At 50.3% G+C, this 44,084-nt stretch carries 35 protein-coding genes and 1 pseudogene; 21 read left to right on the top strand and 15 right to left on the bottom strand.

Features of this window, described 5'->3' with window-relative positions; genetic code table 11:
• Window positions 1-1,144 (bottom strand): annotated as a pseudogene (locus ON063_RS05235) (hypothetical protein); the annotation flags it as partial.
• Window positions 1,145-1,332: 188 nt separating this feature from the next.
• Between ON063_RS05235 and ON063_RS05230 the strand changes: the two are divergent.
• From ON063_RS05230 to ON063_RS05175, 12 genes are all read left to right on the top strand, one after another.
• Window positions 1,333-3,444 (top strand): heparinase II/III family protein, encoded by a 2,112-nt coding sequence (locus ON063_RS05230; protein WP_274664463.1) that lies wholly within the window; start codon window positions 1,333-1,335, stop codon window positions 3,442-3,444.
• 241 nt (window positions 3,445-3,685) lie between these two features.
• Window positions 3,686-5,752: a bifunctional metallophosphatase/5'-nucleotidase gene (locus ON063_RS05225; RefSeq protein ID WP_274664462.1), complete on the top strand. Its 2,067-nt coding sequence runs from the start codon at window positions 3,686-3,688 to the stop codon at window positions 5,750-5,752.
• Window positions 5,753-6,307: 555 nt separating this feature from the next.
• Window positions 6,308-9,391 (top strand): CgeB family protein, encoded by a 3,084-nt coding sequence (locus tag ON063_RS05220; RefSeq protein WP_274664461.1) that lies wholly within the window; start codon window positions 6,308-6,310, stop codon window positions 9,389-9,391.
• Window positions 9,388-11,553 (top strand): glycosyltransferase, encoded by a 2,166-nt coding sequence (locus tag ON063_RS05215; protein WP_274664460.1) that lies wholly within the window; start codon window positions 9,388-9,390, stop codon window positions 11,551-11,553. Before ON063_RS05220 ends, ON063_RS05215 begins: the two co-directional genes overlap by 4 nt.
• Window positions 11,554-11,613: 60 nt before the next feature.
• Window positions 11,614-13,575, top strand: coding sequence for a hypothetical protein (locus ON063_RS05210; RefSeq protein WP_274664459.1), 1,962 nt, complete (start codon window positions 11,614-11,616; stop codon window positions 13,573-13,575).
• Between the two features lie 11 nt (window positions 13,576-13,586).
• On the top strand, window positions 13,587-13,940 hold the full coding sequence (locus tag ON063_RS05205; protein ID WP_214761556.1) for a hypothetical protein: 354 nt from the start codon (window positions 13,587-13,589) through the stop codon (window positions 13,938-13,940).
• A complete protein-coding gene (locus ON063_RS05200) occupies window positions 13,937-15,235 on the top strand; it encodes a glycosyltransferase (RefSeq protein WP_274664458.1) in 1,299 nt (432 codons plus the stop codon). Before ON063_RS05205 ends, ON063_RS05200 begins: the two co-directional genes overlap by 4 nt.
• Window positions 15,236-15,380: 145 nt before the next feature.
• Window positions 15,381-16,670 carry a nucleotide sugar dehydrogenase gene (locus tag ON063_RS05195; protein WP_214784195.1) on the top strand — a complete coding sequence of 430 codons (1,290 nt, stop codon included), beginning with the start codon at window positions 15,381-15,383 and terminating at the stop codon, window positions 16,668-16,670.
• A gap of 17 nt (window positions 16,671-16,687) precedes the next feature.
• Window positions 16,688-17,485 carry an ABC transporter permease gene (locus ON063_RS05190; RefSeq protein WP_274664457.1) on the top strand — a complete coding sequence of 266 codons (798 nt, stop codon included), beginning with the start codon at window positions 16,688-16,690 and terminating at the stop codon, window positions 17,483-17,485.
• A gap of 13 nt (window positions 17,486-17,498) precedes the next feature.
• On the top strand, window positions 17,499-18,356 hold the full coding sequence (gene tagH, locus ON063_RS05185) for a teichoic acids export ABC transporter ATP-binding subunit TagH (protein WP_214693933.1): 858 nt from the start codon (window positions 17,499-17,501) through the stop codon (window positions 18,354-18,356).
• Window positions 18,353-19,462: a non-hydrolyzing UDP-N-acetylglucosamine 2-epimerase gene (gene wecB / locus ON063_RS05180; RefSeq protein WP_214874749.1), complete on the top strand. Its 1,110-nt coding sequence runs from the start codon at window positions 18,353-18,355 to the stop codon at window positions 19,460-19,462. Before tagH ends, wecB begins: the two co-directional genes overlap by 4 nt.
• Before the next feature lie 58 nt (window positions 19,463-19,520).
• Window positions 19,521-20,951, top strand: a complete 1,431-nt coding sequence (locus ON063_RS05175; protein WP_274664456.1) for an MBOAT family O-acyltransferase — start codon at window positions 19,521-19,523, stop codon at window positions 20,949-20,951.
• Window positions 20,952-21,148: 197 nt separating this feature from the next.
• Here ON063_RS05175 and ON063_RS05170 read toward each other — a convergent pair whose 3' ends face one another.
• Both ON063_RS05170 and ON063_RS05165 read right to left on the bottom strand, forming a co-directional pair.
• Complete coding sequence (locus ON063_RS05170) at window positions 21,149-22,420, bottom strand: alginate O-acetyltransferase AlgX-related protein (protein ID WP_274664455.1); 1,272 nt, start codon at window positions 22,418-22,420, stop codon at window positions 21,149-21,151.
• A gap of 132 nt (window positions 22,421-22,552) precedes the next feature.
• The gene (locus ON063_RS05165) at window positions 22,553-22,846 is read right to left on the bottom strand and encodes a hypothetical protein (protein WP_074036371.1); all 294 of its coding nucleotides are present in this window, start codon (window positions 22,844-22,846) and stop codon (window positions 22,553-22,555) included.
• Window positions 22,847-23,036: 190 nt separating this feature from the next.
• Here ON063_RS05165 and ON063_RS05160 point away from each other — a divergent pair, with 190 nt between their 5' ends.
• A complete protein-coding gene (locus ON063_RS05160) occupies window positions 23,037-23,528 on the top strand; it encodes a YdcF family protein (RefSeq protein ID WP_274664454.1) in 492 nt (163 codons plus the stop codon).
• Window positions 23,529-23,548: 20 nt separating this feature from the next.
• On the opposite strand, the gene ON063_RS05155 is transcribed toward ON063_RS05160, so the two are convergent.
• The 3 genes from ON063_RS05155 to ON063_RS05145 all read right to left on the bottom strand — a co-directional run bounded on the left by ON063_RS05155 (window position 23,549) and on the right by ON063_RS05145 (window position 27,021).
• Window positions 23,549-25,369, bottom strand: a complete 1,821-nt coding sequence (locus tag ON063_RS05155) for an acyltransferase family protein (RefSeq protein WP_274664453.1) — start codon at window positions 25,367-25,369, stop codon at window positions 23,549-23,551.
• 154 nt (window positions 25,370-25,523) lie between these two features.
• Window positions 25,524-26,708, bottom strand: a complete 1,185-nt coding sequence (gene chrA, locus ON063_RS05150; protein ID WP_274664452.1) for a chromate efflux transporter — start codon at window positions 26,706-26,708, stop codon at window positions 25,524-25,526.
• A 4-nt stretch (window positions 26,709-26,712) separates the two neighbouring features.
• Window positions 26,713-27,021 (bottom strand): PadR family transcriptional regulator, encoded by a 309-nt coding sequence (locus tag ON063_RS05145; RefSeq protein WP_074036378.1) that lies wholly within the window; start codon window positions 27,019-27,021, stop codon window positions 26,713-26,715.
• Between the two features lie 200 nt (window positions 27,022-27,221).
• Here ON063_RS05145 and ON063_RS05140 point away from each other — a divergent pair, with 200 nt between their 5' ends.
• A complete protein-coding gene (locus ON063_RS05140; RefSeq protein WP_274664451.1) occupies window positions 27,222-29,906 on the top strand; it encodes an HD domain-containing phosphohydrolase in 2,685 nt (894 codons plus the stop codon).
• A 39-nt stretch (window positions 29,907-29,945) separates the two neighbouring features.
• On the opposite strand, the gene ON063_RS05135 is transcribed toward ON063_RS05140, so the two are convergent.
• The 3 genes from ON063_RS05135 to ON063_RS05125 are packed head-to-tail and all read right to left on the bottom strand — an operon-like array spanning window position 29,946 to window position 33,110.
• Window positions 29,946-31,046: an ABC transporter permease gene (locus ON063_RS05135; protein ID WP_274664450.1), complete on the bottom strand. Its 1,101-nt coding sequence runs from the start codon at window positions 31,044-31,046 to the stop codon at window positions 29,946-29,948.
• Complete coding sequence (locus ON063_RS05130; protein ID WP_274664449.1) at window positions 31,033-32,166, bottom strand: ABC transporter permease; 1,134 nt, start codon at window positions 32,164-32,166, stop codon at window positions 31,033-31,035. Before ON063_RS05130 ends, ON063_RS05135 begins: the two co-directional genes overlap by 14 nt.
• Before the next feature lie 11 nt (window positions 32,167-32,177).
• Window positions 32,178-33,110, bottom strand: a complete 933-nt coding sequence (locus tag ON063_RS05125) for an ABC transporter ATP-binding protein (RefSeq protein WP_274664448.1) — start codon at window positions 33,108-33,110, stop codon at window positions 32,178-32,180.
• Between the two features lie 144 nt (window positions 33,111-33,254).
• On the opposite strand from ON063_RS05125, the gene ON063_RS05120 reads away from it, so the two are divergent.
• Window positions 33,255-33,650 carry a hypothetical protein gene (locus ON063_RS05120; protein WP_214693899.1) on the top strand — a complete coding sequence of 132 codons (396 nt, stop codon included), beginning with the start codon at window positions 33,255-33,257 and terminating at the stop codon, window positions 33,648-33,650.
• Window positions 33,651-33,731: 81 nt separating this feature from the next.
• On the opposite strand, the gene ON063_RS05115 is transcribed toward ON063_RS05120, so the two are convergent.
• The 6 genes from ON063_RS05115 to ON063_RS05090 form a co-directional block, all read right to left on the bottom strand.
• Entirely contained in the window at window positions 33,732-34,631 is a 900-nt protein-coding gene (locus ON063_RS05115; RefSeq protein ID WP_274664447.1) for a CAP domain-containing protein, read from the bottom strand.
• 131 nt (window positions 34,632-34,762) lie between these two features.
• Window positions 34,763-35,521, bottom strand: a complete 759-nt coding sequence (locus tag ON063_RS05110) for an ABC transporter permease (RefSeq protein WP_274664446.1) — start codon at window positions 35,519-35,521, stop codon at window positions 34,763-34,765.
• Window positions 35,521-36,369 (bottom strand): ABC transporter ATP-binding protein, encoded by an 849-nt coding sequence (locus ON063_RS05105; protein WP_274664445.1) that lies wholly within the window; start codon window positions 36,367-36,369, stop codon window positions 35,521-35,523. Before ON063_RS05105 ends, ON063_RS05110 begins: the two co-directional genes overlap by 1 nt.
• Complete coding sequence (locus tag ON063_RS05100; protein ID WP_078147432.1) at window positions 36,366-36,572, bottom strand: PLD nuclease N-terminal domain-containing protein; 207 nt, start codon at window positions 36,570-36,572, stop codon at window positions 36,366-36,368. Before ON063_RS05100 ends, ON063_RS05105 begins: the two co-directional genes overlap by 4 nt.
• A 112-nt stretch (window positions 36,573-36,684) precedes the next feature.
• Window positions 36,685-37,098, bottom strand: a complete 414-nt coding sequence (locus ON063_RS05095) for a universal stress protein (protein ID WP_214693889.1) — start codon at window positions 37,096-37,098, stop codon at window positions 36,685-36,687.
• A 69-nt stretch (window positions 37,099-37,167) separates the two neighbouring features.
• Window positions 37,168-38,649 (bottom strand): SulP family inorganic anion transporter, encoded by a 1,482-nt coding sequence (locus tag ON063_RS05090; protein WP_446719122.1) that lies wholly within the window; start codon window positions 38,647-38,649, stop codon window positions 37,168-37,170.
• Window positions 38,650-38,873: 224 nt separating this feature from the next.
• Between ON063_RS05090 and ON063_RS05085 the strand changes: the two genes are divergently transcribed.
• From ON063_RS05085 to ON063_RS05060, 6 genes are all read left to right on the top strand, one after another.
• On the top strand, window positions 38,874-39,191 hold the full coding sequence (locus ON063_RS05085) for an ArsR/SmtB family transcription factor (RefSeq protein ID WP_274664444.1): 318 nt from the start codon (window positions 38,874-38,876) through the stop codon (window positions 39,189-39,191).
• A 12-nt stretch (window positions 39,192-39,203) separates the two neighbouring features.
• Window positions 39,204-39,563, top strand: a complete 360-nt coding sequence (arsD, locus tag ON063_RS05080; protein WP_446719121.1) for an arsenite efflux transporter metallochaperone ArsD — start codon at window positions 39,204-39,206, stop codon at window positions 39,561-39,563.
• A 13-nt stretch (window positions 39,564-39,576) separates the two neighbouring features.
• On the top strand, window positions 39,577-41,334 hold the full coding sequence (gene arsA, locus ON063_RS05075) for an arsenical pump-driving ATPase (protein ID WP_274664442.1): 1,758 nt from the start codon (window positions 39,577-39,579) through the stop codon (window positions 41,332-41,334).
• Window positions 41,331-41,609, top strand: a complete 279-nt coding sequence (locus tag ON063_RS05070; protein WP_274664441.1) for a Fe-S cluster assembly protein HesB — start codon at window positions 41,331-41,333, stop codon at window positions 41,607-41,609. Before arsA ends, ON063_RS05070 begins: the two co-directional genes overlap by 4 nt.
• A gap of 33 nt (window positions 41,610-41,642) precedes the next feature.
• Entirely contained in the window at window positions 41,643-42,929 is a 1,287-nt protein-coding gene (locus tag ON063_RS05065) for an arsenic transporter (protein WP_274664440.1), read from the top strand.
• A 12-nt stretch (window positions 42,930-42,941) separates the two neighbouring features.
• A partial coding sequence (locus ON063_RS05060; protein ID WP_274664439.1) for an FAD-dependent oxidoreductase occupies window positions 42,942-44,084 on the top strand: 1,143 nt, incomplete at its 3' end.

Genomic DNA, 44,084 nt, shown 5'->3' with positions numbered 1-44,084 from the left:
CATTTGTTTCGAGAGCCAGACGGTAGGAGGGGAGGTATGTTTTATTCACATCCTGTAAATCGATTTGTTCAAACCAAGCTAACAAATCTGAGTCAGAGACTTTGCTTTTCATAAGTAACTCTGTCCATTCACTAATCTTTCGTTCATCTTCGTTCATCCATCGACCCTGCACTACTGCTGCGTTCGGTCTCTTTCCGCGAATCAATCCGAATTGTCCGTCTAGTACCTGAGAAGTTGAAACACCTTTAACGTTACGAATGAGTGTCGTTTTTCCAATGGTCACTTGTGCGTCAGAGTGCGAACTCTCAAGATGTGTGATTGTGCCAGATAGGTCAATACCGGACGTATAGCTGTGGGTAGATGGATAAAGATCACCTTTTCGTAAAACGAGACGGTTAATAGTGGCTTTGCCGGCCACATTGACTTCTCCTGTAAGGTCCACTTGTTGGAACGGACCGCCATAAAGCTCAATGTGCGTTGTTTTCTCATACAATTCTTTAGCGGCTGTTCTCGAGGTTGCAATTTGTCTGACGGGAGCAGTCGCAAAGATTTTGTAAGTTGGACTGAAAGAACTGTACGCAGGAATTACGAAGGTTTCGATTTTTTGAGCAGCTTGCGGATCGATATGGATTGAAACGACTTTTCCGTTTTGATTTGGACGGAACGTGTCAAATTGAAGTTCCTTGTATCCAATCAATTTGTTTTTGTTAAGAATGGGTATTCCAAAAATCGTATTGAGTACATGTGCATTTTTTTTGAAGAATGGTAGTAAAGGAGCATCAATCTGATAACTCTTTCCGTAGATACTAATGATTGTTCCTCCTTTGTACGAAGCGTACTGTGTGTACTGATAAATTGGTGGAGGAAGTGTTTCATTGTTAGAAGAAGATTTTTTTCGAATATCACGTTTTGCGACAAAGCCCTTATATTTACCGTATTGGATGTTTGACCAACTCCCTTTATTAGAAAGGTGAGTGACTGTCTTTCCTTTTGGAATCGTGATGATTGTTTTTGCTTTTGTAGAAGCAGACTGCTTTAAAGAAACTAATTTTATCGTCTCGTAAGATGTTTCGGCAGAGGCGATTGATGGAAACGTTGCGACAATCAGCATGATAGCGATAATGGGATGAAAAATTCGTTTCATTCGTCTTTCTCCTTCATAATTGGATTTGATTTAACTATAACAAATAGATGAACCTCATTAAGTATTTAAATAGAAAAAAATGTCAATATTATTTTTGTTAATATCTAATAAAAAACAATTAACTTCTTATTCAAAAATTTTACTGTTAGTCATGGTATGATGGAAAAAAAAGATAAATGAGGTATTGGATGAATACATATGTAAAAGGTGCGCTCTTATCCACGGCGCTACTTCTCACGACAACTTCTGCTGGGGCAGAAGAGGTGGCACGTCCGTTCTTTACAGAAGTATCAAAAGAAACAACCGTGTATCGATTGTTGCCGGATAAGACGATGAAGCCGGTCGGGAAACTGCTTCCGAATGAACAATATGCGGTCGTCGGTGTGTCTGGTGGCTATTATCAAGTCGAGGTGAACGGGCGACGCACGTACGTCAAAAAGCAAGAGATCCCGTTAAAGGCTCAACTTCTGACAAAAGCTGTCGTCTCTGACGGACAATACGAACGATTGCTTCATAACTATACGGCGCGTGTCGAAAGACGTGAGGTCCCGTATTACTATGGATTTCTGACAAAAGCGCAAGCCGTCAGTCAAGCAGACTCGGCCATGAACGGGGTGTGGCGCGTCGGGGCAACCCCGGGCAAACAAATCGTGGAAGACGTTCACACGTTCGACTGGGAGCGTGACATCACCGTCGGCGATTCGACGTCGTTCATGTTCCAAATGCAGTACTGGATGGTATTGAACCAACTGACGATGGCGTATCACTACACGAAAGACACGAGCTATTTAGCTTACGGAAAGGCATTCGTCGATAGTTGGGTCAAGCAATATCCGACCGACTCGTATCGTCGTTACCCGAACGCGTATCACCAACAAGGGACGGCGATTCGAACATTTCATCTCATCAACTTTTGGAATCAATACAAGAAGTCTCCTTTAAATAATGACGCAGCGTTCAGCGCCCGCGTGCTCCGAACGATCGAAGGGCACGGCGAAATCCTGGCGGACGCGAAGTTTTATCGGGAGCGACACAATCACGGGATCTTCCAAGATATGGCGTTGACCGATATCGCCCAGACGTTCCCTGAGCTTGAACAATCAAGTGTTTGGAATGAGCTTGCGACTACGCGGTTGACGACACAGTTGGACCACTCCTTAAGTCCTGACAACGTCCATCTGGAGCATTCGCCGGGTTATCAGGTGTATACGTATGAGATGCTGTATCGCTTCAACCGATGGATCGAAGCGAACGGCTTCGTGACATCCCCTCGCTTAGAGGCCGTCAAACGAATGCCAGAGACGCTCGTCCATTTGATGAAACCGAACCGGACGCTTCCACTCTTCGGAGACACGACGGGGGAACCGCGGACGACGTCGATGATTTCGACATTGCGTGACTATCCTGAACTGCTCTATGCGGTGACGGGAGGAGCGGAAGGGGAGCGACCGACGGAACGCGTGAAGCAACTCGATACGCAATACGCGGTGTTGCGCGAACATTGGGGAGAGAATGAGCCCTTCGCCGATGCGGTCTCGCTCATGATGACGGCAGGGTTCCATAATACGGCCCATAAACATCAAGATGATCTCAGCATCGACCTGTACGGATTTGGACGCGATTTCATCGTCGAGACCGGACGATATGGGTATACGAACCGACCGGAGCGAGATACTGCCGTCCGTGTCGAAGCGCACAACACGGTGAACATGGGATCTCGTCAGCTCACGCTCCATTCGAGTACGATCGGGAAAAGCGGGATCACTTCGGTCGAGGAAGTCGATGGATTACAACGTGCGAGTGGATTCAGTGACTTGATGGGGCAAGGGATTCATCATACGCGAAGCATCGCACACGATTTAGACGGCACCGTGCTCGTCGCGGATACGATTCAAAGTGACGCCCGCGTCCCGTTCACGCAACGGTTCCATCTCGGAGTCGGTCTTGAACCGGTCGAAGAGCGTGAAGGCGAGATGCTTTTCCGTGATGCGGAAGGGCGAACACTCCAGATGATTCAATTACCAATCGCTTCGACGGGGACGGTGCGAATCGAACCGAGTTTTGTCGCCTATCGTGATTTCGAATGGAAGCCACGTCACCAAGTCGTTTCGACAAAAACTGGGAAAGGCACCTCGTTCGTCACCTTGTTCCATCTTTCGAAGACAGGGACACGCGTCACGTTCTCGAACGTGATGGAGACAGAGACGGCTTACGTCGTGAACTACTCCTTGTCGAACGGTCAATCTCGTACCGTCGAAATGCCGAAAGGTGTGAGTGAGGAAATAAGTGAGACGCTATAAGGAAATGAGGAGGAGATGCCAATTGGTATCTTCTTTTTCAATTCTGACAAGAAATAACGAAATATTTACAGAAAAGTAATTGTGTTATTTTGTGAGATTGCGTATCTTTAAAGATGAAGTCTATACAGGTTTTGTAATCGCTTCCATTGGCTTGATGTCAGACATCTGTCAGAGGAGGTGAAAATCGAGGGTGTGACTTCGGTACGGTCGACTCATACATATTCAAAGGAGGAATATCTGCATGTTGAACTCAAAAACACGCAAGTTCTATCAAGGAATGCTCGCAGCAACGCTCACGGCATCGGTGATCGCCCCGGCGGTCGTGACAGAAGCGGCTCCTGCCAAAAAGACAATCAAGTTGAAAGCGGCTTTCGTCACAGACGGGGATCTTGACGCAGCGCTCGACAAAACGTATCAAGGGAACAAAATCTATTGGTACAAATCGACAGTCGACATGGACAAACTCGGTACATATCAAGTTGCTAAAGGATACATTAAATGGAAGAACCAGTACTTCGAGAAAAAAGTACGCGTCGTTAACTATCCGAAAGCCATCATTCCTCCAAAAGGGGACTGGACGTTCAAACATGGCGAGCAATTGACTGGCCAGTTGAACACGCTTCAAATCCAATTCGTCGACCGTGTCCTCCGTCAACCGGTGAAATGGACAAACCTTTCGACAGACAAGATTGGTGAATTCGTCGCGACGGCTTCTTACACGCATAAAGGCCGCACCGTGACACTCGACGTTCCTTATAAAGTAGAAGGATACGACCTCTCAATTATGCATACGAACGATACGCATGCGGCGCTCAAGTACGCTCCGAACCGTGCGACAGCTGTCAAACAAGTTCGTGCTGAAAAACCAGATAGCTTGTTGATCGATGCGGGAGACGTCTTCTCTGGTTCACTTTACTTCAACGAGTTCAAAGGACAAGCTGACCTCAAGTTGATGAACTACATGAAGTACGACTTGATGGTACCTGGTAACCACGAGTTCGACCTCGGAACAGAAGAAGGTCATAAAGAATTGTCACAATTCGTTCGTTATGCGAACTTCCCGTTCGTCAGCTCGAACGTCGATTATTCTGGCGATCAGTACATGAAGAACTTGTACCGTGATGAAACGACTGAGAAGGCTTACAACGGTCGTCTCTATGAGGGCGTCATCAAAGTGGTTGACGGGAAAAAAGTCGGATTCTTCGGTTTGACGACAGAAGAAACGGCTGACATCGCTAGCCCAGGTCCAATCAAGTTCCAAAACTATATCGATGAGGCGAAGAAAGCGGTCAAGGCGTTTGAAGACATGGGCGTCCATCAAATTGTCGCAGTCTCGCACCTTGGTTACAACGACAACCCGACAGTCGACAACGACTTGCTTCTCGCTGAAAACGTTGACGGTATCGATGTCATCATCGGTGGCCACACGCATTCACGCTTGAGCACACCTGTCGTCATCTCAGAAAATAAAACAGAGCCGACGCTCATCGTCCAAGCCTTCCAGTACAGTGAGTTCCTCGGTACGCTTGACGTCGAGTTCGACAAAGACGGAAAAATCGTTTCGCATGCTGGTAAGTTGATCGACGTGAAAGTACTCGAGCCAGACGCTCGCGCGGTTTCACTTCTCGCACCATTTAAAGAAGATGTCGACAAGATCAGCAACGACCCGATTGGTGTCACGTTGACAGCTGCACTTGAAAACCCACGTGACGAAGGTGACATTTCAGCACCAAGTGTACGTAAACAAGAGACAGCTCTCGGTAACTTGATCGCAGACGGCATGCTCGCGAAAGCGAAAGACTACGATGCAGACATCATCGCGGCAGTTCAAAACTCAGGCGGTATTCGTTCGAGCATCGATGCAGGTCCTGTCACGACAGGTGAAGTCATCACAGTCCTTCCGTTCGGTAACACGCTTGCTGTCATGAACCTCAAAGGTTCTGAGTTGCTCGCGGCACTCGAGCGCAGCGTGAGCGTTTACCCACGTGAGAGCGGCGGCTTCCTCCAAGTATCAGGATTGAAAGTCGAGTTCGACAGCTCGAAGCCAGCGAACGAGCGTATCGTGAAAGTGACATACAACAACGGAACGACGGATGTTGCCATCGATCCGAGCGGTATGTACAAAGTTGCGACGAACTACTACACAGCGACGGGCGGCGACAACTATGTCGAGTTCGAAGCAGCATTCAAAGATGCACGTGTAACGGACCTCGGTCTTAGCGACTGGGAAAACCTCCGCGACCACATGCTCGACCTTGGTGAGATCACACCAACGGTTGAAGGTCGTATCGTCGACGTAGCAAAATAAGATTTTTTAGGCGGGGCATCCTTATCGGGTGCCCTGTTTTTTTGAGTGAAAAGCTATTTTTACTCATTCTTTCCACAATCAGTTCCGAAGAAGTGTCACGTATGGTTGCTAGGTATCTGCGGATAAGTATTTACCGAAAAGCTCACAATACTATTTTTCAGTGAAAATGGAGGGCGATTTTATATTTCATTTTGGTGTATGACGATGATCGACTGAAAATGACCGACGGCACGCCGACTCCTTGGGGAGAGCGGGCAAGGCGAGACCCAGCAGCTGAAAGCGATGCGGCTCGCTGACCGCCCCAGGAAAGCGGTGTGCCGAAGGGAATTTCAAAAGAAACTTCTTTTGTTTGTAAAGTAGGTTAGTTCCAGTGAATTCATCATAATCGAAGCATTCTGAACATATGTCCTCTTTGTATTCGATTTGTCATTCAGTTGATTTTGCCTTTTGAATTGAGCGTTTGCTATAATCAATGGGTGTCGAAACGTGATGTTTCAAATAACAGGGCATCGGCTAAAGAGAAAACGATGCCATAATGAATTTGGAGGAACCCCCATGAGTTGGAAACGAAAAGTGAAACGCGGTGTCTACCTAGGCATGCAGCGCGGCAAACGCATCGGTCGTCGGTTGATGAAAGGGACACAGACGCAAGTCCAGACGAGACAGTTCGTCGAGGTCGTCCCATCTTGGTACGCACGTACATCTGCAAACTACGAACTCGATGGTGCAGCGCTCGTTTCAACGATGGCTGAGAAGCAATTTTTGACGTATGGCGAACGTGCCTCGTCGTTCCGCGGCGTCCCTGGCCCGGATTCGTTCCAGCTCAATCCGTCGATTCGTGAATTTGACGCGAGCTTGAACGTTGAAAAGAGTGGTGACATCGAAGTCACGCTACTCGTGATGTTGTATAACGACGAAGAACGGACACGTGTCGTCCGTGTGAGTGACGGTGTCCGCACGACGGTCGCCCTTCGTGAAAATGAGACGAAGACACGCTTCGTCATCCAAACGCAAGGCAAGGGGCGCGCCCTCATCCAATCACTCCTCGTCGATGGCCAACCGCTATGGAACGTGGAAGGGATGGGTAGTGCCGTTGCCGATGCCGACTTTGACGCGATGATCGAGCTGGATGCCTCAACGCTTGAATTAATCTCTCCTGTTGGACGCCTCGTCGACTTTTCAGACGAGGCCATCATCGTGACAGGGCAAGGTAGTCAGTACGAGCACTACGGCGTGCAAGAAGCGGCTCTTCCACACGTGGATACGAAGCGCGGTATCGACTTCTCGCTTGCCGACATGGACGACTATGTATATCGCTTCTATTTAAAAGGAGATGCATCTCAAACGGCGAAAGCGACATTGTTTGTGGCGACGTATGCACACGGTGAGCGCGATCAACTGATTGAAGTGCCACTCGGCTTCAGTAACGTCTTGAGCCTGACACCTAGCCACGAGTCGGTCCGCTACTTCATCCGCTTCTACGGTGATGGTGCGATTTCAGACCTCAAGCTTGGTGTCATCCGTGAGAACAGCGTCCGTCGTACGGAGCAGTTTGATTTAGATCCGACATATTGGACGATTCCGACACCGGAGTCGATTAAATTGAAACAAGATCCGAATGGTCTTCGTCTCGTATTGGACATCGAGCCGGATGTGCGCCGTTATGTGTCTTACATGGAGACGAATAACCGCTTCACGGTTCTCCCGAAAGAGAACCCGTATACTGTCCGACCGAACCATCGCTATCGTGTCACAGTCGATGGTGAGCTCGGTGCGAACACAGGCGTCGTCCTTTATATCATTTCGTATTCGCTGACGGAACGATTGTCGATGCAACAAGTCCAGCTCGGTAGCGAGAAGATTTTCGAGTTCGGAAAAGATGTCCGCTACCTCCGTTTCGCCCTTCGTGTGGATGGACAAGGTGAGACACTCGTCACAGGCATCCGCGTCAGTGAAGAGATTATCACCGACCGCACGCAAGTGCCGGAATGGGTGGACCCGCGTGAGGCACGTCTGTTTGAGACGACACCACGTGAGTTGCATGAGATGAAAGTCGCGGCCATCTTCGATGAGTTCACGACGGCATCGTATCGTCCGGAGTGTGAGTTGATCACCTTCTCACCAGACGATTGGCCAGCCGTCTTGGCTGACCGCCAGCCTGACTTCCTCATGGTCGAATCCGCATGGAAAGGGAACGACAAGACGTGGGAGAAGAAGATCGTCAAGTATGGGACGAACACGTGGGAAGACCTCGATGCACTCCTTGATTGGTGCCGTCTGAACAACGTCCCGACCGTCTTTTGGAACAAAGAGGACCCGATTCACTACGATCGCTTCATCGAGACGGCAAAACGCTTTGACTTCGTCTATACGACGGATGCGAACATCCTCGAGAACTATAAGCGTGACTGTGGGCATGACCGTGTCGGCGCATTGCCGTTTGCGGCACAGCCGAAAGAGCATAACCCGATTCGCCTTCCGGGAACGCGTGAACCGTACGCTTGTTTCGCGGGCTCTTATTACGCCAACCGTCACGAGTCGCGTCGGATTGACATGGACCGCTTGTTCGCAGCTGCTGACAAGTATGGTCTCGTCATTTATGACCGCAACTACGAGATGAACCAGCGTGGCGAGACGGACCAACTTCAGTTCCCTGAACAGTTCCGTCAATCAATACGTGGTAGCTTGAAATATAATCAAATCGCAAAAGCGTATAAAGGCTTTAAAGTCATGCTGAATGTCAACTCGGTCAACGATTCACCGACGATGTTCTCGCGCCGTGTCTTTGAAGGACTCGCTTGTGCGACACCGGTCGTCAGTACGCGTTCGGTCGGTGTTAAACAGATGCTCGGCGACTATGTCTTCCTCGATGAGGGCGATGAGATGCTCGAAGAAACGTTCCGTAAACTGCTCACCGACGATGCGTTCTATGAGGACGTGGCGATGGGTGGCATGCGTCACGTGCTCAAGAACCACACGTACACGCAACGTCTCGCACAAGTCGTCAGCACGATCGGACTCCCGTATCGTGTCGACCATCCGAAAGTCGCGCTCGTCGCATTCGTCCGCTCGACAGAAGAGATGAACCGTGTCGTCGACACGTTCCGTGCACAGGACTACGAGCACAAACATCTCGTCGTCTTCCTCGACAAGTTCGAAGGACATTTAGATGTATACGAGGCATACAACACCGAGGATATCTCGACATTCATGCTCAGCTACTTGCCGCAGTACAACGCCTTGTCTGAAATCATGGACGGCTTTGATTGGATGGCCTACATTCAGACGGCAGATTACTATGGTCCTTCTTACATCTCCGACTACATGTTGGCGACGCGCTATGCGGAAGCGAACATTTTGACGAAAGAGGACTACTTCACTTGGAACGATTCACTCGAGAAGGTCGATTCGGATGGCACATATCGCTATGTGTTCGACGCGACGCCTTCACGTTCGATCATGAAGCCGGACGTTCTCCGCTTCTATAGCGTCCGGGAAGCGCTTGACGTCCTCGCAACAGACTCGACGTTAAAAGAGTTGGCTCAATCCGGTGAACGAATCTTTAGTACAGACCCGTATCAATATGTAAAAGCAGGGAGCGAGATGCCAACAGCAGTCGCTCAGGAGGTACAATTATGACGACACCACTTCGCGTCCTCGTTTATGGGGATGTCAACTTAAACTTGATTGACGGGTCGGCCATCTGGCTGACTTCCGTCGTCTCGATGTTGAAGCAGGACCCATCGATTCACGTCGATGTCCTTCTCAAACGCTCGATCACCAAGCCAGAAGTCACGGCGGGCATCAGAGAGTTGCCGAACGTTCGCTTCATCGATTTGTTCGGAGCAAACTCATCGAAGAAAGGGACGCCTTACCACGAACGTGGCGTCCTTCAAGCGGATGAGGCAGCACAAGTCATCGACGAGTTGATGACAAAAGACGGCTATGACTTGGCGTTCGTCCGTGGATTCCAGTTGGCGTACGATCTGTCTCAATATGAACAGACGATGGCGAAGACGTGGACATATATCACGGATTTTACGCACGACCATACACAAGCGTCGGAAGAAGAACTCGCACGCCTTCGTCAGATTGCGTCGCGTTCGGCCCGGATGCTTTGCCAAACCGAGGCGATGAAGACGTACTTCGAGTCGTTCTTGCCGACGGACCGCCCGTTCTTGATTTTGAATCCGATGATTCCGAACGGGAAAGGGACGCAGCCGACGTTCACAAAACCGAACGACCGCCTCGTCTATACAGGAAAGTTCGCGCCGCTTTGGTACACGACCGAGATTTTAGATGCGTTCGCGAAGTTACGCGAGACGTATCCGGCCGAGCTCCATATTGCGGGAGACAAGTTCAACCAAGACCCGAACAACCCGAACTTCAAACAAGAGACGTTAGCGCGTCTGAAATCGGAAGAGGGGATTCATTGGTTGAAAGGCATTCCGCGTGCGGACGTCGAGACGCTCATCGACCGTAGTGCGATCGGTGTATCGTGGCGTCATCCAGAGCTTGACGCAAGTCTCGAGCTTTCGACGAAATTGCTCGAATATGGTTCGCTCGGTAAACCGGTCCTCTTGAACCGCAACCCGATGCACGAACTCATTCTCGGGGAAGACTATCCGCTCTTCGTCAACTCGGAAGACGCATTCATCGAGAAGGCGCGTCTCGCGCTCACGGACGAAGAGGTGTACGCTGACGCGGCAAAGCGTCTCTATGAGATGTCGCAGTATTATACGTTCAGTAACACGTATGCACGTCTTCGTGACGAGCTTTGGTCGATGAAGAAGATCAATCTTCTCTTCGCCGGTCATGACTTCAAGTTCTTGCGCCTGTTCATGGACTACTTCCAGAACAACCCGCGCTTCAACGTCTTGATCGACCAATGGGAAGGACATAAGATTCATGACGTGAATCACAGTAAGGCATGTCTCGAGCAAGCAGACATCATCTTCTGTGAATGGGGTCTCGGGAACGCCGTCTGGTACTCGCATCATAAGAAGCCGCATCAGACGATGATCGTTCGCATCCACCGACAAGAGAAAGAAACACCGTTCCCACGTGAATACAACCTTCATAACATCGACCGCATCATCTTGGTGTCGCCATATATGCTTGAAGAGATGTATCGTCTCTTCCGCATCCCGCGTCACAAGATGACGATGATTTATAACGCCGTCGACGGGAAGCGTCTCGTCCAACCGAAAGAAACGGAAGACTTGACGTTCCACTTAGGGATGATCGGGGTCAATCCGAAATTGAAGCGTCTCGACCTCGCGCTCGATATGCTCGAAACGTTGTTACAAGATGACCCACGATACAAACTCTTTATCAAAGGCCATCATCCAAACGACATCTACTGGATCAACAAGCGAGAAGACGAGCGTGCCTACTACGACCGCTTGCTCGAGCGATTGGAGCAACCAATCTTCAAAGAGAGCGTTCGCTTCGATGGACACGGGGATGACGTTCCGGAATGGTTGACGAAAATCGGCTTCGTGCTGTCGACGAGTGACTTGGAAAGTTTCCACTTGGCGCCGGCTGAAGCGATGACGTCTGGTACGTATCCGATCATCCGTCATTGGACGGGGAGTGAGACGATTTACCCGGACGATGTGTTGATGGAAAACGTGTTAGAAGGCGTCGACATCATCCGTTCGTTCAAAGGGGATTCAGCGCGTCTCTTGGAAGCGACAGAGGCCTATAAAGCGTATGCGCATCACCATTTCGCGATTGAAACGCTCGCTCCGAAATTAGAGGAGCTCTTACTAGCAGAACTGAATGCCGTCCATTCATAATCAGCAAGCCCGCCATCGCGGGTTTGCTTCTTTTGAAAACAAAGAGAAGGGGAGCATCCCATGAGTTATTTTTTGTATGAAGCCACCACCCGACACGTCGAGTTGACAGAGCGTGACGGGGTGACCCATGTGTTGTCGAAAGAACCGCTCGATGCACGCATCGGCTGGTTTGACGCAACACGTGACGAGCCACACGGTCACTATATCTCCCTTCAATTCGAAGAGACGTTTACCGTATCGGTCCCATTCAATAACGTCATCCCGGTCTACTACACGACGGACCCGATTGTCGTCGGTACATCGCTCCGTCAAGTGGCAGAGCGGGCCGGTAAAACGGAAGTGTCGTCTGAAGCTGTCTCGCAAATGCGATTTGTAGGTCATGTGTTTGGACGTAACTCACGTATCGAAGGCGTGAAGCGACTCGCTGCAGGCGAGCGTCTCACTGTCAAAGATGGGGACGTGACCATCGAGAAATGGGACGATCTGCCGATGGGGACGAACACATTACGGGAAGATTTTGATGCGACGTGGATCAAGGCGTTACGTCACTCGATTCCACCTTATCAAACGGTAAATCTTCCGTTTGCGGGTTCGGCGTTTGACCTCGTCTTCACCAAGCTTGCACTCGAGGCAGGGAAGACAGTACGCCTTCACGTTCCTTCATTAGATGGGAACGAGGCAGAACTGGCACGTCAGTTATTTGAAGGAGCCGAACTTGTCGAGGCAGAGCCGCCTGTCACAGATCTCCACTTGTCATTATCGAAACGAGTGGCCCAGTCGTTCGATGCGACAGAAGGAAACTTGAGCGCATATGAATCGATTCCGACTGGACGGGCACGTGATACGGACTACGTTGAAATCGGGAAACACGGTTCGGACTGGCTCTACGGCAAGCATATTTTCTTAAAAGAGACGATGGATGAGCATGAGGCGAAACAACAGCTCTCGAGACGGGCGATTCGTCCGTTCGAAGGGTTTGGTGAAGCAGAGCGCGAACAAGTCGAGGCGATGTTAGAACGGTTGTTTGATACGTACGAAGACCGTGATTGGAGCGGACGTCTCGAGGCGGCGTGGTTCGAGTTGAAAGTGGAGCACTTCCATGCGTATGCACGACAAGGCTTCATGGATGAGATGTTGCTCGTTCAACCACTGTTCGACCGTGACGTGTTGCGCCATATTCTCGAAGCGCCCTATGAATTGAAACGACAAGGTCACCTCATGAAGGTTGCCTTCGATGAGGTGTTCGGTCCGACGCCTCCCCACCTGGTCAAAGAGAGTTTCGCATGGAGCGATTCGCCGCTTTTACCGACCGTGACGCCGGCGCCGCTGAACTGGCGATTGATGCTCGATGCGGTCGTGCCGAGCCAAGTCGAACGGATGCACGAACTTCTCCAAGTGGAAGACTCCGTTCACCAAGCGATGCCGAAGGGCGACAAGCCGAACCATCAGGTCGTCTCCATCTGGAATGACTGGACGGCTCAAAACTGGTCGCATTTGTTAGAGGAGACGGCGATTGAGGCGGAACAGGTCGAACTGGAGATTCCAGAAGCGCACCAACCGCGATCGGTGACGATCAAACCGTTCATCTATCACTATTTCGTCCCGTTCAACACAGAGTTGTTCAGTCTGAGGGAGAATCAATTCAAGGCAGAGGTCGACGTCGAGCCGTTACATGGAGAGAATGGATATATCCAGCTCTTCAACCAGAGCTTCAGTTCACCTCCATCGAGTGAGTTCTTAAAGGATGCGACGCTCGGGAACGCACCGTTCATCCACGTGTCAGGGACGATTGAATTGTTGTCAGATGAAGACACGCCGATCGAACTCTACATCATGCAATATGATGCGAAGAAAAACTTGAAGAAGGCAGCCTTTGGTCAAACGCTTCGGACGGGCATGAACACGTTGCAACAACGTGTCCCGAAAGAGTTAGACGCCAAATATGTGAAGCTCGCCATTAAATTCCAAAATGATCAACATGCGGTCCGTCTCCGAATGGGTGCATGGGACATAGAAAGCTGAGGACATCGAGTATGGAACGTCAACAAGTTGAATATGTAGAACGTGAGAATGCTTTTTTACGTGAGCAGTTGCAAATGATGACAGACCAGATGGAAACGTTGAAACAAGAAGTGCTCGAAGAGGGCGCGAAACAGATTCGTGGAAAAGAAAACACGGTCCAAAAGATGAAAGAACTCGAAAAAGAATTGCGTCAAGCCCAAGCGAACGCCGAAAAGTGGCGGAAGACGGCAGCTTCTGAGCAGAATAAAGTGAAGACGATGACGGAAGAAGTGGAGCGGATGAAGCATGTGATTGATCGTGCGAAAGCCATCCCGCTCGCCGGTAAGCTCATCACAAAGATTGAGCGTGAAGGGAATCCATCATGAAAACGTATGAGGAACAGCTAAACGACATCCAATTGGAGAAAAAGGCATGGGTCCAGACCGTCAATCGTCACTTTGAGACGATGCCGACCCCGAATTGGCTCGACGGTTCTTCCATCAAACGTGGCGTCAGTGTCATCGTCGCTTCACATGATTCGGAAGAATTGTTGCGTGCTTGCCTTGCGTCACTAGAAGCTCAAACGATCCATGCCTCATTGATTGAATGGGTGCTCGTCTTCAACGGTCCGAACCGTGAGGCATTGCGAACCGTCAGTGAGTCGTTCGGTCGAGATGTCGACGTCGTCCGTCTCGAAGTTGAAGAGGCGAATGTCAGCATCGCCCGAAATCAAGGCATTGACGCGTCGACACGGCAGTATGTGACGTTTTTAGACGAGGACGATACGTTCAGCCCGACTTACGTCGAGCGACTATTCGAACAAGCATTACCGAATCGAATCGTGATTGCCGATATTCAAGACCGCAGTCCATCGGGCGAAGCACTTCCTTCACCCCTCCATCGGGAGTTCGAACGCCTGACAGGACAAGAGACGACGTACGAGCAAATGTCACAACTCTTGACGCTCAACGCGTGTAAACTTGTCCCGGCCGTCTATGCGAAACAAGTGCGTTACGAACCGACCTTAAGGAGCGGGGAAGATGTCGTTTATTTCTCAACGCTGTTCTCCACGTATACGCCTGAAGTGAAGATATTGCCTTCCGAGACGGATGCGATCTATTATCGCCAAGTGCGAGAACGTTCTGTCTCTCGCCAAGCGGTCAGCCAAGATTTTTCGGTCGACCAACGTCTTTCCGTCATCAAGCGGCTCGATGCCATTCCGACGATGGAAGCCTCGATTCGACGCTTCATCGAGCGAAAAATCGACGCTCAGACCTCGATGATGAGTTTATTTTATGAGACGGTTCCTGAACAACGCGCGTATATCCGTGCGTCGGTACGGGAAGCAGCGCTTCGTTATTTTTCATTTAGTATATTGAATCAACATGCAGCGGAACGGGGGATCGTCATCGGCGAACACCTCGAGCGGGCCGGCACACTCATTGCCGAATTCCCCGAAGACGTCGTCATCCGTGTCTATTTGATGGCGCCGTATACGCGTCAGGAACTGCGGAGCCATGTGACGGATGAACAATTTGAGCGACTGACGTTTGCGAATATGTCGCTACCGAATTGGTCAATATTGCCTGAAGTTTGTTATAGTAGTGGGGATGTGCGTGCCGTCGCATTATGCACAGAACATCATTTAGGTGTAAAATCTTACTCGGTCCCATCCCGTTAATACAGTATTGTCATGAAAATGTAATTGCTTCTCAATTCGTATCGGGAGTATAATGGGTTTGATTTTTGGTGAAATCCTAAACAATATGAAATGTTTTGCAACATTCGGTGACACGTGTCACTAATCTATGGAGGTTATTTCAATTATGAAAGTTTGTACAATCGGATTAGGATATATCGGACTCCCTACATCAGCCGTTTTCGCCCAGTATGGCGTAGACGTACTCGGTGTAGACATTCATCAGTCCGTCGTGGATAAATTGAACCGTGGCGAGATTCACATCGAAGAGCCAGGTCTTGGTGAAGTCGTGAAAGAAGTTGTCGCAAACGGTAAATTCCGTGCGTCACTCGAGCCAGAAAAAGCGGACGCGTTCATCATCGCGGTACCGACACCAAACAACGACGACGAGCACAAATCATGTGACCTTACGTACGTTCTTGAAGCAACGAAACGCGTGCTTCCACACGTTGAAAAAGGAAACGTCATCATCGTGGAATCAACAATCGAGCCACGTACGATGGACGACCATGTGAAGCCGCTCGTCGAAGCTGCTGGATTCACAGTCGGCGAAGACATCTTCCTCGTACACTGCCCAGAGCGCGTCCTCCCAGGACAAATCTTGCATGAGCTCGTTCACAACAACCGTATCGTCGGTGGGATCACGGAAGCATGTGCAGAAGCTGGTGCGAAAGTGTACGGCACGTTCGTCAAAGGTGAAATCATCAAGACGGATGCGAAAACAGCTGAGATGTCTAAACTCATGGAAAACACATTCCGTGACGTGAACATCGCCCTCGCGAACGAACTCGCGAAAGTATGTAACGCCCTCGACATCAACGTGCTTGACGTCATCGAGATGGCAAACAAACACCCACGCGTCAACTTGCATAGCCCAGGACCGGGTGTAGGTGGTCACTGTCTCGCGGTCGACCCATACTTCATCGTCGCGAAGCAACCAGAACTCGCGAAGATCATCAAGTTGTCACGTGACACGAACGTATCGATGCCGGCTTACGTCGTCGAGAACGTCAAGAAACTCGTCGCAGGACAAGACAACGCGAAAATCGCGGCGTTCGGCGTGACGTACAAAGGAAACGTTGACGACATGCGTGAAAGCCCAGCGGTCGACATCATCGAATTGATGCTCGCTGACGGCATGAACGTAGCCGTCCACGACCCACACGTCGAAGTCTCTTCTTCGAAACATTTCGACCTCGTCTCGAAAGAAGAAGCGATCCAAGATGCGGACCTCGTCCTCGTCCTCGTTGACCACAACGAGTTCAAAGCACTCGACTTCGCAGAATTGAACGGCGCGATGCGTCGCCCGATGATCTTCGACACGCGTAATATCGTGAAGGCCGATGACAGCGACCTTGCCGTTGTAAACTACGGAAACCTTTACAACTACGTCAACGGGAAAGTCACGTTGGCCTAAACCGTTAGGTGCCCAATATGATCAAAGCATCGAAACAAGTTTTCATTGAACTTTGGGAGAGTCTCTATCTCATTTTGAGACTCTCTGTCTATGAAACGAAAAGTCGTTACTCGATGCAGTATTTTGGCTACTTGTGGGAAATCATCACACCAATTATTCAAATCGCCATCTATTGGCTCGTCTTCGGATTCGGTTTACGTGCGGGTCGAGACGTTGGGGATGTCCCGTTCTTACCATGGCTCGTCTCAGGGATTGTGCCATGGTTCTTCTTTGGACCGGCCATTGTCAGCGGATCTCGATCCGTTTTTTCTAAGATTGCCCTCGTCTCGAAGATGAGTTTTCCAATCAGTACGATACCGGCCTATGTCATTTTGTCGGAGCTATACCGACACGTGGCCATGGTCGTCATCGCCTTTATCTTAATGATGGCGTTTGGGATCAGTGAAGGATGGAACATCTTGTTCCTCCCGTACTTACTGTTTAGTGCGCTTGCGTTTTTATATGCGTTCGCACTGTTGACTTCCGCATTAGCCACAATCATCCGAGATTTTCAAAATTTGCTGTCACAAATTATTCGGATGATGCTGTATCTATTACCGATTTTTTGGCAACCGACTGGGAAACTGGAATTGATTTTGATGGCCAACCCGCTCTACTATCTCGTGGAAGGCTATCGCTCGATGTTCCTCGGAACGGATTGGATTATGCAAAATCTCACTTATGGTCTTTACTTCTGGGGCTTCACCCTCGTGACGTTCCTCATTGGTTCAGCGATTCACGTGCGTTTCCGTCGCTACTTTATCGACTATATTTAAGGAGCAGTGACGTATGAGCTATCAAGTCAAATTCGAAAATGTCTCGAAGCGATACACGTTGTATCGTAAGCAAAGTGATAAATTGAAAGAAGTCTTGTTCAACCGTGCGAACGGGAAACAGTTTTATGCGCTTCGTAATGTGACGTTCGAAGTTCCGCCCGGAGAGGTCGTCGGGATTTTAGGGATTAACGGTTCTGGGAAATCGACGATGTCGAACCTTCTCTCTGACGTGATTCCACCGACACACGGACGCATCGAGCTTCGAGGCAAACCGTCATTGATTGCCATCTCCTCTGGACTAAACGGCAATTTGACTGGGATGGAGAACATTGAACTGAAATGTCTCATGCTCGGGATGAACAAGCAGCAAATCAAAGACATTACCCCGGAAATTATCGAGTTTGCCGATATCGGCGATTTCATCGATCAACCGGTTAAAACGTACTCGAGCGGGATGAAGTCACGTCTTGGCTTCGCCATCTCCATCAACATCGACCCTGATATTCTCGTCATCGATGAAGCGTTGTCCGTTGGGGACCAAACGTTCACCGATCGTTGTCTCGTCAAGATGAACGAGTTCAAAGATCAAGGGAAGACGATCTTCTTTATCAGTCACTCGGTATCCCAAGTGCGTCAATTCTGTACACAAGCCATCTGGCTCGAGTACGGAGAGATTCGCGAATATGGACCCGTGGATGAGGTCGCAGACGAGTATATGAAATTCTTGAAATGGTTCCGCACGTTGGATGCGAAGCGTCAATCGGAATTCAAGCAACAGAAGATGGCGCAACGCACGACGATTGTGGACCAAGATGATGTCGGTGAGACGATTATCTTGCCGCGAAAAACGCTTAAAGGAGAATCTGTATGATTAAAGTTATGACCGTATTCGGTACACGCCCTGAGGCTATCAAAATGGCCCCGCTCGTGTTAGAGCTCAAACAACGTGAAGGGATCGAACCGATTGTCGTCGTCACAGCTCAACATCGTGAGATGCTCGATCAAGTCCTTCAACTTTTCAAAATCACACCGGACTATGATTTGGACGTGATGAAGAAAAACCAAACGCTCTTCGATGTGACGACACGTGTCCTTCACGGACTCGACGAAGTCATGAAAGAAGCGAAACCGGATATCGTTCTCGTTCACGGTGATACGACGACGACGTTCGCGGCATCACTCGCTGCATTCTATAACCAGATTGCAATCGGTCACGTAGAAGCAGGGCTTCGCACATACAACAAGTATTCACCTTACCCTGAGGAAATGAACCGTCAATTGACAGGCGTCATGGCAGACCTTCATTTCGCTCCGACGGACACGTCAGCGGAAAACTTGCTTCGTGAGAACAAGAAAGAAGCCGATATTTTCGTGACAGGGAATACGGCAATCGATGCCTTGAAAACGACAGTTCAAGAAGACTATGACAGTGAGTTACTCAACGAGATCACGGGGCAAGACAAGCGTCTCGTCCTCTTGACGGCACACCGTCGTGAAAACCTTGGAGAGCCGATGCGCAACATGTTCCGCGCGGTTCGTCGTTTGATTGAAAAGTACGATGACATCGAAGTCGTGTACCCGGTTCACATGAACCCGATCGTACGCGAACTTGCTGGTGAAATCTTAAATGACTTAGACCGCGTTCACTTGATTGAACCGCTCGATGTCTTTGATTTCCACAACTACGCATCACGTTCGCACCTCATCTTGACAGATTCAGGTGGCGTACAAGAAGAAGCACCGTCACTCGGTGTACCGGTTCTCGTTCTTCGTGACACGACAGAACGTCCGGAAGGCGTTGCAGCAGGAACGTTGAAACTCGCTGGAGTCGAGGAAGAAGTCATTTTCGGACTCGCCGATGAGTTGTTATCGGATCAAGCCGCATATGAAAGTATGGCAAAAGCGTCTAACCCTTACGGGGACGGGGAGGCGTCACGCCGAATCGTCGACGCAATCGTCGAACGTTTCACACGTTGATTGATGATAGACTGTCCCTCGGGGCAGTCTATTCTTTTTTTGAGAAAGGAGGGAATCCATGCTTTTCAGTTCAACGATTTTTTTATTTTGGTTTTTACCGATTGTTTTGATCTTATACTATGTATCTCCACGCTTTTTGAAAAACACGATTCTGCTGATTGCCAGTCTCTTGTTTTACGCTTGGGGGGAACCGATTTATACAGCCGTTATGCTGACATCGATTGCGATGAACTATTTGTTCGGAATCTATGTTGACCGCTATCGGGAAGACAAGAAGAAAGCGAAGTGGATCGTCGGGCTCATGGTCGCGGCCAACGTATTGCTGTTGTCTGTGTTCAAATACACGAGCTTCATCATCGAAAACGTGAACGCCATCACGGGACTCGAATTGACCGACCCGAAAATCCCGCTCCCGATTGGGGTGTCCTTCTTCACCTTTCAAGCGATGAGTTACGTGATCGATGTATACCGGAAGGATGGGAAAGTTCAACGGAACCCTCTCGACCTTGCTTTATACATCTCCTTGTTCCCGCAATTGATTGCCGGACCGATTGTCCGTTATCAGACGGTCGCAGATGAAATCAATGATCGTAAAGAGACGATGGATGACTTTGCGAGCGGGGTGCAACGGTTTGTCATCGGTTTGGCGAAAAAGATGCTTCTCGCGAACAATGCTGGATATGTGGCAGACCAGATCTTCTCACAAAGTACAGACAACATGTCGATGGGGCTCGCCTGGATTGGAATTATCGCCTATTCGCTCCAAATTTACTTTGATTTCTCCGGGTATTCCGATATGGCCATCGGGTTAGGTCGGATGTTTGGGTTCCACTTCCTCGAGAACTTCAACTATCCGTATATCTCGAAGTCCGTCTCTGAATTTTGGCGGCGCTGGCATATCTCACTCGGTAGTTGGTTCCGAGATTACGTATACATCCCGCTCGGCGGGAATCGAGGCAGTGCGTGGAAGCTCTATCGCAACTTAGCGGTCGTCTGGGTACTGACCGGTGTCTGGCACGGTGCGAGTTGGACGTTCATCGCATGGGGCGCCTACTATGGCGTATTCATTATGTTGGAGCGGGCGTTCCTCGGTGCTTGGCTCAAAGCGCTCCCAGCGGCGCTTGCGCATGCGTTCACGCTATTTGTTGTCATTATCGGTTGGGTCTTCTTCCGAGCCGATAACTTCCCATATGCGCTTTCGTACTTGTCGGCGATGTTCCATTTGAACGGTGGGCCGGTATGGGATCATGAAGCAATGTTCTACTTCGTTCAATACGGGGTGATTCTATCCATTGCGATGATTGCTGCGACACCGATCCCGAAATGGTTCGGCGAGAAGGTGCTCTTGCTTGAACAAAACAGTAGAAAACTATGGGTCAACTACACGGCTGGCTTCATGCGCATCGGATTCTTGGCAACCATCTTTATCTTTGCGATTTCGTATGTCGTCGCAAGTAGCTTTAACCCGTTTATTTATTTCAGATTCTAACGAAAAAAGAGAGTACAAGGTTTTGACTCGTCCGTGGCGACCTGACTCCTGCAGAATAAGAGTCCGACGGAGACCCAGCAGCGATGTTTGCGATGCGGCTCCGGGACTCTCTGCGGAAAGCAGGGTCGCCGAAAAGACGAGTCAAACAAAACTTGTATGACGTGTAAAAAGTCGTTCTCACAATGGAGAACGACTTTTTATGTGGGTTCATTCAATTTTTCATGATACAGGTTCACGAACTCGTTCAAGTTGACGTTGTGGATGAACAAGACGACGTCGATGTCGTTTTCAGTCACATAGGATTCGATAGAAGACTCGTCGAAGTGACGGACATCAATGATTGATACATGTCCGAAATGCTCAGGTAACAAGGTGAGCATCGGATTCGCATACGAGTCTTTCAAGATGAGTGTCCGTGTGTCATTGATCGGTTGTTCCTGGTCCATCGTCACGATTGGCCAGTTCCGATGGAGGAAGAGCGAATACATCTCCGTATACGTTTCTTCCGATTTGAGCGGCTTTTTGTTGATGATGCTCGTGATCGGTTTACAAGGTGTCGTCCGATTGAAGCAGACCGAACTCGGCGTAAAGCCTTCTTTCGGTACCATCCATTCGAACGTGTCACCACCTTTCACGTATTGGAGTGTCGTGCTTCGTGCGTATGAACCGTAGTAAGGCTGTTCATGCGTTTTCGTCCGAAGCTGGTTCGGTTTTAAGGTTAGACCCATTTCAGGATGATCTTTTGACATCGTGTTGACCGTCTGTGCGTAGGCCGCATAGGCCCCGTTCATGTTCCAGTGATAGTCGGTCTTGAAAAAGACGTCACTTAACTGTTGCGCTTCGTTCAATGACTTCCGATAATCCATCACGTTCAGACCGGGCACCGTCGTCAATTGATCACGGACCGTTTTGTAAATACGAGGGGCTTCATTGCCCATATAGTCCGGCATATGAGGTTCGACGCTCGCCATCGAAGCCTTGTTCGGAGCGAGTCCGAAATACACCTCGGTGCCACGCTCTTCAAGGCGGGACGTAAACGTCGTCAAGTCGTTCACGAGCGTATCCGTATCAATCGACTCTTTCATCGGAGATTCCATCGTCCCGTCATCTGACACGTAAATTCCGTTTTTGACGGTTTGCTTAAAGACATCTTTATTTAAAAAGGCGTTTAAGCTGATCCAAGCATCGCGATTGAAGATTTGATCAGTGACGAAAGACTCGGTTTGTTTCATATATGAACCTGACATGATGTGTGCAAATGTAGGAGAATCCGGACTTTGTGCAAGCTTGCGGTTTTCCATATCAGACACGTCTCGTTTCTCAGAAGAGAGCGTCAAATAGGCGCCTGCAATCAAAAAGGCGACAAAGGATAAAATCAATACGAGTTGAAGGATGATCTTCGGATGATTGCGTCTTTTTCGATTGGAGCGGGGGTCCTGTTTATGAGAATCAACTTTTAAGTTTTGCATAGAGAACTCCTTTGTTACTAGATTAATCCGAGTCTCATTCTACCATATATTTGCTTCTGTAACTGTAACAATTATGTATCAGCAAAGTGATACAAAAAACGTTTAAAGCGACATGACGTCACTCTAAACGTTTTAGTGAGCGGTAAAGCGGGCCGGTCCAATCGACGACACGAGTCGGGTTGCGGCACGTAAACAATCAAGCTGTCTTGCATACACACGACTCACATCGGCGAACGCAGAGGGAAGGTGATCCGAGTCGAGAGGACCTTGTCGCATATAAGACGATTCATCGGCTCCGAGCGGTGTCGGATGAATGACGAACTTATAGTGTGACGGATCGAGCTCAATGACTTCAATCTCTGCAAACAGTCGTGCATCACGTGTATATAAGAAGCGGGTGGATAACCATTTATCAGAATCAGTCATGGGTCACCTGTCCTCCTTTCAAAGTCTCATTACCATTATCATAAAACATTTTTTGGATATTGGGAATATTATTTCATATTAATCCCAACATATTTACTTAAATTTGTAAAAGTGCCGAATCCGTGCATTCGTTTCTTTCTTTAGAGTATGGTTAAAAGAGAAAGTATGAAATGTAGGTGACCACATGAGAATGAACGCAACGGGGGATTATCGCTTCGTATTGATTCTTGGAGCGAAGGTCAACGGTACCTCTCCATCGAGAGCGCTCCGACATCGGATTGACATCGCGGCTGACTATGCGAAGGCGCATCCAACTGTAGAACTCATTGCAACTGGGGGACAAGGACCTGACGAAGGCATGGCCGAGGCACTTGTGATCGAACGAGAACTGATGGCACGAGGCATTGAACCACACCGGATCCATGTCGAAGCGACCTCTACCTCAACGATTGAGAACTTTCAGCACAGTCGTCCGTTTTGGCAAGGTGAGGCGGGGCTTACCATCGTGACGAATGACTTTCATGTCCCGCGGGCACGTCTCATTGCGAGGCTCTATTTCCAGCTCGAGAGCGATGCCCTGTATGCACCGACTCCGCCACTCGCAAAAGGGCGATACGTGATCCGTGAAGCGTTAGCTTATGTGAAACTACTCGTCCGCTACCTGTTCAAAGATAAAAACTAGGCTCTTGCATCCGCAAGAGCCTAGTTTGATTGACAGCCGATTTCTTGATTTAAGACTTCACCGAACGCTTCGGCGCCTTCCACATTCAGATGGACGCCATCGCTCTCGAAATAAGATTCTTTCCCGACGGATTGACCATGCCAATCGATGAGAGAAACGTTCTCGTGAAGTTCGCTTGCCCGAGCGAGCTTCTCATTGACCTCGCTCTCCCACGGGCGAGGGACGCGGGTGTTGATTAAATAAATATGGTCCGCGCGCTCGAACTGTTTGAGGAGCGTGTCGAGTTGTTCCATCTTGAACGCCCCGTTCGTTCCGAGATGAAGGAAGACGACATGACCTGGCGCGTTATACGATGCATACTGAGATGCGACCGGAATGGCATCGCGGACTTGGCGCCCGATTTCAGCATCGATGGTCATGTTCGGAAACGCATCTGCCAAGTACTCGTTCAATCCGAGCATGACCGAATCACCGATCGCGAGCGCTGGTGGACAACTCTTTTCCTCTGGCGTTTCAGTTGGTGGCGGCGTCACGTCTGTGGTCGCTTCTTCCGAATCATCTGTTTCAGGTTCTTTCGGCACATCAGGTGTCTCTTCCTTTGGCATCGGTACTTTCACAATCGGAATCTCATCTTGTGCCGGCTTCGATTCAGAGAAGGCCAAGATGGTCAAGTTGCCGACGAGTACGAGTGAGAGTGCCGTCGCGCAAGCCGTAGCCGCGAAACGGGCACTTGGATGCGTCGGTGTCGAGACGAGTTGACGGAACGAGGCGATGAATCCGTTCCGACGAATCGGTGTCTCAATAAAGCGATATGACAATTCGGCAATCAACAACGTGAGCGCGACCTGACCGACCGCAAGGAGCGGTGAAAACGTTCCAAGTCGTTCGAGCGGTGTCGACAAGATGATGACCGGATAGTGCCATAAATAAATCCCGTACGTTCGCGTACCGATCACACGAAGCCAAGCGCTTCCAAATAGGCGTGACCAGATCGTCGCCGGATGGGCGACCGCGGCAATCAAGATTGCGGACAAGAAGGCGACGAGTAAGAAGCCCCCATAATAGAGGAACGCGTCATACGCATTCACCGTGACGATGATTCCGACGATTCCGATGAGAGAGATCGCACCAGCCACGTTCAAAATATGTCGTCCGATGTTTGGGATGACCGCTTTGAACGTATCTGGCCGCCAGCCGAATGCGAGCATGGCACCCATGAGCAGACCGAACAGGCGGGTATCCGTCCCGTAGTAGACACGGCTCGGGTCCGCTTCTGGAACGTAGTGGAACGCCATCCATGTCGCCGAGACGATTAAGAGTGCTGCGACCAACTGAAGCAACCGTTTCCGGAAGGCGAGACCGACGAGTAGAATGAGCGGCCAGACCGCGTAAAATTGTTCTTCAATTGAGAGAGACCATAAGTTTTGAAGTGGTGACGGTTTCCCGAAGCTCTCGAAATATGACACTTCATGGAAGATGTACCACCAGTTGTTCACGTAAGCGAGCGCGGCGAGTGAATCTTGCCGTACCGTCTCAAGCAACGAGCGGTCAAAGAGCGTGACGTATGTCATCACGAGAGACAACATCAAGACGAGCGCCGGGAGCAATCGACGGAAACGGGCGATATAGAATCTTTTCAAGTCGATCGTGCCGGTTTTCGTCCACTCTCGAATGAGGATGCCGGTAATCAAATAACCGGACAGGACGAAGAAGACATCGACACCGAGGAATCCCCCGGATATGTAAGGTACGTTTAAATGATATAGAATCACAGCCAAAACGGCGAACGTGCGTAAGCCGTCCAGACCGGGCATATACGTTGTATGTTTAAGCGGTTTCATGCCCCCACTTCCTTTCTAGTCAAAGCGGACATTTCCCTTTTTTTAGAATCCATTCTTCAGTATAACGAGTGGACGAGAGGGAATGGTTTCAAAAGATTAACAATCAAATGAGCAAAAAAATCCACAAAAAAAGGGACGCAAGGTCCCTTAGTGATTACACCATTTTGATCAACATTCCACCGATGACGCCGGCGATGACAAGTGCCCAAGGTGGTAATTTCCAGTAGGCGATCATGACGAACAAGAAAGCGGCAAAGACGAAGTCGATCGCACCGTTGACGGTACTTGTGAAGATTGGGCTATAAAATGCCGCAATTAAAATACCGACGACCGCAGCGTTCACCCCGATCAAGGCTCCAGCGACTTTCGGGTTGTGACGAAGCGCATCCCAGAACGGGAGGGCCCCAAGGATGAGCAAGAACGCCGGTAAGAAAATGGCGACCGTCGCCAAAATCCCACCCGGAATCCCATTGATGACTGTCCCGAGATAAGAAGCGAACGTGAACAATGGTCCCGGAACGGCCTGGGCGGCACCGTATCCCGCAAGGAACGCTTCTTCACTCAAGAAACCTGCAGGGACGAGTTCACGCTCGAGGAGCGGCAAGACGACGTGTCCGCCACCGAAGACGAGCGCACCGGCGCGATAAAAACTATCGAACAAGGCAATCGCCTGGTTTTCAAACGTTTCCCGTAAAATCGGCAAGATGATGAGAAGTGCCCCGAATACCGACAGCAAGACGGCACCGAGTCGTTTTGAAATCGGGAACGTGCTTGATTTCGCATCGAGACGATCTGGCTTGAACAACAAGAACCCAGCGACAGCAGCGACGAGAATGACAAGCACTTGGCTGAACGTCGTCTGCCACAGCAATACGCCGGCAAGTGCGAAGAAGGCAATCGTCTTCGTCTTCGCATCAGGTGTGAGCTTACTCGCCATGCCTAAAATCGCATGGGCGACGATGGCGACGGCAACGACTTTCAAACCGTATAACCAACCGGCATCAGAGACGTCGAGACCGGATAGGACCAAAGCAAATAACATGAGGGCGATGACCGACGGGGTCGTGAAGCCGATGAACGAGGTGATCCCACCTAATATCCCGCCACGAACGATGCCGATGCCGATCCCGACTTGAGAACTCGCGGGGCCGGGCAAGAATTGACATAAGGCGACGAGGTCGGCGTATGCCTTCTCATCCATCCATTTGCGCCGTCTCACATATTCCTCATGGAAATAGCCAAGGTGGGCGACCGGTCCGCCGAACGATGTCAGACCGAGCCGGGTTGAAACGAATAAAATCTCTAGTAACGTCTTGAACGTCACACGCTGTGTCGTCATGTCTTCACTCCTTAATTTCTTTGAATAACTCATAAGCTTTCTGACGGGCTTCTTGTAACACCGATAGCCCTTTTTCGGTCGTCACGTAATTTTTGCGGACGTGTCCGTCGACGGTCTCGTTTTCGCGAACGAGGAGACCATCCTTCTCCATTCCGTGCAAAATTGGATAGAGCGTACCGGCACTGATTTCATATCCGTGCTCCCTTAGCTCATCCACCATCCATGCCCCGTACACCGGATGTTCAGCGGCATGATGCAAAATATGAATGTGAATGAATCCGAGGAACAGCTTTCGCAGGACGCGGTCTTCCATACGTGTCATCTCCTTGTTATCGAATTCCGATATCGGTTTTCGAAATCAGTCTAACAAATGTGCGAGAAGGTGACAAGGAATCTGTATGCAGTTTACGAAAACTTAAAACAAGAAGAAGGGAATGAGTTCGGAAAAAATAGGGAATCAATCACAAATGAGGTAAACTAGGTGTTGAGATTAATTGCTGAGGAGGAAGTGACGTGACAAACCCCATTCATTCTTCATACGCTACATTGTTACGCCATATGCCCCAAGGCTACGTCGAGTTTAAAGTGATTTACGACGACGCTTCGGAGCCGATTGACTATGAATTCTTTGAAGTGAACGCGGCCTTCGAGAAGATGATGAAGGGAAAACGAAAACATTTTATCGGACAGAAAGTGTCGACGGCACTCAAGGATTTTGAATATAGCGAGCGGGAGTGGATGATTCAAGTGGCACGGGTCGTCAGTGATGGCGGTACGGTGACGTTTGAACACTTCTCTCGCCGTAACAAATCATGGTTCGAAATGTCCGTTTTCAGCGAACGAAAAGGCTTTGTCTCCGTCATGTTCCATGACATCACGCGACATGTACAGGAAAACAATGCCTTGAAACAGCTCGTGAACGTATCGCATCGTTTTGTTTCAACGGGAAGCGACTTATTGATGAACCAACAGTTTCTTGACCAGATTCGTGATTTCACTGGGGCGAAAGCGGTCGCGCTCAATTTGATGGAAAGCGATGGGGAGTCATATACGACGGTCGCGTTGTCCGGCATGGACGAGATGTTAGAACGAAGCCTCGATGTGTTAGGGTTTCATCCGGTAGGGAAGAAGTGGCCGATGACCGACCAACGACGGGAACTATTCAGTCAATCGAATCCACTCGTCTTCGATGGGATTGATCCGTTGATTGATGGGACGCTACCGAAACGGCTCGTCAAAAACTTACTTCGCATCTTTTCACTCGGCGAGGTCGTTCTCTTTAAAATCGAGAAAAACGGAGTTCTCTATGGCGACTTGACCATTATTATGAACGAAGGAGATGTCGCGAATCGACTTGGACTTGTCGAGTTGTATCTTGTCCACGTGCTCGAGCAGTTAGTCAAAGCGGATCACCAAGTCGGTGAGACGAAGAAGTCGATGTTCGATGGGTTTGCGACACTTGATTTGGAGTGCATCATGGCGCTCAATACGCGTCAAATCTTACATTTGAACGATACGTGGGAGCGGGTGCTCGGATATTCGATTGACGAACTCGAAAATATGGACTTTCTTAGCTTGATTCACCCAGACGACGATGGCATCACAGAAGCTGCCTTCGCAGAACTCGAGGAACGAGGAGAACTGTTCCGTTTCGTCAATCGCTTCCAAACGATTGATGACACCTATCGCTCGATCGAATGGCACTGTAAGCTTCAAGGAAACTACATTTACGCCGTCGCGAAAGATGTAACGGATCGCGTTCAGTTGGAAGAAAAATTGGCCGAGCGAGACCGTTTGTTGACGAAACTGTCTGATCAAATTCCGGGAGCCATCTATCAGTTCGAGTTGTTGCCGGATGGTAGCTTCAACTTCCCATTCTTCAGTCGCGGCTTTGAAGACATGTTAGGAATCTCTGCGGAAGAAGTGCAGGCAGATGCCGGACTCGTTTTCCGACGGATGCATCCCGATGACTATCCTCACGTCATGCAGTCGATTGATGAATCGTATCGGAACTTGACGATATGGGACGCGGAGTTTCGAGTATTAGCCGAGGATGGACGAACGATTTGGATTTTAGGGTCGTCCCGCCCAGAGAAGATTGCTGACGGTCATGTCCTCTGGCACGGATATATTGGTGACGTCACTGAGAAGAAAAAGTACGAGAAAGAAATCGAGTATTTAAGCTATCACGACCAGTTGACAGGGGTAAAAAATCGTCGGTACTTTGAAGAAGCACTAGAACGTTATGACGACGATGCATTCTATCCGTTGTCACTGATCGTCATCGATATTAATGGACTGAAGTTGACGAACGATGCGTTCGGACACTTGATCGGAGACCGGCTGCTCGTCGAAGCGTCGAATATTTTACGGAATGAGTTGCGAGCGAAAGATGAAGTGGCACGTATCGGTGGAGATGAGTTCGTCGTCATCTCGCCGAACACGACACTTGACGAGGCGAAGCATTTGTCTGATCGTTTGAGCCGCCTCTTCCTCGGACAAACGGTAGAAGGACTCCCGATTTCCGCCTCGTTCGGTGAGGCAGTCAAGCATGACGTGTCCATCGGATTGACGGACGTCTTCAATTTAGCGGAAGACCGGATGTACCATCATAAAGTATCCGAGAAACAAAGCCGTCGCCATCACTCGATTCAACTGATCATGCGGACGCTGTATGAAAAGATTCCCCGTGAAGAGGCGCACTCCCAGCGTGTCGCGAATTTGTCTGGGAAGCTCGCAGAAGCGATGGGCTTCACAAGCGCCGAAGTGAATGAGATTCGAACGGCCGCCATCTTGCATGACATCGGAAAAGTAGCGATCAGTAACGATATTTTAGATAAGCCAGGTGCCTTGACTGAACCCGAATGGCGTGAAATCAAACGACATCCTGAGGTCAGTTACAATATTTTAAGTACGGTTCCTGAATATGTCGCCTTGTCTGAGATCGTCTTGGCACATCATGAACGATGGGACGGGAAAGGATACCCGAAAGGGATGAGTGAATACGAAATCCCGCTCGCTTCCCGTATCATCTCGATTGCCGACACGTTCGATGTCATGGTGACAGGTCGTCCTTATCGACAGGCGAAGTCGATTGATGAGGCGCTTGCCATCATTCAACAAGAGGCGGGCAAGCAGTTCGACCCGACACTCGTCGATGTCTTCTTTGAAAAAGTCGTTCCAACACTGCAGCAATAAACAAGCGAGTCCTCTCTTATTTTGGGAGGACTCGCTTTTTCAAACGGTGAGTGGACGCTTCTTCAAGACGAGAACCGTCAACAAGAAGACGACGGCGGTCATGCCGATCATGACGAGGATGGAGAGGAACGGAAACTGTCCTTCGTACATCGTGATGACCCCGTTATTTAGCCAATAGGTCGGTAGGAAGCGTCCGACGAGTTTCAATGAATCTGGTAACCAAAGCAGACTGATGAACGCGCCTCCGGTAATGGCGGATGCCATCGTGACCGATATTTGAAAGATGTTCGCCTTCTCTCGATTCGTCGCAAATACCGCGATGAGGCCACCAAATGCCAGACAGACGAGCAGATAGGCCGAGAACAAGGCGAAGACGGTCGGGAGATGGGTCCACACGTCTTGGCCGTAAAGCGCGAGACTCACGCCAATCAACAGCATGACATAGACGAAGCCGACGAGATAGAAGGCGAGAAGAAGTGATGCGAAATACCGCCGTGGTGACACCGGTGAGGCGAACAGGCGGGCATAAATCTTCTCGTCCCGGTCATCCGCGACAAACATCGGGATGAACTGGAGGAACGTCGACATCATGATGAACGACAAGAGACCGAAAAACGCTTGTGTGCGTGCGGTCGTCGCGACGCTCTCTTGGAACGGTTCACTAGAGAGCGTGTATCCGTTATCTGTCTCCTCGGTCGCGAGTTGGGTGAATGTGGCTTCGTCATATTCACTCGCCTCAAGAAGCTGGCGTTCACGTGACAAGTGACCGTTCAATGCCTGTTCGACTAAAGAAGCGTCACTGCCGGCAATTGCGGAGAACGAGAGACGAGGCATATCGCCGTTGAACGATTGCTCTGTAAAACCTTCAGGAATGAGAAGCACGATGTCTTCTCCTTCTAACAAGACATCTTCGCCACTCGTCTCAAGCATGGTGACGCGACCGAAACGTTCGGCTTCTTCGATGAGGCGCTCGGCGAGAATATCCCCGTCCTCATCGACAATGCCAATCGACGCATTGAGACTCGACGTCCCCCCTACGAAGGAGAGGATGAGCGCAAACCCGAACATCGAGACAAACGTGAATACCCAGAGCCCTTTCTTTCGGAGCATCCGTTTGGCGACGTGCCTAATGAGTACCATAGCGTCTCACCCCTTTCGACAGAAGATAGCTGAGTACGATGAAGATCAGCAGATGGACCCCGAGTAAACCGAGGCTTTCCCAATAGACGCTCATGTCGCCTCCCCGAAGCATGACGGCCAGCATCCCGTCGCGCATGAAAATCGGCATGAACACATACGCGGCCCATGGCGCATAGTTGAGCGTCACTTGATCGAATCCGGGAACGTAGCCCCCTGATAAGATCATGATGATGGCAACGAAGCCGTTGACGACCGCATCTTTCGTCGTCGTACTCAACTTCGGCAGGTTGACGATGACAAAGCCGATGGCGACCCCATACGCGGTCAAGGCGAGCCAAGCGAGAATCAAATAACCGAACTGGACATTTGCCAAATCAAACGTCCGATAAACGAAATGGCTGAACCAGAACAACAAGATGAGCTGAAGCAAAATGATGACGTAGCGGCTGAACGTCCGCGCGAGCCGATATTGGATTGTTCGGACAGGAGCGGCTTGAATCCGTAGATAGCTGCCGATGTTCGGCTGTTCTTCCCGTGCCATCGCCGTGATATAAAACGACCCGAACAGAGCAGTCATGATGGAGATGGTGACGGTGAAATATTCGAGCGACGTCGGGGTCCGTCCCGCTAAATCGACGCTTTCTGTATCAAGCCATGCCTCATTCTCGTAGGGTGCTGATAAACCGGACTCTGCGAGCGTGATCTGTTGATTGGCGATTGCCGTATACTGACCGAGAATGGCTTCAAGGACGTCAAACTCGACGGTCGTCGGCTCTTCGTATAGCAGCGTGATGTCACTGCCATCGAGTCGTAAGATGACGTCGGCATCCCCGTCGTTCACGCCTTGCTCGGCTGACGCAATGTCTTCATAAGGGACGAGACGGATAAACGCCTGAATGTCTTCGTCGTTCAAAAAGTTCTCAAGCGGTTCTCGATACTGGTCGGTCGATGCTTCGACGTACGCGACGTTCGTGACGGGGAGTTCGAACGTGTCACTGAAGACGGCCGATAGCATCGTCCCGAGTCCGAAGATGAGGATGAGCGGGAAGAGGAGCATCCAAAAAAGTGTCGCACGATCTCGGAGCCGCTGTTTCACATCATATTTGATAAATGTCCACATGAAAGGACCTCCTATTCCCGGAGCGTCTTCCCGGTCAATGCCAAAAAGACGGTATTGAGGGAAGGACGGTCGACCGTGATGGACGTGAAGTGAACATGTTCCTGATGAAGCGTATCCAGGAGCGGGGCGAGCGGCGTATCTTTATCGAGCGACACTTCGATATACGGTTCCTCATATTGCACTTTTTGGACGTGGTCGAGTGCATCGAGCCGTTCGAGCAGGTTCGGGGTGAGCGCATCAACTTTGATGCGGGCTGTCTCGAGCGTCATGACGCGGTCTTTCAGCTCATCTTGTGTCCCTTCGGCGATGATTTTTCCTTCGTCGACGATGGCGATGCGGTCGCAGAGCAGCTCGACCTCTTCCATGTAGTGTGACGTATAGATGATGGTGGCACCACGACGGTTTAGTTCACGAATATTCTCTAAAATCGTGTTCCGTGATTGCGGGTCGATGGCGACGGTCGGTTCATCCATAAAGATGAGTTCTGGTTCATGAACTATTCCGCATGCGATGTTGAGGCGGCGGAGAAGACCGCCGGACAGTTCTGGTGGGCGTTTCTTTTGATGGGCATCAAGTTCGACGAACGCAATCGCGGCCTCGGTCTTTTGTCGCGCTTCTTTTGGACTGAATCCGTATAATTCAGCGAAGAATTGAATGTTTTCATATACGGTCAGTTGGTCATAGACGGAGACGTGTTGCGGGACGATCCCGACGCGTCGCTTGATGGACAGTTCGTCCTTTAGCATCGATTGTCCAAAGATGTGAATGGATCCCGAATCCGCCTCGTATAGATTCAACATGACGGAAATGGCCGTCGTCTTACCGGCACCGTTCGGACCAAGAAGACCGAACAGCTCGCCTTTTTCGACGTTCAGACTAAGGTCGTTCAAGGCGACTGTGTCCCCGAACCGTTTCGTGACATGATCGAGCGAGATGATCGACATAGATGTACTCCTTTCTCATGTGAAAGACTCATCATTCTACATAAAGGTGTTCGTGAATTGTCACGAATATACCTGTCCGGATTCATGAAAATGTGCAATAATCTAATTATTCAGATAATTATTGTGTTGAAATGAGGGATTGGGATGAAAGGGTGGCAATTCAATAAACATGAGGGGGCGTTATTCCCGGACGAAATCGTACTGTCTGCATTTTGTACAGTCGAACCGAAACGGATGGATTCGACGTTACCGTTTTATTATGACGAGTCGATTTTTCGATTCACCAATAAAGAGGAGACGTTCTACTTTAAAATTTCGCCGAGCTATCACGAGTTTGAAATCAATGTGAAAGACCGGGACGGGGAACTTCTTTACTACCAATTGCTTCGGACCGTCAGTAAGGTCGAAATCTTAGAGGACCGACGTGACCATGCGGAGCTGTTGATCGTTCTCGCGGAAGACCGGAAGCGGACCGTGACGTCAATCGAATTGACTGTCCGACCGCGTTTTCGTGTGCTTGTGAAAGAGCATGAGGTATGAATAGATAAGAGGTGGAGCGGGTGCAGACCCGCTCTTTTTTGTGCCAAAAAACCAGCCACCGACGTGACTGGTTCCCATTGATTATTTCGTCAAAAAGATTTGAACGTGAATGGTCGACCCTTGGGCATCGGTCGCTTTCCCAATCCCGAGATGTGTATAGTTCGCGTTCAAGATGTTGGCACGGTGACCGCTGCTGTTCATCCAGGCGTCCACCGCCCGGACCGGGTCGCTCGAGCCTTTGTAAATGTTTTCTCCCCATCCCCGGTACGACACGCCATAGGCACGTAATGTATCACCAGGCGTACCGTTCTCCTTCAACGTATGGGAGAACTGACCTGTCCTAGCCATTTCATCCGCTCGGACTTGTGCGACACGGTTTGCTTCGTTCGAAGCGGCGAGTAGCGATAAGCCGGTTGCTTGTCGTTCTTGATTCGTCTCTGTTAACACGTTGACTGGCGACGTGAAGCTGACATGCTTGGCTTGGAGATACCCGACGTATGAGCCGTAACGGACTTTATACCATCGAGACGTTCCCGTATAGCGATACGAGATCGTTTCGAGTGCCGTGCCTTGACGTAAAAATTTGACATTCGACGAAGTCGTCAGCGGTGCAGACTTCACGTACACGCTCGAAGGTTTGACGTAGGTCGGGGTCGTGAATGAAACTTCCGCTGTAGATAGACGCACATAGTCTCCTGGTACATAGGCGTACCCGCTGCCCCATTGAATCTTGTACCAACGCTCTCCATTCACAAAAAAGGTGGTGCGTACGTGCATCGAGCCGTCACGAGGAATGGCATTCAGTCGTGGGGCACCGAGCGATGGTGTGGGGCGCGAGTATAATTTACTAATATTCGTCACATACCCTTTCGTATTGACCGATACTTCCGTATACGCATGTGCAACGATGGATTGTTGCGACAACGTTGCCGATAGCGACATGATGAAGGTCAAGAGAAAGGCAGTCATGATTTTTTTCAAATGGATAAACTCCTTTATTCATTGGATGACTTCTATTGTACAAGAACAATGAATCGTTTCAGTTTACCATTTCGTTACAAATAATAGTTTCTGAGGAAGGTCATCTTATTCTAAATTGAAGGATCAGACGTTTACGCCGAATGACTCATAAACCGAAGGCGCTTCGACGCCACATAAAGCGAGAGGCTGACGACGAACATTCCGGTCACGAGCGGCCACATGAGGTCTACTTCTGTCAGGAGCACTTCGCTCGAAAGCGGACCGAGCATCCAAGGCATCCAATCGAGGTCGACCCAACCGATGAGGAGCGACATGACGAAATGGAGGCCGAGCGTCAACACGACCGCGACGACACCACTTTCCAACATCGCGGCGATAAGGAAGAAAATCGATAACTGAACAACGAAATGACAGATGAGGAGTGTGGTCGATATGAGAAAGTCGAGCCAATCGAATGCGTCGAACAAAATGACCGTATAATAGGCGGCTGCCGTTTGTGCGAGCAAGATGCTGCCGACGCTTAGTAGGGCGTAATGTCCCCATTTACTGACGACGATGCGTGACGTCGGGATTTGTAACGACTTGAGCCAGGCGAGGGTCCCGTTCGTCCGTTCATGGCTGAACGTATGCATCGCCGACAATAAGACGACGAGGAGCCCGATTTGGCGAAGCTGTTCGCTGACAGAAATCAATACTTCTTCCGGTGTCGGTGTCGGAATTTCAATGACGGCACCGTCCGGTAAGTTCCCACCGGATGCGAGAATATCGGGTAAGAAATAAAGCGTGAGCGGCTGCATGGAGGCGAGGAGCATGAGAGCGATCGGAATCCAGATAAGTCGCTTGTTCACCCACGACTCCCGCCATTCTTGTTTAAAGATTGCCGTGCGCATCAGGCGTTCACCTCCAAGAACAAGGACTCGAGTGACGGATGCCCGACGTGTAACGATTGAACGGTGACGTTCAGTTCAAGGATTCGGTTCAAGATTGCACGTTCAGCGATATCCCGGTCCGTCGATTCGAACGTCCACGTCGAGCCATTTTTCGTCACACGACGCACACCGGCTAACGTTTCCCAATCTGTCCCGCTCGTCGGGTCGTCGAAGAGACGTAATTCAATCGTGGATTTCGCTCCGAGCAAGTCGGTCACCGTGCCTTCCAGCAGTAGTTTACCTTGTCGAAGCAAGAGCACCCAGTCGCTCGCTTCTTCAGCATCCGGGAGGACGTGTGTCGAATAGAGAATCATTCGCTCTCGTTTCAAGTCGCTCAACAAGTCGAGCACTTCCCGTCGACCGCGTGGATCTAAAGCTGAGACCGGCTCGTCGAGTAACAGTAATTCAGGGTCATGGACGAGTGCCTGGGCGATGCCTAGACGCTGACGCATCCCGCCCGATAAGTTCGAGGTCGAACGGTCGACAGGCTCAAGACCGACGCGCTTTAACAGTTTGATTGAATCGACATGTTTCGTACCCGTCAATTCAGCAGCGTAGCGAATCGTCTCGACTGGCGTGAGGGATGGATAGAGGGCGGGACGTTGTGGCAAATAGCCAACCCGAATCTGGTCATGTCCGCTCATGTCTCCACTCGTCGGGTCTGTGACTCGGGCGAGCAAGTTCAACAACGTTGTCTTCCCGGCTCCATTTTCTCCGAGTAACGAGGTACATCCTGGGCGCAGTTCAAAGCTGACATCATCGAGTGCCGTGAAGGAGCCGAATCGTTTGGTTAACTGTGTGACTTTCATCGCGGCGTCCGTCCCCATAAGAAGTAGATGATTGGGCCGAGAATGTTGATGAAAACGATGACGAGGAGCCATACCCATTTCGGGCCGTTCGTCATGTCCCGTTTGAACAAGTCAATCAAAGCGACGACGAGTAAGATCAGTTGCAGGATGAGTACAGGTAACAGGATGAGAAAAAGTGTATTCGGGTCGTTTGCGATATCCATAGCGAGAACCTCCTTCAGTAATTAGACTGTCCTTACACATTCTACACGAACAGGGCGTCCCCTGTATGAGACACAAAAAATCCCCATCTCACGAAGAGACGGGGAAGACGAATCATTTGACGATGATGACAGGAGCGAGTGCACGTTTGGCGAGTTTATGACTGACGCTACCGAGCACGAACTCTTGGAACGTGTTCAATCCACGCGATCCGACGACGACATATTCGTACGGTTCGTGGTTCGCATATTTGACGAGCTCAACGTCCGGTTCACCACGAAGTTCGATATACTCGTAAGGGATGCCTTCTGCTTCCGTCAAATCGAATAACGGTTTGAGCATCTGCTTCCGTTTTGTTTCCAAGTCGATTTTACCCGTCGAGTTGAGGGCGGCCTCTTTTGATTCTTTCGCACTGATGACATGGACGATGTCAATCGACGCATTGGACGCCTTTGCGAGTTGAATCGCCTTTTCAAGCGCACGTTTCGAGTGGGCAGAACCATCTGCCGCTAAAAATACCTTTCCCATGAAAACTCCTCCTCTTTCGCACGTTCTACATATAGTATAGGTGATTTGGTGAAGCGGGGGAATGCCGAATCAATGTCCTGCGTTCGCGTCTTGTTGCTTCAAATGAAGCGCGAGCGTGTTGAGCAGTTTTTCAGAGTCTTTATTCAAATTGAGAAGTTCAGGTTCAATTCCGACTTCACGGTATTTGAAGACGACCTTATCGATGGCGCCGATGGCCGAGTCATCCCAAAGATGCGTATTCGCAAAATCGATGGTGACCTGTTTGACACCTGCATCCACGTCTTCTGTCACATCAAACTGGTTGACGAATTCAGACGTCGAGGCGAAGAACAATTGTCCGTTCACGATATATCGAGCCTGGTCGGCATCGATATTGCGGTCGAGCTCGACTTTTGAGATTTTCGCGGCGAAGAGAATCGCTGCTGTCAAAATACCAGCAAACACACCGAGTGATAAGTCGTGGGTAATGACCGTGACGAGTACGGTGACGAGCATGACGACTGTGTCTGACTTTTGAGCGGTCCGCATTGCTTTGAGCGAGCCCCAGTCAAATGTCGCATACGACACGAAGAACATGACACCAACGAGCGCGCCGACAGGGATGAGCATCAAGATGTCGCTCATAGTCATGATCATGATGAATAACGCGAGTCCGGCCGTGAATGTCGAGAGACGTCCACGCGCACCAGAGGAGACGTTGATGACCGATTGCCCGATCATTGCACATCCTGGCATCCCACCGAAGAACCCGGCGATGATGTTTGAGATCCCTTGGCCACGAGATTCACGGTTCTTATTCGAGTCCGTGCCTGTCATGTCATCAACGATTTGGGCCGTCAAGAGCGACTCGATCAATCCGACAAATGCGAGGGAAATCGAGTAAGGAAGAATGATCGACAACGTCTCAAACGTCAACGGGACGTTCGGGAATAAAAATTCCGGGAGTGTTGCTGAGATTGTTCCCATGTCTCCGATATTTTTCGTATCGAGACCGAGGGTGATAGCTAAAATCGTCATGACGACGATGGCGACGAGCGGGGCAGGGATCAATTTCGTGACTCGCGGGAACAAAAAGATAATGGCGAGTGACGCCGCGACGATTGCCCAGATAATCCAGCTCTCGCCTTCAAAGTTTGATAACTGTGCCTGGAAGATCAAAATCGCAAGCGCGTTGACGAATCCGACCATGACGGCACGCGGGATGAACTTCATTAAACGGGCGATGCCGAGATAACCGAGGACGATTTGAATGATCCCCGTTAAAATACCGGCAGCGAGCAAATATTGAAGGCCGTGGTCGGCAACGAGCGAGACGACGACGAGTGCCATCGCACCGGTGGCAGCCGAAATCATCGCAGGACGGCCGCCCGCGATTGAAATGACCATGGCGATGATGAACGAAGCATAAAGCCCGACCATCGGATTGACGCCAGCAATGAGGGAGAACGCAATCGCCTCAGGGATGAGGGCGAGCGCGACGACAATTCCCGCAAGGAGGTCTGCTCGGACATTACCGAGCCAATCTTGTTTGATTGTATTCATTTTTTCCAAGAAGAACACACCTCTCTTTTTATTTTGACTTTGACCTTCGAGTCTCACGAAGATCAAACGTCGCATTATATGAGAGAAAATGTTCTGACGTTACATGTTTTCACAACGTGTTTCATCATAACGGATTTTTTTTGAAAAGACAATTGAATGCAGGTAAAAAATGTGGTAATTTCATAACGGATACGTTATATAACAAATTTGTTATACAAGGGAGTGTCATGAAGATGTACACCGTAGAAGAATTAAGTAAAGTTCTCAAAGTGCTCGGTGACCCGACCCGATTGACTATGATGAAACAGATGGAAGCAGGCGAACAGTGCGCCTGTAGTTTCGTCGATTGTTTCGATATTTCGCAACCGGCAATCAGTCGCCATTTGAAGATGTTACGCCAGGCGGGGCTCTTGCTCGAGCGTCGGGACAAACAGTGGATCCATTATCGGTTGAACGAGACGAGTCCGTTTTATCCGCTCGTCACTGATTTGTTAGCGAATTTAGAGACGAATAAGCCGAGCTGTGATTGCGAGCCGAATTGTGCAGTTTAAGGAGAGATGAAGATGAAACTTGAAGTGTTTGAACCAGCCATGTGTTGTCCGACCGGATTGTGTGGACCGTCCATCGACCCGGAACTGACAAGGGTGGCGACTATCCATTACGTGTTACAACAACGCGGCTTTGATGTGTCGCGCTATAATCTCGCATCGGAACCGAACCGATTCGTCGAGAATGCCATCGTCCAAGCCGAAATCATGAAGGGGCTCGACGTGCTCCCGATGACGCTCGTCGACGGAGAAATTGTGAAAAGAGGCGCTTATTTGTCGAATGAAGAGATGGCGGAGTTGACGGGATTACCGATTGCCGCATTCGCGAAACAGGACGGAGAAAAGCCGAAAGTTCGAATCTCACTCAAAAAATAAGGAGTTGCTCACAGTGAAGCCATTTGATTTTCAGACGATTGAACCGACCCGTTATGTGTTTTTGACCGGAAAAGGTGGCGTCGGGAAGACGTCGACGGCATCGAGTCTCGCCTTGACGCTCGCCAATCGTGGAAAACAGATTTTACTCGTCTCGACCGACCCGGCAAGTAATCTACAAGACGTGTTTGAGATGGAGCTCGATGAGACACCTCGTCTCGTCGCAGGAATGACGCTCGCGATTGCCAACTTTGACCCGGAACAGGCGGCAAAGCAGTATATGGAACGCATGGTCGGTCCGTATCGGGGCGTTTTACCGGACGTTGCGATCCAATCGATGGAAGAACAGTTATCTGGCGCCTGTACGGTCGAGATTGCGGCGTTCGACCAGTTCACGGAGCTGTTGACGTCCGAGGCGGCACGAGAACGATACGACCATGTCATCTTTGATACGGCACCGACTGGGCATACGCTCCGGTTACTGACCTTACCGAGCGCATGGGATGAGTTTTTAGAGACGAATACGACGGGTGCGTCTTGTCTCGGACCACTGGCTGGTCTCGCGGATAAGCAAGTGCAGTACAAACGAGCCGTCGAGACGCTCATCGATGAAAACGAGACGACGTTATTGCTCGTCGCTCGTCCTGAGAAGTCGACACTCGTCGAAGCGGCGCGAGCCGCGACAGAACTTCGCGCCATCGGCATCGAGCGAATGCAACTCATCATCAACGGTGTCGTCGACTCAGGTGAAGGGACAGACCGTTACACGAAGCGGTTCATCGAACGCCAACAACAAGCACTCGACGATCTCCCGCATGGAATCGTCGACCTCGAGACGTTTACGCTCCCGTATGCGTACGAGAATCTCGTCGGGGTTTCGGCGCTCCAGCGTTTTGTGGGCGGGGAGTCGGTCGTGATCTCGGATGCATGCTATGACACGAGTCGTTACGGATCAATCGATCAACTCGTCGACGAAATGGAGGCGGACGGTCCGAGCGTGATCATGACGATGGGGAAAGGTGGCGTCGGGAAGACGACACTCGCCTCGCTTCTTGCTGTCGCGCTTCACGAACGAGGGCATGCCGTCCATTTGACGACAACAGACCCGGCCGCTCATGTCGAACTCACAATTGGCGCAGACGTTTCAGATACGTTCACCGTCGATGCCATTGACCCGAAAGCCGAGATTGAGAAGTATCGGACGGATGTGTTCCGTGAAGCAGGGGACATGAACGAAGAGCAGCGCATGATGCTCGAAGAGGACTTGCGCTCACCGTGCACGGAAGAGATTGCCGTCTTCCGAGCCTTTGCTGATCAAGTGGCGAAAGCGAGAGACCGCTTCGTCGTCATCGATACAGCTCCAACTGGGCATACACTTTTGTTATTAGATGCGACGGAGAGCTATCATCGTGAACTTGAACGGTCGACCGGCGTCGTTCCGGAAGCGGTCCGAACGTTACTGCCGAAACTGCGTGACCCGAAACAAACGCACGTCATCATCACGACACAGCCTGAGGCGACGCCGGTATATGAAGCGGAGCGTCTCACGGCCGACTTACAACGGGCAGCGATTCAACCGTTCGCTTGGGTCGTCAATCAATCGTTTACGCCACTCGACGTCACAAGCAAGCTGCTGACATCGAAAGTCGCGAGCGAGGCGACATGGCTCGAACGTGTGAACAATAATCCACGCCCAGCGATTCTCGCATGGCAAGAACAACTGCCGGTTGGATACTCGGCATTATCTCAATTATTAAAGGAGAAAATACAATGAACATCACAAACGAAGCAATCGATTTTTTGAAGACGGCACTTGAAGAGGATGAAACGAAATCTGTCCGCATCATCACAGAGGCAGGTTGCTGTGGACCAACGCTCGGTCTAGCCGTGGCGACACCAGAAGAGACAGACGAGGTGAAGCAGTTCGACACGCTCACGTTTGCTGTTGCAAAGGAAGCTGAAGCGTTGGCGGAAAACGTGACGCTCGACGTCGAATCGACAGAAGATGGCATCACGCTCGTGTTGCGCGGTTTACAACCATCTTGTTAATGAAATAAATAGAGATTATTGGAGGAACTCATTGTGCAGTGGATTGCTAGTCTAATTTTTTTAGTGACGCTCTTTCTCATCATCAAGCAACCGAAAGGCCTCGGCATCGGTTACTCGGCGATGGGGATGGCAGTCATCGCCCTCCTTTCAGGCGTCGTTAACCTCGATGACGTCGGAACGGTATGGGGCATCATCTGGAACGCGACATTCACGTTCATCGCCGTGATTTTGATCTCACTCATTTTAGATGAGATTGGATTTTTTGAATGGGCCGCTTTACATATGGCACGAATCGCTAAAGGCGGTGGGGTGAAGCTATTCGTCTATATCACCTTACTCGGCGCGCTCGTCGCGGCATTGTTCGCAAACGACGGGGCCGCACTCATTTTGACGCCAATCGTTTTAGCGATGGTGCGGGCACTTAAACTGCCGGACGCGGTCGTATTGGCGTATGTGATGGCATCCGGCTTCATCGCCGACACAGCAAGTCTTCCGTTCATCGTCTCGAACTTGGTCAATATCGTCTCGGCTGACTTCTTTGGTATCGGGTTTGCCGAGTATGCGGCGCGGATGGTATTCGTCAACGTGTTCGCAGTCGCAGGTAGTCTGCTCGTCTTGTATCTCTATTTCAAAAAAGACATCCCGAAACAATATGACGCGTCTCAGTTGGCCGAACCGGCGTCGGTCATCAAAGACCATACGATGTTCCGCTTATCGTGGGTCGTACTCGCTTTTCTAGTTATCGGTTACTTCACAAGTGACTTACTCGGAATCCCGGTCTCACTTGTTGCCGGTGTCATCGCCTTGTTCTTCCTCGTGATGGCGAATCGGTCATCTGCGGTAGAGACGGCTCAAGTCGTGAAAGGTGCACCATGGGCGATTGTTTTCTTCTCGCTTGGGATGTATATCGTTGTCTACGGTTTACAAAACGCAGGACTGACACAAGTACTTGCCAATTTCATTGATTGGTTCGCAGTAAATGCATTTAGTGCGACGTTCGGGATGGGATTCTTGGCTGCCATCTTGTCATCGGTCATGAACAACATGCCGACCGTCATGATTGATGCGCTCGCCATCGACTTGACGAATACGACCGGTCAGATTCGGGAAGCGTTAATCTATGCGAACGTCATCGGGTCCGACCTTGGACCAAAGATCACCCCGATTGGGTCGCTTGCGACGCTCCTTTGGCTCCACGTGCTCCGCACGAAAGGCCTCAAAATCGGATGGGGTGAGTATTTCAAAGTCGGGATCATCTTGACGATTCCGACACTGGCCATCACATTGCTCGGCCTCTATATCAGCTTATTACTTTATTAAGGAGTGAGTTATATGAAATTAGTCATCATTGGATCCGTTGCTGCCGGGACATCGGTCGCAGCGAAAGCACGTCGGAATAACGAGAACGCCCAGATTACGATTTACGACAGGGATTATGATATCTCGTACTCAGGTTGCGGCATTCCGTACTACGTCGGCGGAGAAGTGGAGTCACGTGACGATTTGACACCTCGTGACGCGGCGTTCTTCAAGAAACGCTACAACATCGATGTCATGACACGTCATAACGTGACGACAGTCGACAAGGACGCGAAGACGGTGACAGTGGAAAACTTAGAGACGGGCGACACGTTCACGGACTCCTATGACATCCTCGTCCTTGCGACAGGGGCGACGAGCATCATTCCTCCGATTCCGGGTGTGAAATCGGATAACGTCTTCCCGATTCGAAACATTCAGCACGCAGAGGCGACACGTTCGTTCGTCGACTCGACGAGCCCGAAACATGCGACCATCATCGGTGCCGGCTTCATCGGTTTGGAGATGGCCGAACAGTTGAAGCTACGCGGTGTGGACGTGACAATCATCGAGCGCGTGCCGCAGGTGATGCCACCACTCGATAAAGACATGGCGTGCCGCGTCGAGGAACACCTCGAGAAGAACGGAATCGAACTCATGCTTGGGGAGACGGTGACGGAACTTGTCGGTGATGGACATGTGGAACGTGTCGTCACAGAGAGCGGCAAGACGATCGAGACTGACTTCGTCATCTTATCGGTCGGGGTCCGTCCGAACGTCGAACTTGCCATGAACATGGGAGTGGAACTAGGTGAGACGGGAGCGATTGCCGTCAATGAACGTATGGAGACGAACATCCCGGACGTGTATGCGGCTGGAGACGTCGCGGAGAGCTTCTCCATCGTGACAGGAAAACCGATCTGGCGCCCGCTCGGTTCGACAGCGAACAAGATGGGGCGGACCGCTGGGGACGTAATCACTGGTGGGCATCTCGAGCATCGCGGCATCCTCGGTACGGGTATCTTCAAAGTATTCGGACTTGCGGTGGCGCAGACAGGTCTTTCCGAGAAGGAGGCACGCGAACTCGGTTACGACATCGAAGTGCTCCATAACACGAAACCGGATAAGCCTGCCTATATGGGTGGAAAAGACATGACGATTAAAGCGGTCGCAGAC

The organism is Exiguobacterium sp. B2(2022), from assembly GCF_028823655.1.
Taxonomy (GTDB): domain Bacteria; phylum Bacillota; class Bacilli; order Exiguobacteriales; family Exiguobacteriaceae; genus Exiguobacterium; species Exiguobacterium aestuarii_A.
This window is presented reverse-complemented; position numbering and strand designations above follow the sequence as displayed.

What these genes read in the sequence shown, in the direction of transcription:
- ON063_RS05215 (WP_274664460.1), top strand. Translation starts at nt 9,388, where the DNA reads ATGACGACACCACTTCGCGTCCTCGTTTATGGGGATGTCAACTTAAAC.
- ON063_RS05190 (WP_274664457.1), top strand. Translation starts at nt 16,688, where the DNA reads ATGATCAAAGCATCGAAACAAGTTTTCATTGAACTTTGGGAGAGTCTC.
- ON063_RS05100 (WP_078147432.1), bottom strand. Translation starts at nt 36,572, where the DNA reads ATGGATATCGCAAACGACCCGAATACACTTTTTCTCATCCTGTTACCT.
- ON063_RS05110 (WP_274664446.1), bottom strand. Translation starts at nt 35,521, where the DNA reads ATGCGCACGGCAATCTTTAAACAAGAATGGCGGGAGTCGTGGGTGAAC.
- ON063_RS05160 (WP_274664454.1), top strand. Translation starts at nt 23,037, where the DNA reads ATGAACGCAACGGGGGATTATCGCTTCGTATTGATTCTTGGAGCGAAG.
- ON063_RS05105 (WP_274664445.1), bottom strand. Translation starts at nt 36,369, where the DNA reads ATGAAAGTCACACAGTTAACCAAACGATTCGGCTCCTTCACGGCACTC.
- wecB (WP_214874749.1), top strand. Translation starts at nt 18,353, where the DNA reads ATGATTAAAGTTATGACCGTATTCGGTACACGCCCTGAGGCTATCAAA.
- ON063_RS05205 (WP_214761556.1), top strand. Translation starts at nt 13,587, where the DNA reads ATGGAACGTCAACAAGTTGAATATGTAGAACGTGAGAATGCTTTTTTA.
- ON063_RS05230 (WP_274664463.1), top strand. Translation starts at nt 1,333, where the DNA reads ATGAATACATATGTAAAAGGTGCGCTCTTATCCACGGCGCTACTTCTC.
- ON063_RS05200 (WP_274664458.1), top strand. Translation starts at nt 13,937, where the DNA reads ATGAAAACGTATGAGGAACAGCTAAACGACATCCAATTGGAGAAAAAG.
- ON063_RS05095 (WP_214693889.1), bottom strand. Translation starts at nt 37,098, where the DNA reads ATGGGAAAGGTATTTTTAGCGGCAGATGGTTCTGCCCACTCGAAACGT.
- ON063_RS05135 (WP_274664450.1), bottom strand. Translation starts at nt 31,046, where the DNA reads ATGGTACTCATTAGGCACGTCGCCAAACGGATGCTCCGAAAGAAAGGG.
- ON063_RS05155 (WP_274664453.1), bottom strand. Translation starts at nt 25,369, where the DNA reads ATGAAACCGCTTAAACATACAACGTATATGCCCGGTCTGGACGGCTTA.
- chrA (WP_274664452.1), bottom strand. Translation starts at nt 26,708, where the DNA reads ATGACGACACAGCGTGTGACGTTCAAGACGTTACTAGAGATTTTATTC.
- ON063_RS05145 (WP_074036378.1), bottom strand. Translation starts at nt 27,021, where the DNA reads ATGGAAGACCGCGTCCTGCGAAAGCTGTTCCTCGGATTCATTCACATT.
- ON063_RS05210 (WP_274664459.1), top strand. Translation starts at nt 11,614, where the DNA reads ATGAGTTATTTTTTGTATGAAGCCACCACCCGACACGTCGAGTTGACA.
- ON063_RS05070 (WP_274664441.1), top strand. Translation starts at nt 41,331, where the DNA reads ATGAACATCACAAACGAAGCAATCGATTTTTTGAAGACGGCACTTGAA.
- ON063_RS05125 (WP_274664448.1), bottom strand. Translation starts at nt 33,110, where the DNA reads ATGTCGATCATCTCGCTCGATCATGTCACGAAACGGTTCGGGGACACA.
- ON063_RS05195 (WP_214784195.1), top strand. Translation starts at nt 15,381, where the DNA reads ATGAAAGTTTGTACAATCGGATTAGGATATATCGGACTCCCTACATCA.
- ON063_RS05120 (WP_214693899.1), top strand. Translation starts at nt 33,255, where the DNA reads ATGAAAGGGTGGCAATTCAATAAACATGAGGGGGCGTTATTCCCGGAC.
- ON063_RS05170 (WP_274664455.1), bottom strand. Translation starts at nt 22,420, where the DNA reads ATGCAAAACTTAAAAGTTGATTCTCATAAACAGGACCCCCGCTCCAAT.
- tagH (WP_214693933.1), top strand. Translation starts at nt 17,499, where the DNA reads ATGAGCTATCAAGTCAAATTCGAAAATGTCTCGAAGCGATACACGTTG.
- arsD (WP_446719121.1), top strand. Translation starts at nt 39,204, where the DNA reads ATGAAACTTGAAGTGTTTGAACCAGCCATGTGTTGTCCGACCGGATTG.
- ON063_RS05225 (WP_274664462.1), top strand. Translation starts at nt 3,686, where the DNA reads ATGTTGAACTCAAAAACACGCAAGTTCTATCAAGGAATGCTCGCAGCA.
- ON063_RS05175 (WP_274664456.1), top strand. Translation starts at nt 19,521, where the DNA reads ATGCTTTTCAGTTCAACGATTTTTTTATTTTGGTTTTTACCGATTGTT.
- ON063_RS05085 (WP_274664444.1), top strand. Translation starts at nt 38,874, where the DNA reads ATGTACACCGTAGAAGAATTAAGTAAAGTTCTCAAAGTGCTCGGTGAC.
- ON063_RS05220 (WP_274664461.1), top strand. Translation starts at nt 6,308, where the DNA reads ATGAGTTGGAAACGAAAAGTGAAACGCGGTGTCTACCTAGGCATGCAG.
- ON063_RS05130 (WP_274664449.1), bottom strand. Translation starts at nt 32,166, where the DNA reads ATGTGGACATTTATCAAATATGATGTGAAACAGCGGCTCCGAGATCGT.
- ON063_RS05165 (WP_074036371.1), bottom strand. Translation starts at nt 22,846, where the DNA reads ATGACTGATTCTGATAAATGGTTATCCACCCGCTTCTTATATACACGT.